The 55,112-nt window shown below is 59.3% G+C and carries 57 protein-coding genes and 4 tRNA genes (2 of these 61 cut by a window edge); 20 read left to right on the top strand and 41 right to left on the bottom strand.

Annotated features, from left to right (window positions below; genetic code table 11):
- The 13 genes from rplP to rpsL form a co-directional block, all read right to left on the bottom strand.
- Window positions 1-174: the beginning of a 50S ribosomal protein L16 gene (gene rplP / locus AC5YUO_RS12705; RefSeq protein ID WP_003507774.1), read on the bottom strand. 240 nt of this gene lie to the left of the window's left edge; the window shows 174 of its 414 coding nt (coding positions 1-174); its start codon is at window positions 172-174; the stop codon falls past the left edge of the window.
- 38 nt (window positions 175-212) lie between these two features.
- Window positions 213-944 (bottom strand): 30S ribosomal protein S3, encoded by a 732-nt coding sequence (gene rpsC / locus AC5YUO_RS12700; RefSeq protein WP_003495188.1) that lies wholly within the window; start codon window positions 942-944, stop codon window positions 213-215.
- Window positions 944-1,333 carry a 50S ribosomal protein L22 gene (gene rplV, locus AC5YUO_RS12695; protein WP_006313972.1) on the bottom strand — a complete coding sequence of 130 codons (390 nt, stop codon included), beginning with the start codon at window positions 1,331-1,333 and terminating at the stop codon, window positions 944-946. Before rplV ends, rpsC begins: the two co-directional genes overlap by 1 nt.
- Window positions 1,334-1,335: 2 nt before the next feature.
- Window positions 1,336-1,614: a 30S ribosomal protein S19 gene (gene rpsS, locus AC5YUO_RS12690; RefSeq protein WP_003507772.1), complete on the bottom strand. Its 279-nt coding sequence runs from the start codon at window positions 1,612-1,614 to the stop codon at window positions 1,336-1,338.
- 15 nt (window positions 1,615-1,629) lie between these two features.
- Window positions 1,630-2,466 carry a 50S ribosomal protein L2 gene (gene rplB / locus AC5YUO_RS12685; protein ID WP_003521004.1) on the bottom strand — a complete coding sequence of 279 codons (837 nt, stop codon included), beginning with the start codon at window positions 2,464-2,466 and terminating at the stop codon, window positions 1,630-1,632.
- A 43-nt stretch (window positions 2,467-2,509) separates the two neighbouring features.
- Window positions 2,510-2,803, bottom strand: coding sequence for a 50S ribosomal protein L23 (locus tag AC5YUO_RS12680; RefSeq protein WP_003521003.1), 294 nt, complete (start codon window positions 2,801-2,803; stop codon window positions 2,510-2,512).
- Window positions 2,800-3,420: a 50S ribosomal protein L4 gene (rplD, locus tag AC5YUO_RS12675; RefSeq protein ID WP_003495173.1), complete on the bottom strand. Its 621-nt coding sequence runs from the start codon at window positions 3,418-3,420 to the stop codon at window positions 2,800-2,802. The genes AC5YUO_RS12680 and rplD overlap by 4 nt, the downstream gene beginning before the upstream one ends.
- Before the next feature lie 12 nt (window positions 3,421-3,432).
- Window positions 3,433-4,074 carry a 50S ribosomal protein L3 gene (gene rplC, locus AC5YUO_RS12670; RefSeq protein ID WP_003507769.1) on the bottom strand — a complete coding sequence of 214 codons (642 nt, stop codon included), beginning with the start codon at window positions 4,072-4,074 and terminating at the stop codon, window positions 3,433-3,435.
- 204 nt (window positions 4,075-4,278) lie between these two features.
- A complete protein-coding gene (rpsJ, locus tag AC5YUO_RS12665) occupies window positions 4,279-4,587 on the bottom strand; it encodes a 30S ribosomal protein S10 (RefSeq protein WP_003507767.1) in 309 nt (102 codons plus the stop codon).
- Window positions 4,588-4,898: 311 nt separating this feature from the next.
- Complete coding sequence (gene tuf, locus AC5YUO_RS12660) at window positions 4,899-6,074, bottom strand: elongation factor Tu (protein WP_173614730.1); 1,176 nt, start codon at window positions 6,072-6,074, stop codon at window positions 4,899-4,901.
- A gap of 65 nt (window positions 6,075-6,139) precedes the next feature.
- Window positions 6,140-8,239, bottom strand: a complete 2,100-nt coding sequence (fusA, locus tag AC5YUO_RS12655) for an elongation factor G (protein WP_080834948.1) — start codon at window positions 8,237-8,239, stop codon at window positions 6,140-6,142.
- Between the two features lie 34 nt (window positions 8,240-8,273).
- A complete protein-coding gene (gene rpsG / locus AC5YUO_RS12650) occupies window positions 8,274-8,744 on the bottom strand; it encodes a 30S ribosomal protein S7 (RefSeq protein ID WP_003507761.1) in 471 nt (156 codons plus the stop codon).
- Between the two features lie 76 nt (window positions 8,745-8,820).
- Window positions 8,821-9,192, bottom strand: a complete 372-nt coding sequence (gene rpsL / locus AC5YUO_RS12645) for a 30S ribosomal protein S12 (protein ID WP_003507760.1) — start codon at window positions 9,190-9,192, stop codon at window positions 8,821-8,823.
- A 526-nt stretch (window positions 9,193-9,718) separates the two neighbouring features.
- On the opposite strand from rpsL, the gene AC5YUO_RS12640 reads away from it, so the two are divergent.
- From AC5YUO_RS12640 to AC5YUO_RS12630, 3 genes are all read left to right on the top strand, one after another.
- Entirely contained in the window at window positions 9,719-10,012 is a 294-nt protein-coding gene (locus AC5YUO_RS12640; RefSeq protein ID WP_496153535.1) for a transcriptional regulator, read from the top strand.
- A gap of 11 nt (window positions 10,013-10,023) precedes the next feature.
- On the top strand, window positions 10,024-10,374 hold the full coding sequence (locus tag AC5YUO_RS12635) for a VOC family protein (RefSeq protein ID WP_496153534.1): 351 nt from the start codon (window positions 10,024-10,026) through the stop codon (window positions 10,372-10,374).
- Window positions 10,375-10,472: 98 nt separating this feature from the next.
- Entirely contained in the window at window positions 10,473-11,558 is a 1,086-nt protein-coding gene (locus tag AC5YUO_RS12630) for a helix-turn-helix transcriptional regulator (protein ID WP_496154858.1), read from the top strand.
- 167 nt (window positions 11,559-11,725) lie between these two features.
- Here the strand turns inward: AC5YUO_RS12630 and rpoC are convergent, their stop codons facing one another.
- From rpoC to AC5YUO_RS12585, 9 genes are all read right to left on the bottom strand, one after another.
- Entirely contained in the window at window positions 11,726-15,934 is a 4,209-nt protein-coding gene (gene rpoC, locus AC5YUO_RS12625; RefSeq protein ID WP_080816633.1) for a DNA-directed RNA polymerase subunit beta', read from the bottom strand.
- 178 nt (window positions 15,935-16,112) lie between these two features.
- Window positions 16,113-20,249: a DNA-directed RNA polymerase subunit beta gene (gene rpoB / locus AC5YUO_RS12620; protein WP_496153533.1), complete on the bottom strand. Its 4,137-nt coding sequence runs from the start codon at window positions 20,247-20,249 to the stop codon at window positions 16,113-16,115.
- A gap of 263 nt (window positions 20,250-20,512) precedes the next feature.
- Complete coding sequence (gene rplL, locus AC5YUO_RS12615; RefSeq protein ID WP_400813413.1) at window positions 20,513-20,890, bottom strand: 50S ribosomal protein L7/L12; 378 nt, start codon at window positions 20,888-20,890, stop codon at window positions 20,513-20,515.
- 59 nt (window positions 20,891-20,949) lie between these two features.
- Complete coding sequence (rplJ, locus tag AC5YUO_RS12610; RefSeq protein WP_004442637.1) at window positions 20,950-21,468, bottom strand: 50S ribosomal protein L10; 519 nt, start codon at window positions 21,466-21,468, stop codon at window positions 20,950-20,952.
- Between the two features lie 355 nt (window positions 21,469-21,823).
- Entirely contained in the window at window positions 21,824-22,519 is a 696-nt protein-coding gene (rplA, locus tag AC5YUO_RS12605) for a 50S ribosomal protein L1 (protein ID WP_003523724.1), read from the bottom strand.
- A 2-nt stretch (window positions 22,520-22,521) separates the two neighbouring features.
- On the bottom strand, window positions 22,522-22,953 hold the full coding sequence (gene rplK, locus AC5YUO_RS12600) for a 50S ribosomal protein L11 (protein WP_003523723.1): 432 nt from the start codon (window positions 22,951-22,953) through the stop codon (window positions 22,522-22,524).
- Between the two features lie 144 nt (window positions 22,954-23,097).
- Window positions 23,098-23,628 carry a transcription termination/antitermination protein NusG gene (gene nusG, locus AC5YUO_RS12595; protein WP_003523721.1) on the bottom strand — a complete coding sequence of 177 codons (531 nt, stop codon included), beginning with the start codon at window positions 23,626-23,628 and terminating at the stop codon, window positions 23,098-23,100.
- A gap of 45 nt (window positions 23,629-23,673) precedes the next feature.
- Window positions 23,674-23,874, bottom strand: coding sequence for a preprotein translocase subunit SecE (gene secE, locus AC5YUO_RS12590; RefSeq protein WP_003523719.1), 201 nt, complete (start codon window positions 23,872-23,874; stop codon window positions 23,674-23,676).
- Window positions 23,875-24,057: 183 nt separating this feature from the next.
- A tRNA-Trp gene (locus AC5YUO_RS12585) sits at window positions 24,058-24,133 on the bottom strand.
- Between the two features lie 191 nt (window positions 24,134-24,324).
- Between AC5YUO_RS12585 and AC5YUO_RS12580 the strand changes: the two genes are divergently transcribed.
- Window positions 24,325-24,912: a histidine phosphatase family protein gene (locus AC5YUO_RS12580; RefSeq protein WP_496153532.1), complete on the top strand. Its 588-nt coding sequence runs from the start codon at window positions 24,325-24,327 to the stop codon at window positions 24,910-24,912.
- A 177-nt stretch (window positions 24,913-25,089) separates the two neighbouring features.
- On the opposite strand, the gene tuf (AC5YUO_RS12575) is transcribed toward AC5YUO_RS12580, so the two are convergent.
- Window positions 25,090-26,265, bottom strand: coding sequence for an elongation factor Tu (gene tuf, locus AC5YUO_RS12575; RefSeq protein ID WP_173614730.1), 1,176 nt, complete (start codon window positions 26,263-26,265; stop codon window positions 25,090-25,092).
- A gap of 403 nt (window positions 26,266-26,668) precedes the next feature.
- On the opposite strand from tuf (AC5YUO_RS12575), the gene AC5YUO_RS12570 reads away from it, so the two are divergent.
- A complete protein-coding gene (locus AC5YUO_RS12570; protein ID WP_400813408.1) occupies window positions 26,669-27,301 on the top strand; it encodes a TerC family protein in 633 nt (210 codons plus the stop codon).
- Between the two features lie 471 nt (window positions 27,302-27,772).
- On the opposite strand, the gene AC5YUO_RS12565 is transcribed toward AC5YUO_RS12570, so the two are convergent.
- On the bottom strand, window positions 27,773-28,141 hold the full coding sequence (locus tag AC5YUO_RS12565) for an MliC family protein (RefSeq protein ID WP_496153531.1): 369 nt from the start codon (window positions 28,139-28,141) through the stop codon (window positions 27,773-27,775).
- Between AC5YUO_RS12565 and AC5YUO_RS12560 the strand changes: the two genes are divergently transcribed.
- Window positions 28,140-28,619: a hypothetical protein gene (locus AC5YUO_RS12560; RefSeq protein ID WP_496153530.1), complete on the top strand. Its 480-nt coding sequence runs from the start codon at window positions 28,140-28,142 to the stop codon at window positions 28,617-28,619. The genes AC5YUO_RS12565 and AC5YUO_RS12560 overlap by 2 nt on opposite strands.
- A 144-nt stretch (window positions 28,620-28,763) precedes the next feature.
- On the opposite strand, the gene AC5YUO_RS12555 is transcribed toward AC5YUO_RS12560, so the two are convergent.
- Complete coding sequence (locus tag AC5YUO_RS12555) at window positions 28,764-29,213, bottom strand: hypothetical protein (RefSeq protein WP_496153529.1); 450 nt, start codon at window positions 29,211-29,213, stop codon at window positions 28,764-28,766.
- Window positions 29,214-29,455: 242 nt separating this feature from the next.
- Here AC5YUO_RS12555 and AC5YUO_RS12550 point away from each other — a divergent pair, with 242 nt between their 5' ends.
- Window positions 29,456-29,776 carry a BA14K family protein gene (locus AC5YUO_RS12550; RefSeq protein WP_496153528.1) on the top strand — a complete coding sequence of 107 codons (321 nt, stop codon included), beginning with the start codon at window positions 29,456-29,458 and terminating at the stop codon, window positions 29,774-29,776.
- A gap of 131 nt (window positions 29,777-29,907) precedes the next feature.
- A complete protein-coding gene (locus AC5YUO_RS12545; RefSeq protein WP_496153527.1) occupies window positions 29,908-30,102 on the top strand; it encodes a hypothetical protein in 195 nt (64 codons plus the stop codon).
- Between the two features lie 175 nt (window positions 30,103-30,277).
- On the opposite strand, the gene AC5YUO_RS12540 is transcribed toward AC5YUO_RS12545, so the two are convergent.
- Window positions 30,278-30,351, bottom strand: a tRNA-Gly gene (locus AC5YUO_RS12540).
- A 25-nt stretch (window positions 30,352-30,376) separates the two neighbouring features.
- Window positions 30,377-30,461: transfer RNA gene (locus tag AC5YUO_RS12535), tRNA-Tyr, on the bottom strand.
- A 209-nt stretch (window positions 30,462-30,670) separates the two neighbouring features.
- Between AC5YUO_RS12535 and rlmB the strand changes: the two genes are divergently transcribed.
- The 4 genes from rlmB to AC5YUO_RS12515 all read left to right on the top strand — a co-directional run bounded on the left by rlmB (window position 30,671) and on the right by AC5YUO_RS12515 (window position 34,038).
- Complete coding sequence (rlmB, locus tag AC5YUO_RS12530) at window positions 30,671-31,558, top strand: 23S rRNA (guanosine(2251)-2'-O)-methyltransferase RlmB (RefSeq protein ID WP_496153526.1); 888 nt, start codon at window positions 30,671-30,673, stop codon at window positions 31,556-31,558.
- A 77-nt stretch (window positions 31,559-31,635) separates the two neighbouring features.
- Entirely contained in the window at window positions 31,636-32,028 is a 393-nt protein-coding gene (locus AC5YUO_RS12525) for an acyl-CoA thioesterase (RefSeq protein WP_400813401.1), read from the top strand.
- 193 nt (window positions 32,029-32,221) lie between these two features.
- Window positions 32,222-32,626: a DUF2946 family protein gene (locus AC5YUO_RS12520; protein ID WP_496153525.1), complete on the top strand. Its 405-nt coding sequence runs from the start codon at window positions 32,222-32,224 to the stop codon at window positions 32,624-32,626.
- A 47-nt stretch (window positions 32,627-32,673) separates the two neighbouring features.
- Window positions 32,674-34,038, top strand: a complete 1,365-nt coding sequence (locus AC5YUO_RS12515) for a PepSY-associated TM helix domain-containing protein (RefSeq protein WP_496153524.1) — start codon at window positions 32,674-32,676, stop codon at window positions 34,036-34,038.
- 67 nt (window positions 34,039-34,105) lie between these two features.
- On the opposite strand, the gene AC5YUO_RS12510 is transcribed toward AC5YUO_RS12515, so the two are convergent.
- The gene (locus AC5YUO_RS12510; protein WP_496153523.1) at window positions 34,106-34,582 is read right to left on the bottom strand and encodes a nuclear transport factor 2 family protein; all 477 of its coding nucleotides are present in this window, start codon (window positions 34,580-34,582) and stop codon (window positions 34,106-34,108) included.
- Between the two features lie 12 nt (window positions 34,583-34,594).
- A complete protein-coding gene (locus AC5YUO_RS12505) occupies window positions 34,595-35,206 on the bottom strand; it encodes an NAD(P)-dependent oxidoreductase (RefSeq protein WP_496153522.1) in 612 nt (203 codons plus the stop codon).
- A 155-nt stretch (window positions 35,207-35,361) separates the two neighbouring features.
- On the opposite strand from AC5YUO_RS12505, the gene AC5YUO_RS12500 reads away from it, so the two are divergent.
- The gene (locus AC5YUO_RS12500; RefSeq protein ID WP_400813396.1) at window positions 35,362-35,745 is read left to right on the top strand and encodes a winged helix-turn-helix transcriptional regulator; all 384 of its coding nucleotides are present in this window, start codon (window positions 35,362-35,364) and stop codon (window positions 35,743-35,745) included.
- A 17-nt stretch (window positions 35,746-35,762) separates the two neighbouring features.
- Here the strand turns inward: AC5YUO_RS12500 and AC5YUO_RS12495 are convergent, their stop codons facing one another.
- Entirely contained in the window at window positions 35,763-36,185 is a 423-nt protein-coding gene (locus tag AC5YUO_RS12495; protein WP_496154857.1) for a GNAT family N-acetyltransferase, read from the bottom strand.
- A 93-nt stretch (window positions 36,186-36,278) separates the two neighbouring features.
- Entirely contained in the window at window positions 36,279-36,632 is a 354-nt protein-coding gene (locus AC5YUO_RS12490) for a DMT family protein (protein WP_035223996.1), read from the bottom strand.
- Window positions 36,633-36,900: 268 nt separating this feature from the next.
- Here AC5YUO_RS12490 and uvrB point away from each other — a divergent pair, with 268 nt between their 5' ends.
- Window positions 36,901-39,867, top strand: a complete 2,967-nt coding sequence (gene uvrB, locus AC5YUO_RS12485; protein ID WP_496153521.1) for an excinuclease ABC subunit UvrB — start codon at window positions 36,901-36,903, stop codon at window positions 39,865-39,867.
- 95 nt (window positions 39,868-39,962) lie between these two features.
- On the opposite strand, the gene AC5YUO_RS12480 is transcribed toward uvrB, so the two are convergent.
- On the bottom strand, window positions 39,963-40,559 hold the full coding sequence (locus AC5YUO_RS12480) for a hypothetical protein (RefSeq protein ID WP_496153520.1): 597 nt from the start codon (window positions 40,557-40,559) through the stop codon (window positions 39,963-39,965).
- Window positions 40,560-40,734: 175 nt separating this feature from the next.
- On the opposite strand from AC5YUO_RS12480, the gene AC5YUO_RS12475 reads away from it, so the two are divergent.
- On the top strand, window positions 40,735-41,703 hold the full coding sequence (locus AC5YUO_RS12475) for an alpha/beta hydrolase (RefSeq protein ID WP_496153519.1): 969 nt from the start codon (window positions 40,735-40,737) through the stop codon (window positions 41,701-41,703).
- 31 nt (window positions 41,704-41,734) lie between these two features.
- On the opposite strand, the gene AC5YUO_RS12470 is transcribed toward AC5YUO_RS12475, so the two are convergent.
- Window positions 41,735-42,160 carry a DUF1801 domain-containing protein gene (locus tag AC5YUO_RS12470; protein ID WP_496153518.1) on the bottom strand — a complete coding sequence of 142 codons (426 nt, stop codon included), beginning with the start codon at window positions 42,158-42,160 and terminating at the stop codon, window positions 41,735-41,737.
- Between the two features lie 163 nt (window positions 42,161-42,323).
- On the opposite strand from AC5YUO_RS12470, the gene AC5YUO_RS12465 reads away from it, so the two are divergent.
- Window positions 42,324-42,779, top strand: a complete 456-nt coding sequence (locus AC5YUO_RS12465; RefSeq protein ID WP_400813391.1) for a PRC-barrel domain-containing protein — start codon at window positions 42,324-42,326, stop codon at window positions 42,777-42,779.
- 159 nt (window positions 42,780-42,938) lie between these two features.
- Complete coding sequence (locus AC5YUO_RS12460; protein ID WP_496153517.1) at window positions 42,939-43,547, top strand: DUF922 domain-containing Zn-dependent protease; 609 nt, start codon at window positions 42,939-42,941, stop codon at window positions 43,545-43,547.
- A gap of 7 nt (window positions 43,548-43,554) precedes the next feature.
- On the opposite strand, the gene AC5YUO_RS12455 is transcribed toward AC5YUO_RS12460, so the two are convergent.
- Window positions 43,555-44,157 carry a J domain-containing protein gene (locus tag AC5YUO_RS12455; RefSeq protein ID WP_003522436.1) on the bottom strand — a complete coding sequence of 201 codons (603 nt, stop codon included), beginning with the start codon at window positions 44,155-44,157 and terminating at the stop codon, window positions 43,555-43,557.
- 396 nt (window positions 44,158-44,553) lie between these two features.
- On the opposite strand from AC5YUO_RS12455, the gene AC5YUO_RS12450 reads away from it, so the two are divergent.
- Window positions 44,554-44,907, top strand: coding sequence for a nuclear transport factor 2 family protein (locus tag AC5YUO_RS12450; RefSeq protein ID WP_003522435.1), 354 nt, complete (start codon window positions 44,554-44,556; stop codon window positions 44,905-44,907).
- Window positions 44,908-44,997: 90 nt separating this feature from the next.
- Here AC5YUO_RS12450 and AC5YUO_RS12445 read toward each other — a convergent pair whose 3' ends face one another.
- Window positions 44,998-45,453, bottom strand: a complete 456-nt coding sequence (locus AC5YUO_RS12445) for a hypothetical protein (RefSeq protein WP_496153516.1) — start codon at window positions 45,451-45,453, stop codon at window positions 44,998-45,000.
- Window positions 45,454-45,782: 329 nt separating this feature from the next.
- Window positions 45,783-45,858: transfer RNA gene (locus AC5YUO_RS12440), tRNA-Thr, on the bottom strand.
- A gap of 212 nt (window positions 45,859-46,070) precedes the next feature.
- Between AC5YUO_RS12440 and AC5YUO_RS12435 the strand changes: the two genes are divergently transcribed.
- On the top strand, window positions 46,071-47,810 hold the full coding sequence (locus tag AC5YUO_RS12435) for a GGDEF domain-containing protein (protein WP_496153515.1): 1,740 nt from the start codon (window positions 46,071-46,073) through the stop codon (window positions 47,808-47,810).
- 31 nt (window positions 47,811-47,841) lie between these two features.
- Here the strand turns inward: AC5YUO_RS12435 and AC5YUO_RS12430 are convergent, their stop codons facing one another.
- From AC5YUO_RS12430 to AC5YUO_RS12410, 5 genes are all read right to left on the bottom strand, one after another.
- Window positions 47,842-48,951, bottom strand: a complete 1,110-nt coding sequence (locus tag AC5YUO_RS12430; protein ID WP_496153514.1) for an endonuclease/exonuclease/phosphatase family protein — start codon at window positions 48,949-48,951, stop codon at window positions 47,842-47,844.
- Window positions 48,952-49,222: 271 nt separating this feature from the next.
- Window positions 49,223-50,251: an ABC transporter ATP-binding protein gene (locus AC5YUO_RS12425; protein WP_496153513.1), complete on the bottom strand. Its 1,029-nt coding sequence runs from the start codon at window positions 50,249-50,251 to the stop codon at window positions 49,223-49,225.
- A complete protein-coding gene (locus AC5YUO_RS12420) occupies window positions 50,239-51,933 on the bottom strand; it encodes an ABC transporter permease (RefSeq protein WP_496153512.1) in 1,695 nt (564 codons plus the stop codon). Before AC5YUO_RS12420 ends, AC5YUO_RS12425 begins: the two co-directional genes overlap by 13 nt.
- A 9-nt stretch (window positions 51,934-51,942) precedes the next feature.
- A complete protein-coding gene (locus AC5YUO_RS12415; RefSeq protein ID WP_496153511.1) occupies window positions 51,943-52,926 on the bottom strand; it encodes an ABC transporter substrate-binding protein in 984 nt (327 codons plus the stop codon).
- A 335-nt stretch (window positions 52,927-53,261) separates the two neighbouring features.
- The gene (locus tag AC5YUO_RS12410) at window positions 53,262-54,506 is read right to left on the bottom strand and encodes an aminotransferase-like domain-containing protein (protein WP_496153510.1); all 1,245 of its coding nucleotides are present in this window, start codon (window positions 54,504-54,506) and stop codon (window positions 53,262-53,264) included.
- A 273-nt stretch (window positions 54,507-54,779) separates the two neighbouring features.
- On the opposite strand from AC5YUO_RS12410, the gene AC5YUO_RS12405 reads away from it, so the two are divergent.
- Window positions 54,780-55,112, top strand: the 5' portion of a protein-coding gene (locus AC5YUO_RS12405; RefSeq protein ID WP_400813378.1) for an RbsD/FucU family protein. It continues 120 nt past the right edge of the window; the window shows 333 of its 453 coding nt (coding positions 1-333); it begins with the start codon at window positions 54,780-54,782; its stop codon lies off the right edge, out of view.

Here is a 55,112-nt window from a genome sequence, read left to right as displayed (position 1 = left end):
CATGTAACGCGTGATCGCGCGGCGGGCCGCTTCGATCTCGCGTGCATTCACGCGGTTCGGTTCCTGCGACTTCAAGCCGAATTCACCGAATGCCAGGTCAAAGCCGCCCTTGGCGACGCCCTTGATGCGTCCCTTGAACTGCTTACGGTACTTAGTACGCTTTGGCTGCAACATTTTCTTACTTCTCCGAGCTTATCTTTCGCCAGCGTCAATCAAGCGTTTTCGCGACGACGATCGGGACGATCGCCACGCTCACGGCTTGCAGGGCCCTGTGCGTCGCCTTCGAGACCGCGACGCTCAGAAGCCATCGGATCGTGCTCAAGGATTTCGCCCTTGAAGATCCAGACCTTGATGCCGCAGATGCCGAATGCGGTTTCAGCTTCGGCCGTGCCGTAGTCGATGTCCGCACGCAGCGTGTGCAGCGGAACGCGACCTTCGCGGTACCATTCGGTACGAGCGATTTCCGCACCACCAAGACGACCGCCGCAGGTGATCTTGATGCCTTCGGCGCCAAGACGCATTGCGGACTGAACAGCGCGCTTCATCGCACGGCGGAAAGCCACGCGGCGCTCGAGCTGCTGGGCAATCGACTGGGCAACCAGCGTCGCGTCGATTTCCGGCTTGCGCACTTCAACGATGTTGAGGTGCGTTTCGGAGTTGGTCATCTCGGAAAGCTTCTTGCGAAGCTTCTCGATGTCCGCGCCCTTCTTGCCGATGATCAGACCCGGGCGAGCCGAGTGGATCGTAACGCGGCACTTCTTGTGCGGACGCTCGATGACGACCTTGGCGATGCCGGCCTGCTTGAGTTCCTTGATCAGGTAAGCCCGGATCTTCAGGTCTTCATGCAGCAGCTTGCCGTATTCAGCAGTGTCAGCGTACCAGCGGCTGTCCCAGGTACGGTTGATGCCGAGGCGGAAGCCGATCGGATTGATTTTCTGACCCATTATGCGGCCTCCCCTTTTTCCTCAACTTCACGAACAACGATCGTGAGGTGAGCGAACGGCTTTTCAATGCGGGAAGCACGACCACGGCCACGAGCGTGGAAACGCTTCATGGTGATGGACTTGCCAACATAGGCCTCGGCGACGACGAGAGCGTCAACGTCGAGGTCATGGTTGTTTTCCGCATTGGCAATTGCAGATTCGAGCGTCTTCTTGACGGTGCCTGCAATGCGCTTGCGGGAGAATTCGAGCTCGGCGAGAGCGCGATCAACCTTCTTGCCACGGATAAGAGCGGCAACCAGGTTCAGTTTCTGGGGGCTGACGCGGAGCGTACGGGCAATGGCCTGAGCCTCATTGTCCTTCAGCCGGCGTTCGGTCTTAGCCTTCGCCATGATTACTTCCTCTTTGCCTTCTTGTCCGCGCCGTGACCGTAATAGGTACGGGTCGGAGAGAATTCACCGAACTTGTGTCCGACCATGTCTTCGTTGACCGAGACGGGCACATGCTTGCTGCCGTTGTAGACGCCGAAGGTCAGACCAACGAACTGCGGCAGGATCGTGGAGCGACGGCTCCAGATCTTGATTACTTCGTTACGTCCGCTCTCGCGCACCTTCTCAGCCTTGGTGAGAAGATAGCCGTCAACAAACGGACCTTTCCATACTGAACGAGCCATTAGTGACTACCTCTCTTACTTCTTACGCTGATGGCGCGAGCGCATGATGAACTTGTCGGTCGACTTGTTCGAACGGGTGCGCTTGCCCTTCGTGGGCTTGCCCCACGGAGTAACCGGGTGGCGACCACCCGACGTGCGACCTTCACCACCACCGTGCGGGTGGTCGACCGGGTTCATGACGACGCCGCGAACGTGCGGACGCTTGCCGCGCCAACGGGAACGACCGGCCTTGCCGTCGTTGATGTTGGCGTGATCCGAGTTCGAAACAGCGCCGATCGATGCGAGGCAGGAGCCGTGCACCAGACGCTGTTCGCCCGAGTTGAGACGCAGGATGGCCATACCGGCATCGCGGCCGACGAGCTGGACATACGTACCGGCGGAGCGAGCGATCTGACCGCCCTTGCCCGGCTTCATCTCGACGTTGTGGATGATCGAACCGACCGGAATGTACTGAAGCGGCATGGTGTTGCCGGGCTTCACGTCCACTGCCTTGTCGGAGGCGATCACCTTGTCACCGGCAGCGAGACGCTGTGGCGCGAGAATGTAAGCCTGTTCGCCGTCGGTATACGTAACCAGCGCGATGAACGCGGTGCGGTTGGGGTCGTATTCCAGACGCTCAACTGTGCCTTCAACGTCGAACTTGCGACGCTTGAAGTCAACCAGACGGTAGGTCCGCTTGTGACCGCCACCCTGGAAACGGACGGTGATCCGGCCCTGGTTGTTACGGCCACCCTTGGAGCTGAGGCCCTGGGTGAGAGCCTTTACCGGCTTGCCCTTGTAGAGCGAAGCGCGGTCCACGATAACCAGCTGACGCTGGCTCGGCGTGGTCGGATTGAAACTTTTCAATGCCATATTCTTGTTCCCTTTTGGGTCTTTGCCCGCTTGGGCCTAACCTTTAGAGTCCGGTGGACACGTCGATGGATTGACCTTCGGCGAGCGTAACGACGGCTTTCTTGACGTCCTTAAGCTTACCGGCGAATCCACGGAAACGACGGGTCTTACCCTTGCGGATAAGCGTGTTCACAGCCGTGACTTTGACGCCGAAGAGAGCTTCCACGGCAGCCTTGATTTCAGGCTTGGAAGCGTTCTTGGCGACGTTGAATACGACCTGGTTCTGTTCGGATACCAGCGTCGACTTTTCCGTGATCGAAGGAGATACGATCACATCGTAGTGGCGAAGATCCGTCATTTGAACCGCTCCTCCAGAGCCTCTACAGCAGCCTTGGAAAGCACCAGCTTGCCACGGCGCAGGATGTCGTAAACATTGATGCCCTGAACCGGCAGAACGTCCACGTTCGGGATGTTCTGAGCAGCGAGCTTGAAGTTGCCATCAAGTTCGGCGCCGCCGATGACGAGAGCGTTGGTCAGGCCAAGCGAAGCGAAGCTGCCCAGCAGAGCCTTGGTCTTTGCTTCGGACGCGACGAGCTGATCGACGATGATCAGTTCTTCAGCCTTCAGCTTTGCAGACAAAGCGTGACGCAGAGCGAGCGCACGAACCTTCTTGGGAAGGTCATGGGCGTGGCTGCGAACGACCGGGCCGTGGGCCTTGCCGCCGCCGCGGAACTGCGGTGCGCGAGCCGAATGGTGACGAGCGCGGCCCGTACCCTTCTGCTTGTACATCTTCGCGCCGGTGCGGGAAACTTCCGACCGGTTCTTGGACTTGTGGGTTCCCTGCTGCTTCTTTGCAAGCTGCCAGCGAACCATGCGGGCCAGGATGTCCTGGCGGGGGTCGAGGCCGAAGATCTCATCCGACAGAGAAACCTTGCCGGCGTCTTTTCCCTCGAGGGTCTTGACGTTCAATTCCATGATAAGGCTCCCTTACTTCGCAGCCGACTTGACGGCGTCGCGGACGATGATCCAGGAACCCTTCGAGCCGGGAACTGCACCCTTCACGAGGATGAGGCCACGGTCTTCATCGGTCGAAACGACTTCGAGGTTCTGGGTCGTAACGCGCGTCTGGCCCATATGACCAGCCATGCGCTTGCCCTTCCAGACGCGGCCCGGATCCTGGTTGTTACCGGTCGAACCGTGTGCACGGTGCGATACGGAGTTACCGTGCGAAGCGCGGCCACCACCGAAGTTGTGACGCTTCATAGCACCGGCAAAACCTTTACCGATCGTGGTTCCAGTGACGTCGACCAGCTGGCCGGACTGAAAATGATTTGCGGTCAGTGTTGCACCGATGTCGATCAGGTTCTCGGGGGAAACCCGGAACTCGACGAGCTTGGCTTTCGGTTCGACATTGGCAGCGGCAAAGTGACCGCGAAGCGCCTTCGTCGTGTTCTTGACCTTGGACTGGCCGGCACCGAGCTGAACTGCGGTATAGCCATTCTTGTCTTCCGTGCGCTGGGCAACGACTTGTACGTTATCCAGTCGCAATACTGTTACAGGGATATGTTCACCTGCGTCGTTATAGACGCGTGTCATACCCACTTTCTGTGCAATCACACCTGAACGCATTGGTTCATCCTCTTGCGAGCCTTGAAGGGAAAACCCTCTCTGGCCTTTGTTAAGGAGTGCCCTTCGACATCTCACGATGTTTCCGGTCTCCGGTTTGGAAGTCGTTGGATTGCTCCACGTACCTTCCTTGTTATTGGCCCTCACCCAAAAGTGAGGTCCGGCCTTGTTACTTCAGCCCTCACCTTGGATGGTTCGGGCCGGGTCTCAGAGCTTGATTTCCACGTCAACGCCGGCAGCGAGGTCGAGCTTCATCAGAGCATCGACAGTCTGCGGGGTGGGGTCAACGATATCGAGAAGACGCTTGTGCGTCCGCATTTCGAACTGTTCACGGCTCTTCTTGTCCACGTGAGGAGAGCGGTTGACGGTAAACTTTTCGATGCGGGTGGGGAGCGGAACCGGGCCGCGAACGCTGGCGCCGGTGCGCTTTGCGGTCGACACGATTTCACGGGTAGAGGCATCGAGGATCCGGTGATCGAACGCCTTGAGGCGGATACGGATATTCTGGCCGTTCATTCGTCTTGTCCTTGTTCTTTGTTATTCGTTTCCGCACGCGGAAACACATGAACTTCTATTGATCGTGGCGCCGCAGATTTTCAAAAATCGAGAGAGATGCGCGTCGCACCCCAATCATTTCGGTAGTCTGTATTGCTAAAAACACCGCGTTCCGCAATCGCTTGCGAATCCAGCGGTGAATGTGAGTGCGCGTTTACGCGCTTTCACCGAATTTTTCAAGCACTAAAAATGCAACGCCGCCAGGCTTTTTATCAAAAGGCTGGCGGCGGTGTTGTTCACACCGCCGCCAGTCTGAATTTCAACGGTCGAAATTACTCGACGATCGAAGCGACGATGCCGGCGCCGACGGTACGGCCGCCTTCGCGGATAGCGAAGCGCAGCTTTTCTTCCATCGCGATCGGAACGATCAGCTCGACGTCAACGGTCACGTTGTCGCCAGGCATAACCATTTCCGTGCCTTCCGGAAGCGTAACGATGCCCGTTACGTCCGTCGTGCGGAAGTAGAACTGCGGACGGTAGTTCGTGAAGAACGGCGTATGACGGCCGCCTTCTTCCTTCGTCAGGATGTAGGCTTCGGCCTTGAACTTCTTGTGCGGCTTAACAGAACCCGGCTTGCACAGGATCTGACCACGCTCGACGCCGTCACGGTTAACACCGCGAACCAGTGCACCGATGTTGTCGCCGGCCTGGCCCTGGTCGAGCAGCTTGCGGAACATTTCAACGCCGGTAACCGTCGTCTTCGAGGTCGGACGGATGCCGACGATCTCGACTTCTTCACCAACCTTGACGATACCGCGCTCAACGCGACCCGTCACAACCGTACCACGGCCCGAGATCGAGAACACGTCTTCGATCGGCATCAGGAACGGCTGGTCGATCGGACGCTCAGGCGTCGGGATGTAGGCGTCAACCGCAGCCATCAGCTCGCGGATCGCGTCTTCACCGATCTTCTTGTCGGAATCTTCAAGAGCGGCAAGAGCCGAACCCTTGATGATCGGGATATCGTCGCCCGGGAAGTCGTAGGACGACAGAAGTTCGCGAACTTCAAGCTCGACGAGCTCGAGAAGCTCGGCGTCGTCAACCTGGTCGACCTTGTTGAGGAACACGACGATCGCCGGAACGCCAACCTGACGGGCAAGCAGGATGTGCTCGCGGGTCTGCGGCATCGGGCCGTCGGCAGCCGAGCAAACCAGGATCGCGCCGTCCATCTGCGCAGCACCGGTGATCATGTTCTTCACGTAGTCGGCGTGGCCGGGGCAGTCAACGTGAGCATAGTGACGGTTCGGCGTCTCATACTCAACGTGGGCCGTCGAAATCGTGATACCACGAGCCTTCTCTTCAGGAGCAGCGTCGATTTGGTCATACGCCTTGAACTCGCCGAAATACTTCGTGATCGCAGCAGTCAACGACGTCTTGCCGTGGTCGACGTGACCGATCGTGCCAATGTTGACGTGCGGCTTATTGCGCTCAAACTTGCTCTTTGCCATTAGTGGCTCTCCATTCTTGTCCCTTGACGGGAATAATCTTCAAAATTCGGTGGGGCGTACCCCGATCACTTCTGACCGGAGTACTTTGCCTGGATTTCCTGCGCCACGTTCGACGGAACCGGCGAATAGTGGTCGAACGTCATCGAGTACTGAGCGCGACCCTGCGACATGGAGCGCAGGTTGTCGACGTACTTGAACATGTTCGCGAGCGGAACGTGCGCGTTGATGACAACGGCGATACCACGGCTTTCCTGGCCCTGGATCTGACCACGACGGGAGTTCAGGTCGCCGATAACGTCGCCGACATAGTCTTCCGGCGTTACGACTTCGACCTTCATCATCGGCTCGAGAAGCTGTGCACCAGCCTTCTTGGCTGCTTCACGGAAGCAGGCACGCGATGCGATTTCGAAGGCGAGAACCGATGAGTCGACGTCGTGGAATGCACCGTCGATGAGCGTCGCCTTGACGCCGAGCATCGGGAAGCCAGCCAGCGGACCGGAAGACAGAACGCTTTCGATACCCTTCTGAACGCCCGGGATGTATTCCTTCGGAACAGCACCACCGACGATCTTGGATTCGAACTTGAAGTCTTCGCCTTCGGGGTTCGGTTCGAAGATGATCTTCACGCGAGCGAACTGACCGGTACCACCGGACTGCTTCTTGTGCGTGTAGTCTTCTTCGTGCTGACGCGTGATGGTTTCGCGATAGGCAACCTGCGGAGCACCGACGGTCGCTTCAACCTTGAACTCGCGACGCATACGGTCAACGAGGATGTCGAGGTGAAGTTCGCCCATGCCTGCGATGATCGTCTGACCGGACTCTTCGTCGGTCTTGACGCGGAACGAAGGATCTTCAGCAGCCAGACGGTTGAGCGCGAGGCCCATCTTTTCCTGGTCGCCCTTGGTCTTCGGCTCGATCGCGATCTGGATGACCGGCTCGGGGAATTCCATGCGCTCGAGGATAACCGGCTTCAGCGGATCGCAGAGCGTATCGCCAGTGGTGGTTTCCTTAAGGCCAGCCAGAGCAACGATGTCGCCGGCAAAGGCTTCTTCGATGTCTTCACGGCTGTTGGAGTGCATCTGCAGCATACGGCCGACGCGCTCGCGCTTGTCCTTGACCGTGTTGATGACAGACGTACCCTTTTCGAGCTTGCCCGAGTAGATACGTGCGAAGGTCAGCGAACCAACGAAGGGGTCGTTCATGATCTTGAACGCGAGCATGGAAAGCGGCTCGCTGTCGTCGGCATGACGCTCGATCTCGGCTTCGGTCTTGAAGTCGATACCCTTGATCGCCGGGATGTCCAGCGGAGAAGGAAGGTAGTCGACAACAGCGTCGAGAAGCGGCTGAACGCCCTTGTTCTTGAACGCGGTACCGCAGAACATCGGGTGGAACTTCACGTCGATGGTGCCGCGGCGAACGAGCGCACGGATCTTGTCGTTGTCGGGCATGATGCCGTTCAGGTAGTCTTCCATCGCTTCTTCGTCGATCTCGACAACGGTCTCGATCAGCTTTTCGCGATATTCGTCAGCCTTGGCCTTCATGTCATCAGGGATCTCGACGACGTCCCACTGGGCGCCGAGCGATTCGTCGCGCCAGATGAGTGCGTTCATCTCGATCAGGTCGATAACGCCCTTGAACTCGGTCTCAGCGCCGATCGGCAGCTGCATGACGACGGCGATGGCGCCGAGACGGGTCTTGATCATCTCTACCGAGCGGTAGAAGTCAGCACCGGTCTTGTCCATCTTGTTGCAGAAGATCATGCGCGGAACATGATACTTCTCAGCCTGACGCCAGACGGTTTCCGTCTGCGGCTCAACACCGGCGTTGGCGTCGAGCAGCGCGATGGCGCCGTCGAGAACGCGCAGCGAACGCTCGACTTCAATGGTGAAGTCGACGTGGCCGGGGGTGTCGATGATGTTGAAGCGGCGCATCTTGCCGTCGCGACCCTTCCAGAAGGTCGTGGTGGCTGCGGAGGTGATGGTGATACCACGCTCCTGCTCCTGCTCCATCCAGTCCATCGTGGCAGCGCCATCATGAACTTCGCCGATCTTGTGCGACTTACCGGTGTAATAAAGAATACGCTCGGTGGTCGTCGTCTTGCCGGCGTCGATATGCGCCATGATACCGAAATTGCGGTAGTCTTCGATTTTATATTCGCGAGCCATAATGGACTGCCTTTCGATATGCGACCGGTTAAGATTACCAGCGGTAATGCGAGAATGCGCGGTTGGCGTCGGCCATCTTGTGCGTGTCTTCGCGCTTCTTGACAGCGGAACCGCGGTTGTTCGCAGCGTCCATGAGTTCGCCGGAAAGGCGATCGACCATGGTCGTTTCGTTACGCTTGCGCGCAGCGGTGATCAGCCAGCGGATGGCCAGAGCCTGACGGCGCTCGGGGCGAACGTCGACCGGAACCTGATACGTGGCACCACCAACGCGGCGCGAACGCACTTCAACGTGCGGAGCAACGTTGTCGAGGGCCGAATGGAACACGCCGAGCGGCTCCTGCTTCGTCTTGCCCTGAACGACGTCGAATGCGCCGTAAACGATGCTTTCTGCGACCGACTTCTTGCCGTGAAGCATGATGGCGTTCATGAACTTGGTGACGACCAGATCGCCGAACTTCGGATCCGGGTTGATCTCACGCTTTTCTGCACTATGGCGACGGGACATATTCTTTGTCTCTCAATGTTATTGACGCTTTACCACGCGGAGAACCTCGCGCAGCGCCGGAATTTGTTAAACCGAATTACTTCGGACGCTTCGCACCGTACTTGGAGCGGCGCTGCTTGCGGTTCTTGACGCCCTGGGTATCGAGAACACCGCGGATGATGTGGTAACGAACGCCCGGCAAGTCCTTTACGCGGCCGCCGCGGATCATGACCACGGAGTGTTCCTGAAGGTTGTGACCTTCGCCAGGAATGTAGCCGATGACTTCGAAGCCGTTGGTGAGGCGGATCTTGGCAACCTTACGCAGAGCCGAGTTCGGCTTCTTCGGGGTCGTCGTGTAAACGCGGGTGCAAACACCACGCTTCTGCGGGTTTTCCTGAAGAGCAGGAACCTTGTTGCGCTTTACCTGTGCCTGGCGAGGCTTGCGGATCAGCTGGTTTACGGTAGGCATATAACCATCCCTTGCAAAAACTACTTTAGCCACCCTCACGGGTGGCGGCTATGCCGTTGCCGGCGACGATGCACGCATATATCCTCATGCGCAAAACGTGGCCCGATCCGTTTTCACGGATGGACCACCAAGAGCAGAGGACACCGGATGAGGCGTCTTGCGTGCAACATTCGTGTCTTCTACGTGCAATGGAGACCCGTTTGAGATGATGTTCGGGAAAAAGCTTTCCGAACGGCCAGCACCCACAGAGGCTCCGATGGCGGGCGTACTACTGTTTTAGCCAGCTTTCGTCAAGGGTGAATCCACATTTTGCGCCGCCACCCATGGCCGCAAAGCCCGCGTCCGGGCCATTTCCAACGCGCTTTAACATAAGTCGGCGCAGAAGGCAGCGATTTTGACCTCGACGCTTTGGCTTTTCACAAAATCCGTCTATTGATTCCCTCAGGGCGGGCCGGATCGGTTTCGCCCCCGCGGGACCGATTCCATCGGCCCGCATGACAGCAACGAAAGATCAAGGAACCGCGTCATGAGCACCCTCCCCGACAACGATAATGGACGCGACGAGCCGATGGTCTTCATCGTCATCGGCAAGGCTTACGAGACCGACAACTCCGAGGGCATCGACATCCACGTCATCCTGCGGGCGCCGGATGACGACACCGCCGTGCGCGAGACGCTGAACGCACTTTCCGAGGAAGGTTTCATCGAAGCCGACCTCGACCAGATCGGCATGCTGACGGAGGTTCCGGACGAGGAGCCGCACGCTTCCGCCTATCAGGGCGCACTCGAAGGCGAAGTCGCCATCATCCGCTTCGCCTGAGGGGCAGACATATGACGGTCAGACGTGTCGTCGCCAATATAGCAACGCCCGAGCCCGCACGGGCGCAGGCGTTCTATGGCGATATTCTCGGCATGCCCGTCGCGATGGATCACGGCTGGATCGTCACCCATGCCGGCCCGCTCGAAGCGCGCGCACAGGTCAGCTTCGCACGCGAAGGCGGCTCCGGCACTGCTGTGCCGGACCTTTCGATCGAGGTCGATGATTTCGATGAAGTCCATGCCAAAATCTTGAAGGCGGGCCTGCCGATCGAATATGGCCCCGTTAGCGAGACGTGGGGCGTCCGCCGGCTCTTTCTGCGCGATCCCTTTGGTAAACTGATCAATATATTAAGTCACTTATAGATTATATACTTTTAATACAGTAGTATTATTTGATTATACGTTGAACAATACCGTGATATGATGTTTACATGGCCCCGACACGAGATTCCGGTGACGGGTTGAATACTATATCGTCGGCAGACATTATTGATGACATTTATGAGGCAGCGCTTTTCCCCGATCGTTGGGCGAAGGTGATTGCCGCCATCGGCCACCGGCTTGACTTCTGGGGTGGCGCCCTCACCTGGGGCAAGGGTGAGGAGGAAGCCTGGCTTTATACGCCCAATTTCCAGGAACTGATGCAGGCCTTCATGGAGGGCGGCTGGAATCACCGCAACGATCGCCTCACCCGCGCGATCCGCGAGGGACAATTTTCCTTCGTGCAGGATTTCGACGTCTTCACCCATGATGAATGGGCTGGGCTGCCGATTGTGCGTGACTTCCTCGTGCCGCGTGGATTGGGATATGGGGCGGCCACCCAGGTTGCACCGCCTGATCATCCGGAAATGACGGTGCTTTTCGAGCGCAAGCTGGAGAGTGGCGTCATCGGGCCGGAGACCATGGCGGCGCTCGGCGGGCTGAGGCCGCATATTGCCCGCAGCCTTACGCTTGCAACCCGGCTGCAGCGGCAGAAGGCCGATGCCATGACGCTCGGCCTCAACGCCATTGGGGCACCGGCCGCGGTGCTGCAGGCAAGCGGACGCATTCTCTCCGCCAACGACCTTTTTGTGTCGCTGCAGAAATCCATTTCGACCCGCGCCCGTGACAGGATCGTCATCTCCGACGAAAGAGTGAACCGGCTTCTCTATAAGGCGCTCGCTGGTCACGCTATCGGCTCGTTTCCCCTGCCCACCAACGAGGACGGAGCCTGCATCCTTCACGTCATACCCCTGCGCAAGAATGCACTCGACTTGTCACCGAATGGCAGCGCCATCGTGCTGATATCCCAGCCCATGGGCACCATTGCCGATGCGAGCACCCTGCTGAAGGGGCTGTACGACCTCACCAGAGGCGAAGCCCGCGTTGCGCTGGAAATCATGAAGGGTCTTTCGCTTCCCGCCGTCGCGAAGCAATTGCAGATCTCCCACGAAACGGTTCGCAGCAACGCCAAGTCGATCTATGCGAAGACCGGCAGCACCGGTCAGGCCGATCTCGTTCGCCGGCTTTCCGTTCTGACCCGCTACAACATCCGCGAACAGGGCTGATCCCGGCGCCGGGCTTCAGGGCGCCGTCAATGAGAGACTGGGAAATGGGGTGGCCGCCGAAAGGCCGCTCCATGCCAGGGCCCGCACAAACAAAAACGCCCGGATTGCTCCGGGCGTTTTCATTGAACTTTGGCGAGGCTTCGCAAAGCCCCTGCCCCTGCCTGACCTTATTCGGCAGCCGGAGCCTGGTCCGTCATGTCCTGCAGCATCTGGTTGGCAGAACCTGCACCCGTACCCTTGCGGCGTTCCTCGAGAATGAGGTCGTCGCGCGAGGTGGCGATGCGGCGGATCTGCGTCATGGTGCCGCCGGTACCGGCCGGGATGAGGCGGCCGACGATGACGTTTTCCTTGAGGCCCTGCAGCGTGTCCGTCTTGCCGGCGATCGCAGCTTCCGTGAGAACCTTGGTGGTTTCCTGGAAGGATGCGGCCGAGATGAAGGACGGCGTCTGCAGCGAAGCCTTGGTGATACCAAGCAGAACAGGATCGCCGTAAGCCGGCTTCTTGCCCTCTTCGATCAGACGGTCATTCATGTCGTCCAGCTCGATACGGTCGACATTGTCGCCAACGATGTACTGGCTGTCACCGGCATCGGTGATCTCGACCTTCTGCAGCATCTGGCGAACGATCACCTCGATGTGCTTGTCGTTGATCACAACGCCCTGCAGTCGGTAGACTTCCTGGATTTCGTTCACGAGGTAGGAAGCCAGAGCCTCCACGCCCTTGATCGCCAGAATGTCGTGCGGTGCCGGGTTGCCGTCGAGAATGTATTCGCCCTTCTCGATGTAGTCGCCTTCCTGAAGATGGAAGGGCTTGCCCTTCGGGATCAGGTATTCGACCGGCTCGACGCCGTCTTCCGCAGGCTCGATCATCACGCGACGCTTGTTCTTGTAGTCGCGGCCCAGCCGGATCGTACCATCGATCTCTGCGATGATGGCGTGATCCTTCGGACGACGGGCTTCGAACAGTTCGGCAACGCGCGGCAGACCGCCGGTGATGTCCTTCGTCTTGGCGCTTTCCAGCGGCGAACGTGCAAGCACGTCACCCTGGGAGACCTTCGCACCCGGCTCGACCGACAGGATGGCGTCGACCGAGAGCTGGAAGCGGGCTTCGCCACCACGGGCAAGCTTCGCAACCGCACCGGACGCGTCCTTGATGACGATCGCAGGCTTGAGGTCCGAACCGCGCGGCGTCGAACGCCAGTCGATGACCTGACGCTTGGTGATGCCGGTGGATTCGTCGGTCGCTTCCAGAACGGAGAGGCCGTCGACGAGGTCTTCGAAGTGAACGGTACCTTCCACTTCCGTCATCATCGGACGGGTGTAGGGGTCCCACTCCGCAAGACGCTGACCGCGCTTAACCTTGTCGCCATCGTCCACGAAGATCTTCGAACCGTAAGCGACACGCTGCGTGGAACGTTCCGCGCCGCGCTCGTCCAGGATCGTAACGGACATGTTACGGCCCATGGCGATGAGAACGCCTTCGGAGTTCCGCAGGATGTTGCGGTTCTTGATCTGGATCGTGCCTTCATACGAAGCTTCGAGGAACGACTGGTCGACCACGTTCGCCGTACCGCCAAGGTGGAAGGTACGCATGGTAAGCTGCGTGCCCGGTTCACCGATCGACTGTGCGGCAATGACGCCAACGGCTTCGCCCATGTTGACAGGCGTACCGCGTGCAAGGTCACGACCGTAGCAGACGCCGCAGACGCCGATCTGCACTTCGCAGGTAAGCGCCGAGCGGATGCGGACGGACTGGATGCCGGCCTTCTCGATGGTGGCAACGTCGGCTTCGTCGATCAGCGTTCCAGCCTTGACGATGTTTTCGCCAGTGACCGGATTGTCGATATCATCCAGAGCCGTACGGCCGAGGATACGTGCGCCGAGCGAGGCAACGACCTGACCGGCATCGACGATGGCGGTCATGGTGAGGCCCTTGTCGGTGCCGCAATCCCTGGAGTTGACGATGCAATCCTGCGCGACGTCGACGAGACGACGGGTCAGGTAACCCGAGTTCGCGGTCTTCAGGGCGGTATCTGCGAGACCCTTACGGGCACCGTGGGTCGAGTTGAAGTACTCGTTAACGGTCAGGCCTTCCTTGAAGTTCGAGATGATCGGCGTCTCGATGATTTCACCCGACGGCTTCGCCATCAGGCCGCGCATGCCGCCCAGCTGACGCATCTGGTTCGGAGAACCACGAGCACCCGAGTGGGACATCATGTAGATGGAGTTCATCGGCTTCTGGCGGCCCGTTTCCGGATCGAACTCGACAGCCTTGATGCGTGCCATCATTTCTTCGGCGACCTTTTCGGTTGCCTTGCCCCAGGCGTCGACAACCTTGTTGTACTTTTCGCCCTGGGTGATGAGACCATCATTATACTGCTGTTCGTATTCCTTCACGAGAGCTTCGGTGTCGCCGACGATCTTCACCTTGCTGTCCGGAATGACCATGTCGTCCTTGCCGAACGAAATGCCGGCGCGGCAGGCATGGGCAAAGCCGAGCTGCATGATGCGGTCGCAGAAGATGACCGTGTCTTTCTGGCCGCAATGACGGTAGACCGTGTCGATCATCTTGGAGATGTTCTTCTTGGTCATTTCCTGGTTGCAGACGTCGAAAGGCACGTTGACGTTCTTCGGCAGAAGTTCGCCAATCAGCATACGGCCGGGGGTCGTTTCATGGATCTTCGAAACCGGCTTGCCATCGGCATCCACGGTCTTGAAGCGGCCGCGGATCTTGGCATGCAGCGTCACGACCTTGTTTTCAAGTGCGTGATGCAGCTCACCGATATCCGAGAAGGCCATGCCTTCGCCCGGCTCGTTCTGGTTCATGATCGACAGGTAGTAGAGGCCGAGAACCATGTCCTGCGACGGAACGATGATCGGGTGACCGTTCGCCGGATGCAGGATGTTGTTGGTCGACATCATCAGCACGCGTGCTTCCAGCTGGGCTTCCAGCGAAAGCGGCACGTGAACAGCCATCTGGTCACCGTCGAAGTCGGCGTTGAAGGCCGTGCAGACGAGCGGGTGCAGCTGGATGGCCTTGCCTTCGACCAGCATGGGTTCGAAAGCCTGGATACCCAGACGGTGCAGCGTCGGTGCGCGGTTCAGAAGAACCGGATGCTCGCGGATAACCTCGTCGAGGATATCCCAGACCTCAGGCTTTTCCTTTTCAACCAGCTTCTTGGCCTGCTTGACGGTCGAGGAGTAACCCTTGGCGTCGAGGCGGGCGTAGATGAACGGCTTGAACAGTTCGAGCGCCATCTTCTTCGGCAGGCCGCACTGGTGCAGCTTCAGTTCCGGACCGGTCACGATGACCGAACGACCGGAATAGTCGACGCGCTTGCCGAGAAGGTTCTGGCGGAAGCGGCCCTGCTTGCCCTTGAGCATGTCGGAGAGCGACTTCAGCGGACGCTTGTTGGCACCCGTGATGACGCGACCGCGACGGCCGTTATCGAACAGCGCATCGACGGATTCCTGCAGCATACGCTTTTCGTTGCGGATGATGATGCCAGGTGCGCGAAGCTCGATCAGGCGCTTCAGACGGTTGTTACGGTTGATGACGCGGCGATAGAGATCGTTGAGGTCGGACGTCGCGAAACGGCCGCCATCCAGCGGAACCAGCGGACGCAGGTCCGGCGGAATGACCGGAACGACCTTCATGATCATCCATTCAGGACGGTTACCAGACTCCATGAAGTTCTCGACGATCTTCAGGCGCTTCATCAGCTTCTTCTGCTTGAGATCAGACGTGGTCTCAGCAAGTTCGGCACGCAGGTCGCCGGCGATCTTTTCGAGGTTCATCGAAGCCAACATCTCGTAGATGGCTTCAGCGCCGATCATGGCGGTGAACTGGTCTTCGCCGAACTCGTCGACGGCGATCATGTACTCTTCTTCGGACAGAAGCTGGTTCTGCTTCAGCGAAGTCAGGCCAGGCTCGGTGACGATGTAGTTCTCGAAATAAAGAACGCGTTCTACATCCTTCAGGGTCATGTCGAGCAGGGTCGAGATACGCGAAGGAAGCGACTTCAGGAACCAGATATGGGCAACCGGCGCTGCGAGCTCGATGTGGCCCATGCGCTCACGGCGAACGCGCGACAGCGTGACTTCGACGCCGCACTTTTCGCAGATGATGCCCTTGTACTTCATGCGCTTGTACTTGCCGCACAGGCACTCATAGTCCTTGATCGGTCCGAAGATGCGCGCGCAGAAAAGACCGTCACGCTCAGGCTTGAACGTACGGTAGTTGATGGTTTCCGGCTTCTTGATCTCGCCGTAGGACCACGACAGGATTTTTTCCGGCGAAGCAATCGAAATCCGGATGGAATCGAAATGCTGCGCAGGCACCTGAGGATTGAAAAGATTCATGACCTCTTGGTTCATGCCTTGTCTCCTTGAGAGGCTAGCTGCTGCCCCTGTTTGCATCCGGACCGGTTTCTTCCCGGGTCGCCGTCCAGAGCTTTAAATACGGATTAACCGCACAATGCGGCGAAAGTGTCCCACGCCAGCCGGGCTGACGGGAAACCGGCGGGCGCCCGGAAGGCGCCCGCCTCTCTCATTTTTATTCCGCCGCGTCGGGCAGCTGGTCTTCTGGCTGGTTCTCGATCTTCGAGTTTTCCAGCTCAACCGAAAGACCGAGCGACCGCATTTCCTTGACGAGAACGTTGAAGCTCTCCGGAATACCGGCCTCAAAGGTATCGTCGCCACGGACGATCGCTTCGTAGACCTTGGTGCGGCCGGCCACGTCGTCCGACTTGACGGTCAGCATTTCCTGCAGCGTGTAGGCCGCGCCGTATGCTTCCAGAGCCCAGACTTCCATTTCCCCGAAGCGCTGTCCGCCGAACTGCGCCTTGCCGCCCAGCGGCTGCTGGGTAACGAGCGAGTAAGGACCGATCGAGCGAGCGTGGATCTTGTCGTCGACAAGGTGGTTCAGCTTGATCATGTACATGTAGCCGACGGTGACCTTGCGGTCGAACGGCTCACCGGTACGACCGTCATAAAGGACGGACTGACCGGATTCATGCAGACCTGCCTTCTTCAGCATCGCGGCGACGTCGGGCTCATGCGCACCGTCGAAGACCGGGGTCGCGATGGAAACACCGCGCTTGGCTTCTTCGGCAAGCTTCACCAGCGAGTCGTCGTCGAAACGCTGAACCTCGTCATTGGCTTCAGACGCGTAGATTTCCGTCAGCTCGCTGCGAAGCTCGCTGATGTCCATCGTCTTGCGATACTCTTCGAGCATCTCGCCGATCTTCTTGCCCATGCCTGCGCATGCCCATGCGAGGTGGGTTTCGAGGATCTGGCCGACGTTCATGCGCGAAGGCACGCCGAGCGGGTTCAAGCAGATGTCGACATGCGTGCCGTCTTCGAGGAACGGCATGTCCTCGACAGGAACGATACGCGAGACGACGCCCTTGTTACCGTGACGGCCGGCCATCTTGTCGCCCGGCTGGATCTTGCGCTTAACAGCAACGAAGACCTTGACCATCTTCATGACGCCCGGAGGCATTTCATCGCCGCGCTGGACCTTTTCGACCTTGTCCATGAAGCGCTGTTCAAGGCGCGACTTGGATTCATCGTACTGGCCGCGAAGCGCTTCGAGTTCGGACTGGGCCTTCTCGTCTTCGACCGCGAACATCCACCACTGCGAGCGGGGATATTCGGAGACGACGGCGTTGGAAAGCTCGACGCCCTTCTTGAAGCCCTTCGGACCGGCGATGGAAATGTGGCCACGCAGCATGTCGATCAGGCGGCCGTAGACGTTACGGTCGAGGATCGCCTGCTCGTCGTCGCGGTCCTTCGCTAAGCGCTCGATCTCTTCGCGCTCGATAGCCATCGCGCGCTCGTCCTTCTCCACACCGTGACGGTTGAAGACGCGGACTTCGACGACCGTACCAAACGTGCCCGGAGGCATGCGCATGGAGGTGTCGCGAACGTCGGAAGCCTTTTCACCGAAGATGGCGCGCAGAAGCTTTTCTTCCGGCGTCATCGGGCTTTCGCCCTTCGGCGTGATCTTGCCGACGAGGATGTCGCCCGGCTGAACTTCCGCACCGATGTAAACGATACCGGCTTCGTCGAGGTTCTTCAGCGCTTCCTCCGAAACGTTCGGAATGTCGCGCGTGATTTCTTCCGGACCAAGCTTCGTGTCGCGCGCCATCACTTCGAATTCTTCGATGTGGATGGAGGTGAACACGTCATCGGAAACGATACGTTCCGACATCAGGATCGAGTCTTCGTAGTTGTAGCCGTTCCAGGGCATGAACGCGACGAGCGCGTTGCGGCCGAGAGCCAGATCGCCGAGGTCGGTCGACGGACCATCCGCGATGATATCACCCTTGGAGATGATGTCGCCGACGGAAACCAGCGGGCGCTGGTTGACGCAGGTGTTCTGGTTCGAACGCTGGAACTTCTGCAGACGGTAGATGTCAACACCGGACTTGCCGGCATCGAGGTCTTCCGTGGCGCGGATAACGATACGGGTCGCATCCACCTGATCGACCACACCGCCACGACGGGCTGCAATGGCAGCACCGGAGTCACGGGCAACGATCGGCTCCATGCCGGTACCGACGAACGGTGCCTCGGCGCGCAGAAGCGGAACGGCCTGACGCTGCATGTTCGAGCCCATGAGAGCGCGGTTGGCGTCGTCGTTTTCCAGGAACGGAATGAGAGCCGCTGCGACCGAAACGAGCTGTTTCGGCGAAACGTCCATCAGGTTGATGTTGTCACGCGGTGCGAGCATAACTTCGCCCGAGTGACGGCAGACGACGAACTCTTCCGAGAACGAACCGTCTTCATTGAGCGGCGCATTGGCCTGCGCGACGTAATACTTCGCCTCTTCCATGGCGGAGAGGTAGATCACGTCGTTGGTCACCTTGCCGTCCACGATCTTGCGGTACGGGCTTTCGATGAAGCCGTACTTGTTGACGCGGGCGAAGGTTGCAAGCGAGTTGATCAGACCGATGTTGGGGCCTTCAGGCGTTTCGATCGGGCAAATACGGCCGTAGTGGGTCGGGTGAACGTCGCGGACTTCGAAGCCGGCGCGCTCGCGGGTCAGACCACCCGGTCCAAGAGCCGAAAGACGGCGCTTGTGGGTGATTTCCGAAAGCGGGTTCACCTGGTCCATGAACTGCGACAGCTGCGAGGAACCGAAGAATTCGCGAACGGCGGCGGCTGCCGGCTTCGCGTTGATCAGATCCTGCGGCATCACGGTGTCGATTTCGATCGAGGACATACGTTCCTTGATCGCACGTTCCATGCGCAGAAGGCCCAGACGATACTGGTTTTCCATCAGCTCGCCGACAGAACGAACACGGCGGTTGCCGAGGTTGTCGATGTCGTCGATTTCGCCCTTGCCGTCGCGCAGTTCGACCAGCATCTTGACGACGGCGAGGATGTCTTCCTTGCGCAGCGTGCGCACGGTGTCTTCCGCATCGAGGTCGAGGCGCATGTTCATCTTGACGCGGCCAACGGCCGACAGGTCGTAACGCTCCGCATCGAAGAACAGCGAGTTGAACATCGCTTCCGCCGATTCCATGGTCGGCGGCTCACCCGGACGCATGACGCGGTAGATGTCGAACAGGGCTTCCTGGCGGTTCTCGTTCTTGTCGGCCGACAGCGTGTTGCGGATATAGGCGCCAACATTGACGTGGTCGATGTTGAGGACCGGAATCTCGTCAAAGCCGGACTGCAGGATGAGACCGAGGGTCTTCTCGTCGATTTCGTCGCCGGCTTCGAGATAGATTTCACCCGTCTCGTAGTTGACGATGTCTTCGGCCAGATAGTTGCCGTAGAGGTCTTCGTCGGTCGCTTTCAGCGCCTTGAGGCCTTTCTCCGTCAGCTGGCGGATCAGGCGCGGGGTCAGCTTCTTGCCACCCTCGACCACAACTTCGCCGGTATCGGCGTCGATCATGTCGGTGATGACCTTGGCGTTCTTCAGCGTTTCAGGCTGGAACGGAATGCGCCAGCCGTCGCCGTCGCGCTCATAAGAAGCCTTGGTGTAGAAGGTCGACAGAATGTCTTCGCCATCCATGCCAAGCGCCATCAGCAGCGAGGTCACGGGGATCTTGCGGCGACGGTCGATACGCGCATAGACGATGTCCTTGGCGTCGAATTCGATGTCGAGCCAGGAACCGCGATAGGGGATGACGCGGGCAGCAAACAGCAGCTTGCCGGAAGAATGGCTCTTGCCCTTGTCGTGATCGAAGAACACGCCCGGCGAACGGTGCATCTGCGAAACGATGACACGCTCGGTACCGTTGACGATGAACGTACCGTTATTGGTCATGAGCGGCATGTCGCCCATGTAAACGGACTGTTCCTTGATGTCCTTGATGGACTTCGCGCCCGTATCTTCATCGATATCGAACACGATGAGGCGCAGCGTCACTTTCAGCGGCGCAGCATAGGTCAGATCGCGCTGACGGCATTCCTCGACGTCGAACTTCGGCGCTTCGAATTCGTAGGACACGAATTCGAGCATGGAGGCGCCGGAAAAATCGGTGATCGGGAATACGGACTTGAATACGGCATTCAATCCCTCGTCGGGACGGCCACCCTTGGGCTCGTCAACCATGAGAAACTGGTCGTACGAAGCCTTCTGAACCTCGATGAGGTTCGGCATTTCCGCTACTTCTGGAATTTTGCCGAAAAACTTGCGTACGCGCCTGCGACCGTTAAACGAAAGGGTCTGAGCCATCGTCGCTCCTTTAAAAATTGCATCCGGGCCTGCAACGGACGGGAACCGATGGCCAGTCGATCCCGTCAAGCAATGGGTATCATCAATCTCGTTCCACATCCCGGATCGATCAGGCCGGATTGCCTAGATGAGCCGGTTCGGAACCATTCTCTTGAAGAACCCATTACCCAAAAGCCATTTTCACGCGGCTTTTGGGTAATGAGTTTTAAAAACGATGACGACGGAAAGGGGCATCAAGCCCCTTCCCGCCAGCAATCGCAAGATTACTTAACGTCAACCTTGGCGCCTGCGTCTTCAAGCTTCTTCTTGAGATCAGCAGCTTCAGCCTTGGAAACAGCTTCCTTGACAGCCTTCGGAGCGCCTTCAACGAGGTCCTTGGCTTCCTTGAGGCCGAGGCCGGTGATAGCGCGGACTTCCTTGATGACGTTGATCTTGTTGGCGCCAGCGTCAACCAGGATCACGTCGAATTCAGTCTTTTCTTCTTCAACAGCAGCAGCAACGCCAGCACCGCCAGCAGCAGCAACGGCTACCGGAGCAGCAGCGGAAACGCCCCACTTTTCTTCGAGAAGCTTGGACAGTTCTGCAGCTTCCAGAACGGTCAGCGAGGAGAGGTCTTCTACGATCTTTGCGAGATCAGCCATTTTGATAGTTCCTTTTGTTCAGTTCGAACCAGTTTGAATATTTACAGCGAAAAACCGCCTTAAGCGGCTTCGTCCTTCTTGGCGTAAGCCGAGAACACGCGGGCAAGCTGGCTTGCCGGTGCTGCAACAACCGTAGCGACGCGAGTTGCCGGGGCATTGAGAAGGCCCAGCAGCTTTGCACGCAGCTCGTCCAGCGAAGGCAGGGTCGCAAGCGACTTGACTGCTTCGGCGTTGAGCGTGGTTGCGCCCATGGCGCCGCCCAAAACAACGACCTTGTCGTTGGTCTTGGCGAAATCCATGACGACTTTCGGAGCGATCATCGGGTCAGTGCTGTATGCAATCAGCGTCTGTCCCTTGAAGAGATTGGTCATCCCTTCCGACTCCGTACCCTGAAGAGCGATCTTGGCCAGGCGGTTCTTCGCGACCTTGACGGTGCCTCCGGCAGCGCGCATCTTCGAACGGAAGTCGTTCATCTGCGCAACGGTGACACCAGCATAGTGGGCCACGACAACCGAACCGGAAGCCTTGAAGACTTCGTTCAGCTCCGTGACGAATTCGCGTTTTTCCGCTCTTTCCACTGTCTGTCTCCAGTAGACGGGAACACAACATGTGAACCCGTCGGGTTTGCCTTTGCCCCAAGGGACCTTTTTACAAAGATCCCGAGCGACGCTCGAGGATCCTGTCCCCCGCTCTGTCGCCGCAAACGGCTTCAGGCACAGGCACACCAGGTTCGAACCGGACAGTCAGGCATCGACAGATGCCTCAAATCCAGCCTCACCCGTCTCATGCAGGCTAAATGATTAAGGCCAGGCCCCGAAAGACATAGCCACCCGCAATCTCGGACAGGAGTTCCGGGTTTCCCCGGAAATCTCCGGCTCCCTGGGAGCCGGAAATTCTTTTATTCACACTCCCCTTGGGAAGCGCGAGAATTGATTAAGCGGTAACCGACGAAGGGTCGATCTTGACGCCCGGACCCATGGTCGAGGAAATCGCGACGCGCTTGACGTAGTTGCCCTTGGCACCGGTCGGCTTTGCCTTGATGACGGCATCGGCGAAAGCCTTGATGTTTTCTTCAAGAGCCTTGGCGTCGAACGAAGCCTTGCCAACGCCAGCGTGTACGATACCGGCCTTTTCGACGCGGAATTCGACAGCGCCGCCCTTGGATGCCTTGACAGCACCGGCAACGTCCATGGTCACGGTTCCGACCTTCGGGTTCGGCATCATGCCACGCGGGCCGAGTACCTTGCCGAGACGGCCGACGAGCGGCATCATGTCCGGGGTCGCGATGCAACGATCGAAGTCGATCTTGCCGCCCTGAACGATTTCAACCAGTTCCTCCGCACCGACGACGTCAGCGCCGGCAGCCGTGGCTTCATCAGCCTTGGCGCCACGGGCGAAGACGGCGACGCGAACGTCACGGCCGGTGCCGTTCGGCAGGTTGACAACGCCACGAACCATCTGGTCCGCATGGCGCGGGTCAACGCCGAGGTTCATCGAAACTTCAACGGTTTCGTCGAACTTGGCGACAGCACGTTCCTTGACCATCGAGATGGCGTCGGTGAGAACGTAAAGCTTGTTGGGATCCACGCCTTCGCGGATCTTCTGAATGCGCTTTGCTACCTTGGCCATGATCAACCTACCACTTCCAGGCCCATGGCGCGGGCAGAGCCCTCAACCATTGCCATTGCGCCTTCGATGTCGGCTGCGTTCAGATCCTTCATCTTGGCTTCAGCGATCGTCTTGACCTGAGCCTTGGTGATGGAGCCGACCTTGGCGCCCTTGCCAGGCGTCTTGGAACCGGAGGTGATCTTAGCTTCCTTCTTCAGCCAGTAGGTCATCGGCGGCTGCTTCATGACGAAGGTGAAGGACTTATCCTGGTAATAGGTGATGACGACCGGGATCGGCATACCCTTTTCCATTTCCTGCGTGGCGGCATTGAACGCCTTGCAGAATTCCATGATGTTAATGCCACGCTGACCAAGTGCCGGACCGATCGGCGGGGACGGATTGGCCGCCCCGGCCTTTACCTGCAACTTGAGCTGGCCTGCAACTTTCTTAGCCATATCTCTCTGCCTTTCAATTCAAACCGGTTACCCGGCTTCTCTTAAGCCGGATCGCTCCGGCGGCTGCGGTTGCGTGGTGCGGCGCCCTGCCCCGGCTTAAAGAGCCAGTTAGCCTTCCACGCGCTTGGGGCCTTACCCCGCCAATCAGACCTTTTCGACCTGATTGTATTCCAGCTCGACCGGTGTCGCGCGGCCGAAAATCGAAACTTCCACCTTCAGGCGCGAACGCTCTTCGTCGACATCCTGAACCACGCCGTTGAACGACGCGAACGGACCGTCGGAGACGCGAACCTGCTCGCCGATCTCGAACGAAACCGAAGACTTCGGACGCTCGACACCTTCCTGAACCTGACCGAGGATACGCTCGGCTTCATAATCGGGAATCGGAACAGGCTTGCTGTCCGAACCGAGGAAACCGGTGACCTTCGGCGTGTTCTTGATGAGGTGATAGGCCTCATCCGTCAGGTTGGCGCGCACCAGCACGTAACCCGGAAAGAACTTGCGCTCGCTATCGACCTTGCGGCCGCGACGCACCTCGACCACCTTTTCGGTTGGCACGAGGATTTTCTCGAAAAGATGATCAAGACCCTTCTGACGGGCCTTTTCCTCGATCGACTCGGCGACCTTCTTTTCGAAATTCGAATATGCGTGAACGATGTACCAGCGCGCTGCCATTTTTATTCTCCGTTCGATCCTTCTACCGGGCCTTTGACCGCGCCGTTACCGGCCTACGTTCAGCACCAGGCTGAGCAGCCAGCCGATGAGCTGGTCCGCAGCAAAGAAGAACAGAGCCGCAAAAATGACCATCACCAGCACCATAGCCGTCGAAATCATGGTCTCGCGGCGCGACGGCCAAGTGATCTTTGACGCTTCGGCGCGAACCTGCTGCAGAAACGTAAACGGATTGGTTTTGGATGCCATTGACTGCCCACGCAATTACGGCGCGTAAAGCCGAACTAATCAGCCCCACGCACCGCGTGTCTGTTTTGACCCTACATAAACACCGATTCCACTTTTAACAAGAGGAAATCGACATTCGGCGAAATTCGCCGGAAAACCGGCCCCATCTGCCATGCAGCGAAAACCGCGCTTGCGAATGGAAAGTGGCAGGGGCAGAGGGGCTCGAACCCCCGACCTGCGGTTTTGGAGACCGCCGCTCTACCAACTGAGCTATACCCCTTAGTCACCTGAAGCGGCCGCGAAATCGCTTGGCCAATTCGGTATGCGCTCCTTTAAGGTGCAGGGAAAAGAATGGCAAGTGTGTTTTTTGTTTTTTCACATTGTCTGGCAAAATAGCCGGATACATCATCCGGCCTGAAAGCCACATTCCCGAACTCCCCGTCACTCGCCACCTCAACCGCAGGAAAACTCATGAGCATTTATCTCGTCCGCCATGGCCAGACCGAATTTAATGCCGTCCGCCGCTGGCAGGGCCAGGTCGATTCGCCCCTGACCGAGACAGGACGGCAACAGGCGATACGCATGGGACGCAGGCTCGCCGCGCTGATTGAAACCGATGAGGCGCATATTTTTTCGAGCCCGCTCGGCAGGGCAAGACAGACCTGCGAGATCATCGCCGGCGAGATCGGCATGATCGATGGCGTCACCCTCGATCCCGGCCTGATGGAGATCGGCATGGGTGTTTGGGACGGCATGACGGATTACGAGATCGATCAGGAATATCCGGGCATGCGTGACGGGCTGGATCGATATGAATGGTTTTTCCATGCGCCGGGCGGCGAAAGCTTTGAGAAAATGACGGACCGGGTGGCGCGCAGCCTCAAGACCATTCAGCAGAGGCAGGCCCGCGATACGATCGTCATCTGCCACGGCATCACCAGCCGCATCCTGCGCGGCGTCTACGCAGACCTTCCGAAAGCAGAAGCGCTGCGCCTCGACGTGCCGCAGGACGCATTTTTCCATCTCAGGGACGGCGATATCGCCCGCATCGACTGCTGAGCCCGTTCGGACAATAAAAAACCCCGCTGTCTCCAGCGGGGTTTTCTCAATCCCTTGCGGGTTTGAAATTACTCGACGATCGAAGCAACGATGCCGGCGCCGCCTGCAAATCGCGCTTGCGCGCCATTTGCAGATTTTTGTTTGCCGTCGGCAGGCTTACGGCATCGTTAGCAATCGTTATTCAACGATCGAAGCCACGATGCCGGCGCCGACGGTACGGCCACCTTCGCGGATCGCGAAGCGCAGCTTTTCTTCCATCGCGATCGGAACGATCAGCTCGACGTCAACGGTCACGTTGTCGCCAGGCATAACCATTTCCGTGCCTTCCGGAAGCGTAACGATGCCCGTTACGTCCGTCGTGCGGAAGTAGAACTGCGGACGGTAGTTCGTGAAGAACGGCGTATGACGGCCGCCTTCTTCCTTCGTCAGGATGTAGGCTTCGGCCTTGAACTTCTTGTGCGGCTTAACAGAACCCGGCTTGCACAGGATCTGACCACGCTCGACGCCGTCACGGTTAACACCGCGAACCAGTGCACCGATGTTGTCGCCGGCCTGGCCCTGGTCGAGCAGCTTGCGGAACATTTCAACGCCGGTAACCGTCGTCTTCGAGGTCGGACGGATGCCGACGATCTCGACTTCTTCACCAACCTTGACGATACCGCGCTCAACGCGACCCGTCACAACCGTACCACGGCCCGAGATCGAGAACACGTCTTCGATCGGCATCAGGAACGGCTGGTCGATCGGACGCTCAGGCGTCGGGATGTAGGCGTCAACCGCAGCCATCAGCTCGCGGATCGCGTCTTCACCGATCTTCTTGTCGGAATCTTCAAGAGCGGCAAGAGCCGAACCCTTGATGATCGGGATATCGTCGCCCGGGAAGTCGTAGGACGACAGAAGTTCGCGAACTTCAAGCTCGACGAGCTCGAGAAGCTCGGCGTCGTCAACCTGGTCGACCTTGTTGAGGAACACGACGATCGCCGGAACGCCAACCTGACGGGCAAGCAGGATGTGCTCGCGGGTCTGCGGCATCGGGCCGTCGGCAGCCGAGCAAACCAGGATCGCGCCGTCCATCTGCGCAGCACCGGTGATCATGTTCTTCACGTAGTCGGCGTGGCCGGGGCAGTCAACGTGAGCATAGTGACGGTTCGGCGTCTCATACTCAACGTGGGCCGTCGAAATCGTGATACCACGAGCCTTCTCTTCAGGAGCAGCGTCGATTTGGTCATACGCCTTGAACTCGCCGAAATACTTCGTGATCGCAGCAGTCAACGACGTCTTGCCGTGGTCGACGTGACCGATCGTGCCAATGTTGACGTGCGGCTTATTGCGCTCAAACTTGCTCTTTGCCATGTGAATTGCTTCCTGTGAACGTGAAGTAGTTTTCCCGGCGAACCGGTTTGGTGTCGCCGTTTAAGGCTTTGTAAGCGAATGCGCAAGACTTAATTGTGAAAGCGTCTTCGCGCGCGCCCTAAGCGTGCCTCGAGGCCTGTATATGGTATCTGGTTGGCGACATTCAAACCCTCGCAACGGCGAGGCGGGGGTTGGCCTGGCACTCTCCTCCTCCCGCATGGCCAATCACTAAATAAGATATTTCTATCACAACTTCTTTACCTGCACCGGCATGATGGCTTAAGGACATTCCATCGCCGGGGGGAGACGGGCGACTGGAATCCGGCGCGAACGCGCCATCCCATTCCATATCTCGATCCGTTGCTTTCCCTCGCGACTTCTTTATCCGTTTCAGGACCATCCCATGGAAATCTTCACAGCCGCCGGTTTCACGGCATTCTTACAGGTCATCGCAATCGACCTCGTTCTGGCGGGCGACAATGCCATCGTCATCGGCCTTGCCGCCGCCGGTCTGCCCGCTCACCTCCGTCGCAAGGCGATCCTGGTCGGCATCATCGCCGCCACGGTGCTGCGCATCGGCTTTGCCGCCGTCACCGTGCAGCTTCTCGCCATCGTCGGCCTGCAATTGTTCGGCGGCCTGCTGCTTGCCTGGGTGTGCTGGAAGATGTGGACTGAACTGCGCGAGGCCGCAGGCTCGATCGAAGACGAGGTAACGGACGAAGAGGCGGACCTGACCAAGGGCCACAAGACCTTCTTCCAGGCCGCGACCCAGATCGTCATCGCCGATGTGTCCATGTCGCTGGATAACGTTCTTGCCGTCGCCGGCGCCGCACAGGAACATGTGACGGTGCTGATCATCGGCCTCGTCGTGTCGATCGCGCTCATGGGCCTCGCCGCCAACTTCGTCGCCAAGCTGCTGCACCGCTATCGCTGGATTTCCTATCTCGGCCTGATGGTCATCATCTATGTGGCGCTCAACATGCTCTACCACGGCACGCTCGAGGTTCTGCCCCATATCCAGCCCTATCTGGGCTGAAACGACTAGTAGAAACGCTTCTCCAGGAGGCCCGGAAACGCCAGTTTCCGGGCCTTTTTCATGGCCGGTGACCGTCAGGTCCCCTCACCCGGTTTTGCCGCCGCGGACAGGAAGAATCAATCCCAACATTTGCTGCAACATCAGGAGAAGACAGGGAAATCGTGATTTTTCGCCGATAAATTCTGACAATTGAGGTCAGCCACGGGCAAGCCTAGGGAGCTAGTCAATAAGTCATAATAATAAAAAGAAAGGTAAAGCTGCCAATGGCTTATGACTGGAGCGGCGGTCGTACCCGCCGCCTTCGCAGAATGAGGTTCGGCGTTGTCGCCAGCTCTCTCATCCTGCTGGCGCTTCTTGCGTCGCTCGTTCTTGGCTGAACGCGCCGCGCGCGCACTCCCACGCTGACCGGCGGCATGGCAAGGTTTTCAGGAACCGCCCTGCCGCCGCTCCTTTGCGGGGAAGTTCCCGCACTCAGGATTTCTTGGCCTCGACGCAATGAACCGGCTGTTTCATCTCCGGATCCGCCATCAGATCGTAAAGATCCGCCTCTTCACCCTTCGACCACCAGACATAGATACCGCCCTGATATTTGGCGCCCGACCCTGATATGACATTTGCGGCAACGGTCACGCCGTCCTTCAGCCCCAGCCGCACGAGACTGATCTGGCCCGCATTAAAATAGATCGCCTCCACCTTGTCGGCGGCGCATTGGTAGACGGTCTCCACCTTTTCGACCGCCACGTCTTTCGGAAGCGGAATCACCAGATCTTCAGCCATGGCGCCGGTAGCGACCGACATGGAGAAAGCTGCAAGGCACATAGCGGCAACGGATTTTTTCATGATGACCCTTTCGCGATTTCACCGAAGCATAAGGTCATGCCAGCAAAGCCGAAATGGGGCCGCCGCCTCTAAACATGTCAAATTTTCGGGAATATCGGCCTCGCAAACATGCGGCGGTGGCGCACAGGCCTTCACCACCTTCATTCAGGCCGGCAAGCTGTGGCAGAACCTATCGAAACAGCCAATAAACGCCGCCAAGGATCACCGTCCACATCAACAGGGATATGGCCAATACGGTGAGATAGTTTCGAAATCGTCTGGTCATCCGCCCACATTGCCGGCGAGCCGTCATAGGACAGCCGCAGCCGTTGAATTGCTGGATGCGGATCAAACCGCAAGATCAACTCTTTCTATCAAGAGATTGAATCGCAAGCCATTCGCAGATTTTACCCGCCCGAAAACGGGGTTGTCCCGTTCCGCGGGTTCAACCCCGCCATCGAACGCGCTCATCCGCGATCATGGCCCTGATCGCGGATGAGAAGTAATGTCGTCTGCCGGCGAGGACGGCAAAGGCACTGAAACAAACGGGCGCAGCCGAATCTGCTCACGCCTTGTCCGAGGCAATTCCGGATAGTGCGGCGATGCCGGGACAGCGGTCATCAATCCGCCGCCCCTGCCCGTCTCAGCTCTTGAGAGCCGTGTTGCACAGGCTCCAGTAACCGCCGCCCTTCTGGATCCATTTCAGATCGCCGAGCGTGCCGTCATTCTTGTTCTTGTGATAGGAGTCGACACAGGTTTTCAGGCGAGCCTTTCCGGGCGTCTCGCTTGAATATTTCTTATCGACAGCACTCGGGAAAGCGACGCCCTTCGGGGCCTTTATCGTCGCTTTTTCGGGTTCTTTTTCGGTGGTGGCCGCGACCTGCTTGTCGTCGGCCGCATCCTCGGCGGCCGCCTCGCTGCCGCAGAACTTGGCGCGATAGTCGTTCCACTTGATGTCCTTGGCAGACCCGTCGGCTTTCGCCGCCTGATATTTCACGCTGCACTCCTTCATGGTGAGTGCGGCTGCGGGGGAGACAAACGCCGCCGATGCCAGCAGCGCAAAGGATGAGAAAATGACAACCCTGTTCAACATTGAAGACTCCCGTTTGCATGATTGCGGGCTGACTATCTGACCGGATTTTCCGCTTGTCAACGAGCAGTGCGGTATGGGCGGAAAGTCAACTCGACAAGGAACCGGAGCATTCCGATATAGCTACTTCGACCGCATCCCACGGCTAGCCACGAGAATCACGTGTTCGTGTGGCGTCAACCCTTCATCGGAACGAATTTCCTAAGTTTTCGTTAGCATACCGAACGAATAACGAGGATTTATCGATGTTGAGGATGCCGAAGACCATCTCCGCGCTCGCTCTTGGCCTCGCGATATCTGCCGCTGCTGTGATACCCGCCCATGCCTTGAGCCTCATACAGCCGGCCTATGAAACACAGGCGCAGACTTCAGATCAGCGCGCCTATCCCGCATCGGCCTTTGCGGCAGGGAAAGGCGAAGAGGCCACACCGAGCGGTTACGCCCTGTCACAAGCCGAAATCAACCACGTAAAATGGTGTGCGGCGCGCTACACGTCCTACCATCCCACCGACAACAGCTATATGGCCGCTGCGGGCACGCGGACGCAATGCCGCTCACCCTATTGATTCGGTTGCGGCCCGGGCTGCGTCTGCGGCCCGGGCCATTGTCGACAAGATAAAATTTACCTTAAATTCTAGTGATCTGAACCTTTTTCCCCGCGCGCCGTTTGAAGCGCGTGCCAAATGGGGAAAACGCGATGTTTTGGAATCTGGAAAAGCTTGAGCAGGAACGACTTGATCTGATGGAGGTCATCACGGCCCTGCGTCAAATCGAGCGCCTGTCGAAAACGGATCGCACCTCGATCTTTGAGGAAATTACGGCACATATGGGAAGGCTGAGCGAACTGGATGCGGAGAAATTGCGGATCCAGTCAGCCCTGGAGGCATGCTGAAAGAGGCGTTGGGGGACGCAAGGCCCCGACAAGACGCCGCCCCGGGACAAACACTGAGACGAGAACGCCCTTTGCACAGCTTGCAAGACACCGAAAGACGGCCGCATGTTTCCGTAGAGGCGAAAAGCCACAAGGCAGCGCTAAACAGACTTCATTGAAGTATGGAAAGAGTAGCTGGAGCGGGTAGCGGGAATCGAACCCGCGTATTCAGCTTGGAAGGCTGCTGCTCTACCATTGAGCTATACCCGCGGTGGCGATTTCGATCCGTGCAGAATGGTGGAGGGAGTTGGATTTGAACCAACGTAGGCGTAGCCAACGGATTTACAGTCCGTCCCCTTTAACCACTCGGGCATCCCTCCAGTTATCTGCGAGGATCAAGCGACCAAGCTCTTCAGATTTCGCTGCGGCGAAGCGCCGTTGCGTCGTCTGTGGCGCGTATATGACGGCCTCGTTCGTTTCTGTCAACACGCCCTTTCACGAATTTTCGGGAAAAAATTCAAACCCCTTTGCAGCCCTGTGGATTATCACGGGGGCTGGTGCGCGCCTCTTCCCGGAGATATAAGGCGCCATGAGCAAAGACGATCCCAACAACAAATCCACCCGCGACACGCACTACGCCAACCTGCGCCGTGCCGTGCGCGACGCCAAGCGCGAGCGCGGCGAAATTCCGACCCCGCAGCAGCCGCGCCGCAAGAACCGCGGCGCCGACGACTGGAAGCCGCCGCAGCTGGCGCCCGATCAGGTGCATCTTTATGGCCTGCACACCGTGCGTGCGGCACTTGCCAATCCCGAACGGCAGATCATCAAGCTTTCCGTGACGCAGAACGCCTTTGCGCGTCTCGATATCGGCGAAGCGGACGCACAGCCCTTCCCGGTGGAGATGGTTTCGCCGCAGGATATCGACAGGGTGCTCGGCCCCGAAGCCATCCACCAGGGCGTGATGCTGGAAACCCGGCCGCTGCCGGTCAAGCGTCTCGGCGCGCTGAAGGACAGCCCGCTCATCCTCGTGCTTGATCAGGTCACCGATCCGCACAATGTCGGCGCCATCATGCGTTCGGCGGTCGCCTTCAACGCCGGCGCCGTCATCACCACCATGCGCCACAGCCCAACCGAGTCAGGCGTGCTGGCGAAATCGGCTTCCGGCGCGCTCGAACTCATTCCCTATATCCAGATCACCAATCTGGCCGATGCGCTGGGCGAACTGCACAAACTCGGCTTCTTCTCCGTCGGTCTGGATTCGGAAGGCCCCGCCCCCATCGAACAGACCTTCAGCGGCGAAAAAATCGCGCTGGTGCTGGGCGCCGAAGGCAAGGGGCTGCGCCAGAAGACCCGCGAAACCGTCTCGGCGCTCGCCCGTCTCGATATGCCCGGCGAGATCAAATCGCTCAACGTTTCGAATGCGGCAGCCATCGCCCTTTATGCAACGCAGCAATTTCTGGGCAAAGCGTCGTCCTGACGCTTGCTCTTCCTTGCGAAATGGCAAAGCGCAACGCATGCTGCGCCTTTGTCATTCCGCATGGAGAAAATCTCAACATGACCGAGCAGACCATCAAACCGACCGGCGAGCTGACGCTCAGGACACTAGCCATGCCGGCCGACGCCAATCCCGCCGGGGATATTTTCGGCGGCTGGGTCATGTCACAGATGGACTTGGCAAGCGGCATCCGCGCCGCGGAGCGTTCCCGCTGTCGCGTGGTCACGGCGGCGGTCAAGGAAATGGCCTTCGAACTGCCGGTAAAGATCGGCGACACGCTGTCCATCTATACCGATATCGCCCGCGTTGGCCGCACGTCCATCACGCTGACGGTGGAAGCCTGGGCGCAGCGGTCGCGTTATGACAAGCTCGAGAAAGTCACCGCCGGAACCTTCATCATGGTGGCGATGGACGAAAACGGACAACCCACGCCCATTCCGGCCGCGGATTAAGCACGCTGCGGCGCCGGGCTCCAGCGCCGCACTCCGTTCAAGCCGCATATAGAGCAGGCAGCATCGGCACCCCACGCATTACCGGGATCATTCTTCAGCCTGGCGCAACCCTTGTCGTTCCTGCCTTGCCGTCCCTCCCGTGTCGTCATTGTGTCGCGGTGACATTTCGCCGCGAATGTGACATTGCGATTGCATGGGATTCATTCGCAGGATCATGCAGGACAGGAGTTCGGCGGGCGCCATCGCCATGCTGGCGGTTCTGCTTTTCCTTTTGCAGGGTCTCGCCAACGGCCTGACCAGCGGCAATATGGCGATGGCCGCGCTCGCGGCGGATGAAATCATCTGTTCAAGCCATATGCCGGAAGGCGGCTCCGGCAAACAGAACCCGGCCGGCAAGATCGCCGATGACTGCTGCGGCACGCTCTGCCGTCTGGCCTCGGCCACGGTCGCCGCTCTTCCCATTATTCCCGTTGAACGCGCGGACAGGATCATCCCGGCGGTCGAAGTCGCCTTTCTGAACGTCGAGGCGCTGCTACCGCCATCGCCACCCAACCTGGAATCGCGCCCACGCGCACCTCCCTCCGCTCCGCAGCGCTAGAACACTGTCCGGCCAGCCGGAATATTAATCTTCTTGCGGAGACATCCATGTCCGTTACGACCTCTTTCGAGGGCGAGCGTGCGCCTGCGCATTCCTCGTCCGCAAATCTTTACCGCGCCGTATGGCGCTGGCATTTCTATGCCGGTCTCCTCGTCCTGCCCTTCATGATATCGCTCGCCATCACCGGGGCGCTTTATCTCTTCCGGGATGAGTTCGATAATCTCCTCCACTCGGACCTGAAGCGCGTGGAGGTGGTGCAAAACGCGCCAAAAGCCCTGCCTTCCGAAATCGTGGCCGCAGCGCTCGCGGCGGTTCCCGGCACCGCCGTCAAATATACCACACCCGCCGATCCGGGCGCGTCGACGGAAATCACCATCAATACGGCGGATGGAAAGCGGGCCGTCTACGTCAATCCCTACACTGCTGAGGTTGCGGGCTCCCTGCCGGATCGCGGCACCGTCATGTGGACGATCCGCTATCTCCACAGCCTGAAATATTTCGGCACCTATGCCCGCTATCTGATCGAGATCGCCGCCGGCTGGTCCATTCTTCTCGTCGCCACCGGCATCTATCTCTGGTGGCCACGCAAACAGACCGGCGGTGTCGTCTCCGTGCGCGGCACGCCAAAAAAGCGGGTGTTCTGGCGCGATACCCACGCCGTCACCGGCATTTTCGTCGGCTTTTTCATCGTTTTCCTTGCGGTTACCGGCATGCCCTGGTCAGGCGTATGGGGTGCGAAGGTCAATGAATGGGCGAATGGCAGCAACTTCGGATATCCGGCGGGCATCCGCACCGATGTGCCGATGTCGGGCGAACATCTCGATCACGTGGCGAAAACAAGCTGGTCGCTGGAGCAGGCGAAAATCCCGGAATCAACCCATTCCGCCGAAGGCCAGCCAATCGGGATCGACGGGGCGATCGCACGTTTCGACGCGCTCGGCCTTGCCGCCGGTTACGCGGTCGCCCTGCCGGGAAAACCGAGCGGGGTTTATAGCGGCTCCGTCTATCCCGATGATCTGGCGCAACAACGTGTGGTCCATCTCGATCAATATAGCGGGGAGCCGCTGATCGACATGAGCTACGCAGATTACGGCCCGCTCGGCAAAGCGCTGGAATGGGGCATCAACGTGCATCTGGGACAGCAATATGGCCTCGCCAACCAGATCGTGCTTCTGGCGGCCTGTATCGGCATTGTGTTGCTCGCCGTGTCCGCCGGCATCATGTGGTGGAAACGCCGCCCGAAAGGGTCGCTCGGCGTGCCGCCCCTGCCGCAGGAAAAGCGAGTCCTGTACGGCCTGCTCGTCATGCTCGCCATCGGCGGCATCATCTTCCCGCTGGTGGGTGCCAGCCTGCTGGCCATGCTGGCGCTGGATCTGATCGTACAGTCCCGCCAGAAAAGACGCGCAATCTGAAAATGAAAACAGCCGGGCGAAAATCCCGGCTGTTCCCCTGTCATCGGCAATGCGACGGCAATGGCCCTCAGAACATCGTATTGTTGTTCGCCGCCGTTTCCGGAACCGGCTGGATCACGTCCCAGTGCTCGGTAATCTTGCCGTCGGTGACGCGGAAGATATCGACGATGGCCGTGCCGCGATCGCCATCTTTTTCTGTCGAATGAATGTGCAGATAGACGAGATCGCCATCGGTCGCGCTGCGCACGATACGTGCCTTCGACTGCGGGTTTTCCTTGAAATGGCCGGTGAAATAATCCACGAACCGCTTCTTGCCATCCGGCACCATCGGGTTGTGCTGCTTGTAGCTGTCGACAATGACGGCAGCCCCCTTCTCCACTTCATGCTTGTTGAAGACGGTATCGTAAAACTCGATCACCAGCTTGCGGTTGGCCTCTTCCTGGGCGAGATCGCGCGTTGCGGTTTGCGCCAGAACCGGCGCGGCCATCAGCGCGGGTGCAAGGGCAAGGGTGGCGATGGCAAGACGACGTGTCACGATATTCATGGCTGATACCTCTCAATAACCGACGGTGAAACGCTGGCGGGAATGCTGCGGCTTCTCGATTTCATCGACAAGCGCGATGGCGTAGTCTTCGAAGGAAATGCGGCTGCCCTCATCATTGCTGAGGAGATTATCCTCGCCGATGCGGAATTTGCCCGTTCTTTCACCCGGCACGAATTCGGCGGATGGCGACAGGAAGGTCCAGTCGAGCTGCTTTTCCTGTTTCAGACGGTCCAGAAACTCCGCCCCCTTGGTTGCTTCGGCCTTGTAGGCGGCCGGGAAATCCGGCAGGTCGACCACACGCTGGCCCGGCGCGATTTCAAGACTGCCGGCGCCGCCAACCACGAGATAACGCTGAACGCCGGAGGCGCGCACGGCCTCGATCAGCGTTGCGGGATCGCTGGCGGTGAAATGCACCGAGCTGATCACGGCATCGTGACCTTTGAGCAGTTCCGAAAGCCCGGCCTGATCGAAAACATCGCCCTTCTTCACCACGACATCAGGCAGATTGGCGATCTTTTCAGGATTGCGGGCGATCGCCGTCACCTGATGTCCCCGGTCGGAAAGTTCCTTCAAAATACGGGATCCGGCATTGCCGGAAGCACCGATGAGTGCGATTTTAGCCATGGCTTCTTTCCTCTTGTCACTATCGTTATTGGTCTAGATTGTAGACCGCAAAAAAGAGCTATGGTATCGCAGCCATAGCCGCAAGAAGTCAGCGGCGGCTGATCTGGTCACATGGCGATGACCTGCAGGCATGAATAAAGGGCAAGGGTAAGGACATGGCGGATACGCAAACCAAAGAAATTTTTGCCTTCGACCAGCCCTGCCCCATCCGCGACGTGCTGGACCGTATCGGCGATCAATGGAGCCTTTTGGTTCTGGAAGCCCTGCAGGGCGGCGTGCTGCGCTTCAACGAGCTGAACCGCAGGATCGACGATATTTCCAAGCAGATGTTATCGCGCACGCTGAAACGGCTGGAGGAGGATGGCTTCATCCGCCGCACGCTTTATGCCGAGGTGCCGCCGCGCGTGGAATATGAACTGACCAATCTCGGCCGATCGTTTCTGGTGCCGATGCAATTGCTGGTGCAATGGGCCGACGAGAACCACGTCCGCATCTGCAAGGCCCGCCTGCAATATTCCGAAAACGACAATCGCGGCTGACCGAAAACAGGCCGCGTCTAGCCCAACCGGTAAACCTTGCAGACCAGCCCTTCCGGCTGGCGATAGGTCGTAAAGCCCATGGCGTCATAATAGCTCTGCCCGAGCATGTTGTCCGCGCCGATGCTGGCATCGATATTCTTGAGGCCCCGCGCCTCCGCCACCCTCCGCGTCGCGGCGAAGAGGGCGGAGCCGACCCCTCTCCGCGCCGCCAGCGGGCTGACATGGGTGCCGATGATGCCCCAGCCTTCCGCCACGCCATAGGGATTGTCCGTCCGCGCATAACGCAGTGACTGAAAGCCCAGAATGCGCCCGTCCTCATCCTCGGCGACCGAGCACTCGATACGGTCGGCGTGCTGGATGTAATTCTCCAGCACCGCCGCAATATCCGTCGGCGCTTTTCGAAGGCCGGCCGAGAATATCTCGTTCTGAACCGCCGCCATTCCCGATGCATCGTCAACTCTTGCAGGGCGTATTTTCATCGATACATCACCTCATATCCGTTGCGATTGGTGCCGGGCCTCTTCCGCTCGTCTTCAGGAGCGGAAAATGAAGGAAGCGCCGAAAGCGATCAGCGCGAAACCGATCACGTGATTGATGGTGATGCTTTCCTTCAGCCAGAAGATCGAAAACAGCGCGAAGACCGCGAGCGTGATGACTTCCTGAATGGTCTTGAGCTGGGCGGTGGAATAGACTTCCGACCCTATGCGGTTCGCGGGAACGGCAAGCATATATTCGAAGAAGGCGATGCCCCAGCTGGCGACGATCGCCAGGAAGAGCGCGCTGCCCTTATGCTTGAGATGGCCATACCAGGCGAAGGTCATGAAAACATTGGAGGCGATAAGCATCAGGACAGGCCAGATATGGGCGGGGCTGATCGAAAACGGCATGATGGGTCCTGGAAAAAAGGGAGGGATGTCATGAATGCGGCAGGAGAAGGCAGTCAGAAGGGAACCCTCATTCCGCCCATATGGATTTTGCTCTAGCGCATCCGCCCGAAAACCGGAATCGATTTTCTACGGATTTTAGCAAAGCTGACTTCAGCCGCTACGCAACGCATCCGGCTGAATTTTGTTCCGCACGCTTCGTTTCCTTTTTGTACTCATTTTTTCACCGCATCCCCTTCCCTTTATGCGTGACTCCCTCCATATTTCGCGCATGGCCAGATCACCGAAAAACTCCACCTCCTCGCCCTCGGGCTTCGAGGAAGCTCCGCAATCGTCCTTCGAAGGCGCACCGCTCAGCGGCAGCGTCGCTGACTGGGTGAAGCAGCTGGAGGCGGAAGCGGAAGCCTCCTCCGTGGAAACCCAGCGCGAAATCGCCTCGAAAGCGGGCAAGCACCGCAAGAAGATCGAGATCGAAGCGCGCAAGGAAACCGAAAAAACCGCCACGAAGACCGCCAAAAACACCACGGCGTCCAAGACCGCGCGCGGCGTTTCCATCGGCGCATCGAGCGATCCGAAAACCCGCGCCGCTGCCGGTCTCAATCCGGTCGCCGGCATGGACGTATCGCTTGAGGATGCCGCCAACCTCGCGCCGGGCGCCGTCACCGCAACGGTGGACGCGCTGTCGAAGCTGATCGAGAGCGGCAATCCGCTGTTCAAGGACGGCAAGCTGTGGACGCCGCACCGCCCGGCCCGCCCGCCGAAATCGGAAGGCGGCGTCGCCATCCGCATGGCTTCGGACTACCAGCCCGCCGGCGACCAGCCGACGGCCATCAACGACCTCGTGGAAGGCATCAATTCCGGCGAACGCAGCCAGGTGCTGCTCGGCGTCACCGGCTCGGGCAAGACCTTCACCATGGCCAAGGTGATCGAGGCGACACAGCGTCCGGCTGTCATCCTCGCCCCCAACAAGACGCTCGCCGCGCAGCTCTATTCCGAGTTCAAGAACTTTTTCCCCGACAATGCGGTGGAATATTTCGTCTCCTACTACGATTATTACCAGCCGGAAGCCTATGTGCCGCGCTCCGACACCTTCATCGAGAAGGAATCCTCGATCAACGAACAGATCGACCGGATGCGCCACTCCGCCACCCGCTCGTTGCTGGAGCGCGACGACTGCATCATCGTCGCCTCGGTTTCCTGCATCTACGGTATCGGTTCGGTGGAAACCTATACGGCCATGACCTTCCAGATGCAGGTGGGCGACCGGCTGGACCAGCGCCAGCTTCTGGCCGACCTCGTGGCCCAGCAATACAAACGCCGCGACATGGATTTCCAGCGCGGTTCGTTCCGCGTGCGCGGCGATACCATCGAAATCTTCCCGGCCCACCTTGAGGATGCCGCCTGGCGCATCTCGATGTTCGGCGACGAGATCGATTCCATCACCGAATTCGACCCGCTGACCGGCCAGAAGACCGGTGACCTGCAATCCGTCAAGATTTACGCCAATTCGCACTATGTCACGCCCCGCCCGACGCTCAACGGCGCGATCAAGTCGATCAAGGAAGAGCTGAAGGGCCGCCTCGCCGAGCTGGAAAAGGCCGGACGCCTGCTGGAAGCCCAGCGGCTGGAACAGCGCACCCGCTACGATGTGGAAATGCTGGAAGCTACCGGCTCCTGCGCCGGCATCGAGAATTATTCGCGTTATCTCACCGGCCGCAATCCCGGCGAGCCGCCGCCGACTTTGTTCGAATATATCCCCGATAACGCGCTGCTGTTCATCGACGAAAGCCACGTCTCCGTCAGCCAGATCGGCGGCATGTATCGCGGCGACTTCAGGCGCAAGGCGACGCTGGCCGAATACGGTTTCCGCCTGCCCTCCTGCATGGACAACCGCCCGCTGCGCTTCGAGGAATGGGATGCGATGCGCCCGCTCACCGTCGCGGTTTCGGCAACCCCCGGCTCATGGGAAATGGAGCAATCGGGCGGCGTCTTCGCCGAACAGGTCATCCGCCCGACCGGCCTCATTGATCCGCCGGTCGAGGTGCGCTCCGCCCGCAGCCAGGTCGACGACGTTCTCGGCGAAATCCGCGAAACCGCCGCCAAGGGTTACCGTACGCTCTGCACCGTGCTGACCAAGCGCATGGCCGAAGACCTGACCGAATATCTCCATGAACAGGGCGTCCGCGTCCGTTACATGCACTCGGATATCGACACGCTGGAGCGCATCGAGATCATCCGTGACCTGCGCCTCGGTGCTTTCGACGTTCTTGTCGGTATCAACCTTTTGCGCGAAGGTCTCGACATTCCCGAATGCGGTTTCGTGGCCATCCTCGATGCCGACAAGGAAGGCTTCCTACGCTCGGAAACCTCGCTGATCCAGACCATCGGTCGCGCCGCCCGTAACGTCGACGGTAAGGTCATCCTTTATGCCGACAATATCACCGGTTCGATGAAGCGGGCGATGGAGGAAACCTCCCGCCGCCGCGAGAAGCAGATGGCCTATAATGCCGAACACGGCATCACGCCGGAATCGGTCAAGGCGAAGATCTCCGACATTCTTGATTCTGTTTATGAGCGCGACCACGTAAGGGCCGATATTTCAGGCGTTTCCGGCAAGGGATTCGCCGATGGCGGCCATCTCGTCGGCAACAATCTTCAGGCCCATCTCAACGCGCTGGAAAAATCCATGCGCGACGCCGCAGCCGATCTCGACTTCGAAAAGGCCGCCCGCCTGCGCGACGAGATAAAGCGCCTCAAGGCCGCCGAACTGGCGACCATGGACGATCCCATGGCGAAGGAAGAGGCGCACGCGGTCGAAGGCGGCGGAAAAAACAACAGACGCCGCCACGAGTCGATCTCCCCCCTTGAGGGGGAGATGCCCGGCAGGACAGAGGGGGGTGAGCCACACCCGGCAACCTCCAACTCCCTCTTCGCCAAACCCTCTCTGGAAGAAATGGGCCCCGGCTCGGACGCCGGAAAGCCGCTGTTCCGCAGGAACACGCTGGACGAAATGACGGTGGGAAGAACCGAGAAGCCCGTGCGCGGCGCGGTGCCCGACAAGCCCGAAACCGAGCCCGGCAAACGGTTCTCACCGCTGCTGGAAGGCCAGCCCGAGCGTGCCACCGACGATCCGAGACCTCTGGTGCGCGGCAAGATCGGTGCGGGCTCCTACGAGGATGCCGGCGAGCAGAAACGCAAAAGCCGCACGAAGGGCAAGACAGGCCGGCCGGGGCGGTAGCATCCGACCGGCGAGGCCCTGCCGACAGGTCGGCGGGTCAAGCCGCCCGCCGCTCATCTCGGAATAGCCGGGAAAGGCTGCTCCAGCGGCGGCCGTCAGCTTTCACATGGCGTGATCAGCGACCGGATCTCGGCCGGCCCGAACAGCTTGACCAGATCCGCATCAATAGATGTCGGAATATAGTCTTCGTTTTCCGCAGGTTTCATATAGATCGAGGAATAGACCGGGCCGGCGGGAAAGGCACCCCGGAAGCAGGCTTTCACGATCTTGATCTCGGTACTGCCCCTGATACGCGGACCCTGCACGCGGGAACGGCGCACCCGCTCCTGCAAATCCGCTAGTCTTACGACATCTTCAGTCTTGACCCGCCATATGCTCGCCACCATGCCCTCGCGCCTCTCCGGCCGGAACATCGCAAGAGCGGCGGGATCCGTATCCGCCACCAGCGCATAGGTCTCGACGGTTTCGTCCGCCGCGCCATCTGTCTTGCTGCGGGTGATCATCACGGCATCCCCCGAACGCAGGGAAAGAGAGGCCGGGAGCTGTAACCCCACCCGTACATGCTCGAAATTCATCGTCAGGAAATCCTGCTGCATCAGCTTGGGAATGCTGGAAATCGGCACCGTCATGCAACCGGTCAGGAAAAGCAGAAAAACAGGCAGGCGGGCAAAATGCGATAATGGCAATGTCATTCCAATAAAACCTGTAGGTTGCACCGTCATCGGAACGGCTGCGGCCCCACGTTTTCGAAGCCGCTACACCGCTCGCAAACTTGCAACGAAACCATTGCCGCAACATTATGCGGTTCCGGAACGTGCAGGCCCTGCAAACGTTGATCGTTCAAGGCCGTGATGACAGGAGACCCATATGTATAAAAAACGCCTTGTGGCCTTCTGCCTGCTCGTGTCCTCCGGTACTGCCCTCGCCGGAAAGATCGAAGACGCCACCTTCAAGAGCGCGGCTCTGAACGCGCCACTTCCCGTCAATGTCTACCGCCCGGATGGCACCCCGCCGGACAATGGCTGGCCGGTTCTTTACCTGTTGCATGGCCATGATGGCGACCAGAACAGCTGGCGCGACCTCGGCAATATCGAAAAGACGCTCGATACGCTCATTGAGGCCGGCACCATCCGCCCGCTTGTTGTCGTCATGCCCGGCGTCAAGAATAGCTGGTATGTGGACTCCGCCGCCGTGGGAGGCCCTGGCGATTATGAAACGGCACTGACCGGCGATCTGCGCCACCACATCGAAAAAACCCTGCCGGTGCGCAGGGATCGCGAAGGCCGCGCCATAGCCGGCCTTTCCATGGGCGGTTTTGGCGCCCTGCACCTCGCCTATGGCCATGAGGACCTCTACGGCGCGGTCGCCAGCCTGTCGGGCGCCATCTGGCAAAACGTTCCCGCTTCCGATCTCGACAAAACACCCGCCGAACTCAAGCTTATTCAGGACAGCGCCTTTTTTCATCGCGTCGACCGTGCCACCGTCACCAGCGGCATCGTGCTGCCCTCGACCGGCGATCATTTCTCAGGCGCCTTCGGCACGCCCTTTGATGCCCGGCTGTTTAACGAAAAGAACGTCTTCACCCTCGTCGCCCAGCACGTCGCCGAAAGCGAGGACCTGCCCGCCACCTATCTGACCGTGGGCGACGATGACGGCTTCTTCCTCTGGCGCGGCGCCATCGCCCTGCACGAGACGCTGCAGGCCGACAAGCGCAAATCCGAATTGCGGGTGACGGACGGCGATCACGTCTGGTCGGTGTGGAAGGTATCGATCATCGATGCGCTGAAATTCATCGATGGGGAATGGGACAAGGCAGCGGATGTTGCGCAGGATTGAGGTCTTCCCCGTTCCAACCGGATAATGCCCATTACTTGCCCGTGCGGTTCTTCGCGCCCTTCCCGGCCATATTCAACGCCACCGCAGCCCGGATCAGCCCCGCCAGCGCCTCCTCATCCACCATATCCTCCTCGTGAAAATCGATTGCCCGCCGTGCATTTCCTTCAAGGCTGGAGTTGAACAGGCTGGCCGGGTCCTCAAGCGAGGCGCCCTTCATAAATGTCATCTTCACGGCGCTCTTGTAGGTTTCGCCCGTGCAGAGGATACCGGCATGCGACCAGACCGGCACGCCACGCCATTTCACCTCTTCGATCACCTCCGGATCGGCCTTCAGGATCACTGCACGGATGCGAGCGAGCATCTCTCCGCGCCAGTCGCCCAGTTCCGCGATTTTACGGTCGATGGCATCAGATGCATTGCTCTCTTCCTCATCTTTTTCTGTCACGGTCTTTGCCATTATGCCCTCCCGATTTCGCCGCGCTGCCGTTCCCGGCCTGCAGCGCCTCTGTTCCAGCTTCCAACATAGACCAAATTTTCCTGTCCTCCCATGCGGAACCAAATCCACCCTTCCCCGTTTCCTCCGCGAACGCAACGTTCAGCATACAAAGGGAAGAAACATCATGAAAATCAATGTCATCGCTCTCGCTGCCGCAGCAGCGCTCTCCTCTTCCGTGGCTTTTGCCCAGACGGCAACCACGGCTCCTGCTGTCGGCGCGGACGCCACTCTCTCCGGTCCCGGCATCACCATGGGCACCAAGGCCACGGCCCCGCTGAAGTTCGTCAATGTCCAGAAGACCGACCTCACCGCCTCCCAGCTCGACGGCATGGACATCTACAACGCCCAGAATGAAAACATCGGCGAGATCGAGGATGTGGTTATCGGCGACGGCAAGTCGGTGATCGGTCTCGTCGCCAGCGTCGGCGGCTTCCTCGGCATCGACAAGAGCTACGTCGTGCTCGACCCGGCGTCCGTCGCGGTTCACAACGACAACGGCACCTGGAAGGCTTATGTCGACACCACCAAGGAAGCGCTGCAGAACGCGCCGAAACTCGACTACGACAAGCTGGACGACTGATTACCCCTGCAGTTGGACACTTGTCTCCCCCGCGCCGAGGCGCGGGGGTTTGCATATGCATGATTTGATACGGCAGCCGGCAATCCTCGCCCCTCAGACCCTTGCCTGACAGCCTGCCCCTCGCCTATCTTCGGCGCGCAAACCAGCAAGGATCGATGCGTGCCTGCCCATAGTCTCTTTTCCCTCACCCTCAGCGCCGCCGTTCTAATGGGCGCCCTTCCGCTGTCGGCGCAGTCCGCCGGCTGGAAACCCGCCGAGCAGATCAAAACCTATGCGATCAGCGGCAATACCGGCGGAGCGCTTTACCAGTCGATCGGCGAACGTGGCCCGACGGCCGGTGTGCAGGCCATTGCCCACACCACTTTCAAGCTGACATGGCGGCGGGATTATCGCCCGCAACCGGACGGCGCCTGCGTTCTGGCCACCGCAAGGCCCAATCTCACCATCATCTATACCTGGCCGAAAGCCCCGGCCAGCCTGCCGCCTGCCGTCGCCGCCAGCTGGAGGACCTTCATTTCCGGCGTGGAGACCCATGAGCGCGTCCATGGCGAGCATATTCTCGACATGGTGCAGAAGATCGAAGCCTTCAGCACGGGATTGAGGGCAGAAAACGATCCCAAATGCCAGAAGGTGCGCGCCGTTCTGCAGCAGCGTCTCGGCGAACTTTCCAACGAGCAGCGCCAGCGCGGCCGCGATTTCGACCGCGACGAGCTTTCCCCCGGCGGGCGGGTGCACCAGCTCATTCTCGCCCTGGTCAACGGCCCCTGAGTAGCCGTTATTCCGCCGCTTCGCCTTTCAGCAGAGGTTCGGCGAGGGTTACGCTCTCGAGTTCGTAGGAATAACCCTCCAGCATCGTATAGGCCTGCTCGATTGCCTCGATCTGTGCTTCCGCATTGCGGATGGCTTCGGCAATGGACTGGCTGCGGGCGCGCAGCATGGAGCTCAGCACATCGGTCTCCGGCTTGCGGCCGAGACGATCCATATGTTTGCGGACCCGGGTGCGGTGCCGCTCCAGTTCGAGAATGTGGAAACGGCTTTTCAGAATGTCGTCGGTCAGCTTGCGCCGCATCGCCGCCACCGGATCGAAACTGCCGGGTTCGCGCTCGTCCAGAATGAACTCATTGACCAGCGTTTCCAGCATCAGCAGGCCCTTGAGATCCTTGGCATCGGCAAGCTGCGGATCGTAACCCGTGTCATCGAACACCTTGCGGCGCACCGGATCTTTCAGAAGCTCGTACGCCGTTTGCAGACGCGCGAATTGCTCGGCATCGCCGCCGCTGTCGGGATGGGCGGCCTTGGCCACCTTGCGGTAGGCCGACTTGATCGCCGCCTCGTCGGCATCGCGCTCCACGCCAAGCAAAACATAGGGATCAATCACAAAAACACCTTCAAACGCAAACTGTTACCCGCATGCCCAACACCGCTCCCCTCGGGCCGGCGAAGGGATCATAGGCCAATTCCGCCCGGCGCGGCACCCCGCCCCGGCGGTTAAACCGGCAAAGCCCGCACAAAGCTTCGTGGCGCACCGCATCGCAACCGGCGGAAAAGCCCTTGATGCCGAAATTTGTCGGACCCAAGGCGACTATAATGACAGGCAGGACAAAATTGTGGAAAGCCTCGGCAAAACATCCCGCACGGCGCTGCGCGGCACCTGCCGCAACCGGCCGGAAAACATCACGGACAGAAGCGTAACCGGCACGTTTTCAGGGGGTTATGGTGGAAAGGCGCCAACGGGTGTAAGCTTGGCTTTTGGATCAGAAGGGAGGACGATCCGATGCCGCAAACGATTACCCAGACCGTCACGGACTATGTCCATGCCATGGCCTATGCGGATGAGAGCCTGATGCGTGACGTTTTCGACCCGCGCGCCAGCATCGTCGGAACCTTCGAAGGCGAGATCGAATGGCTTTCCCTGGAGGATTTTGTCGATCAGATGCGCAAAAGCGAACGTGGCCTCCCCGATCACGATCCCGCTTTTGAAATCATGGGCATCGACAAGGAGGGCGACAGCGCCTCGGTGAAGCTGACGACCCGTTTCGACGGCATGGATTTTTACGAATATCTGTCCCTGCTGGAACGCGACGGCAACTGGTCGATCGTGCACAAGCTTTATCACATAAAGCCATAGGCATCATCGAAACCGCCATCCCGCATTATCCGCTTCCGCGTTCCGCTCGCAGCCCCGGCCCGCGATCCGGCTGCTTTGCCGCTGAAAGAACTAGAACAGGTCGCTGTAGATCGCCGTTATCCAGAGCGCGTTAAGGACGAGCCAGACAACACCCAGCCACATGATCTTGCGGCTGCTATCGGTTCTCATCGCCACGACAGCAATAACCAGACCGCCGGCTATCCTTGCCAGATACCATGGACCGAGCTGTTCGAAATGTTCCTTCCCCTTGATGTAGGTGTCCAGCAGATCGAAGACGAACGAGGTGGCAAACAGGGCAAAGAACGCATGTCGCCTGCGCACGAAAAAACTTTCCCGTTCGGACAACTCCTGAATGTGATCGGGATAAAGCAGCGTCGACATCAGAAAAAAGAGCGACGTATAAACCAGAACGAAGATGTAAATCCAGAAATTCCAGTTATGGATGAGCCGTAGGGCAAACTCCCACCACCAGAAATGGACCGCTCCCAGAAGCAGGACAAGCGACCAGACGATCTGCGCGTGCATGCGATCGGTCTTTTGCGGCTCCTGCAGCCTTCTGGAAAGGCCGGACAATACGCGGGGGTAATAGCCAGGCCGAGGATGAGGCTTACCAATATCCGCAAATGACCGTATGCATCCATTGAAAGCGCCCGCTATTGTTCAACTTGTCCGCTGAACAATATGCTTAAACCCGAGGGCTTTACAACTCTGGCGGATGCCGCGCGGCTGGCAGGCCGGAACCGGGAACTCCGATCTGGCCAGAGCTCAGCCATCAGCGGTGGCGGACACGAAGCATCGCCCGTCATCCGGTGCATTCAACCAAACAGATCTAGTGATTAAGCGATTGATTTTACTGGTGCCCCCGGCAGGGTTCGAACCCGCGACCCCCTGATTACAAATCAGGTGCTCTACCAACTGAGCTACAAGGGCAAGCCAGTGCCTTGCCAACTATCAGATTCTGACTTGGTGTAAAGCAAAAACTGTCTGTGGGCCGTCAGCCGGCTTCTTTTCCACACCGTGCCCGTCTGCTTGTCCGCATGGCCACTATTAAAGCAGAAGGCCCACAAAATAAGCGAAGTATTTACGTGGCGAAGCTAAAATGGCCATGAACCATAACCATTCCAGCGAGAATAACGCATCAGATGCGCGCAAGCATACAGAAAATCCAGCTGACCGGCACAATCATCATCGCCGTAAGCTCCATCATGCTGGCTACTCTTGCCGCGCTGCCCAGCGTCTCCAACTATCTGCGCTACCGCACGAACGCGCAGCAGCTTGGCCGCTTTGAAACCGCACTCCAGTCCGCCTGGCTGGTCTCGGCCGAGCGCGGTCCTGCCAACAATCTGATGGCGGCGTCTTCCGCGGACGCAAGGCTGGTCGAAGCCCTCGCCGCAGCGCGCAAGGCGACGGACGACAAGCTGTCCCAGGTCGAAACCTCCTTCGCCGAGGAAATCAAAACGCAGCCCGGGTTGGAGAAATCGCTTGCCGAAACCCGCCTGAAGCTCGCGCAATCGCGACAGGCGGTGGACGAGGTTGCGGCCCTTTCACCTGACGCGCGCAGCTACAGCGCCATGGCCAATGCCATACAATCGATGTTCAAGGCGGCGGACAGCGTCAACCTGCTTCGGGGCAAGGCCGCACGTGCCATCATAACGAAGACGCCGGATGTGGCGATCGACATCGCCATGACCGGCACCGCCGGCGTGATGCGCGACAGGATCGGCCGCCTCGGCTCCTATGTGATCATGAGCATGCAGGCAAACAGGCAGGACAGACTAAGCTATCGCGCGAAGTTCGACACCGAGATGCAAAGCCTGCTGCTGGTGAAATCTTCATTGTGGAACTATACCGCCGCCTATCTGTCCACCCCGCGTCTGGACGCTGCATTTCGCGAGTTTGAAGCCTATTATTTCGGCCAGGCGCTTCGCTATGCGCAAAATACGATTGCCATCGTCGTGCCGTCCGCACGCCCGAGCGCGCACGAGTTTTCCGAAAGCTACATTCAAGGCATGCGGTCATCAGACAAGCTGCGCGACCTCATTCTCGCCGAAACCCGGGCGAGAATCGAAAGAAACCAGCAGGAGGCGCTCATTTATGGCGGTGCGTCTCTCTTGATCGCCTTCATTGCCGTTTTGGTCTTGCTGCGCCTGACATCCGTCTACAAGACAGCGCTGTTCCAGCCCATGCAGTCTGTCCGGACACAGATCGCCGCGATAGCTGCGGGCGATCTTTCCGAAGCAGACCATAAGGACGGCGTGGCTCCGGAAGTGAAGAAGATGTTCCAGGAACTTGATTTCCTGCGCGAGCAACTCCGCCAGAAAGGAGAAATGGAAGACCAGCAGCGCGCGCTGGCCGAGCAGCTGCGCACGCTCTCCGAAACCGACGCCTTGACCGGCGTCTTCAATCGCCGTGCCCTGGAAAAGGCCGTCCGGGCCATCCTGAGCGGCAGCGAACAATGTCAGGCGCTTGGCGTGATGATTGTCGATATCGACCACTTCAAGTCGATCAACGACCGATACGGCCACGCCATGGGCGACCTTGCTCTGCAGAAGACAGCGAGCCTTTTGAAAGGCGCATTGCGCAAAGAGGACATTCTTGCCCGATATGGCGGCGAGGAATTCGTCGTCGTGCTGCAGGATGTCAGCCACGCCACGGCAACGGCCACCGCCGACCGCCTTCGCCGCCTGATCGAAGCCCAGACCATCGATGAACACAGCGGCCTGTCACTGACGGCAAGTTTCGGCGTCGTCTGGCAGGAAGCGCGCGCAATCAACAGCTGGGACGAGTTGATCGCCATCGCCGACGACCGGCTCTATGAGGCCAAGCGCGCGGGCCGCAACCGGGTCTGGGCAACCTATTTTCCCAAGGTCGCGAACGGCTGAGTGACATCGCCGGCTCCGGACTTTGCCTTGCCTAGATCAAATCCAGCGTCATCACCACGGGGCAATGATCGGAAGCCTTCGGGCGATCCCAGCCGGTGCGGGGATAACGTTCAACCGCCTGCCCCGGCGGGAAAACCGTGCGGAAAGGTTGTCCATTGCGAATGATTTCAGGCACATGCGTGGCGTTCGTTTCCGCCAGACGCGGTGACAGCCAGATATAGTCGAGCTGGCACAGATGCTGTTCCTGCGGCCCGCGGGAGTGATAAAGCGTCCAGCGATCCATGACGTCGCGGCGCATCATCGGATTGACCACGAAACCATCGGCCGTGAAGATATCGAGCGCACTGCGCTCCTCCTCAAGGGGGGTGAAGTTATAACCGCTGCGCCTGTCGCCGGAAATCGCCACGCGCTCCTGATAATCGTTCAAATCACCGCAGATCGCGAAATTCTTGTTGCGGGTATTGCCGACACCCCAGCGGTTTTCGATGATACGGCGAACGGCCATGGCCTCCGCCTCGCGGATCGGCATGGTGGCGATGCGTGCATCCACCGCATCGCGGGCATTGGTCATGGATTTGAAATGCGTGACATAAAGCGTCAGTGGTTTACCGCCGATCCGGAGGTCGATTTCCAGGCAATCCCGTTTGAAAATCTTGTCGTCGATCTGGTTTGTCGCGGCGAGTGCGGGATTGAAGAGATCGAGATTGCGATAGGTCAGCGCCGCATGGCTCTTGATGTCGACCACCTCGATCTTGTCGCCGTCGCGCGTCTCCTCGCGCATGACGACGGCAACATCGATGCCGCGGCTGTCATTGCCCTCGACCAGATATTTCTGCAGGTAGCCATTGCCGACCATGCGGTAGAGATAGCCATATTCGAAGGCCTGCAGCGCGGCCATGTTGTCGACTTCCTGCAGGCAGAGAATATCGGCGTCGGCATCGGCAATGGCGAGTGCCGAAAGCTGGCGCGTATCGTCGGTGGAAGATACCATCCGCGCGCTTTCCAGCGCCTGATAGGTTGCCTCGTCCCTGATATCGAAAAGCTGGATCGCCCTGTCGCGCCGCGTCTGGTTGCGAAAGCCGGTGAAATCGAAACGGGTGAGGAGATTTTCGATATTGAAGGTGGCGAGCCGAAGCGACATGAATCAATCCTATTGCTGCTGCGAAAGCTTAGCCGCTCCCGTTCGACCTCGCCAGTGGCTTGGGGCATGCCGCGGCTGGACCAGACTAGCCGAAGCGCGACGCCGGTTTTGGTGAGCCGCGTGCCGATGCGCCCCCACCTCATTCCTGTGCTTGTCACAGGAATCCAGCCGACGCGCGTCTGCGCGGCGGAAAGACTCCAGTCAGCCCAAGGACTTGGGCTGACTGGATCCCTGTGACAAGCACAGGGATGAGGGAGGCATCCTTTTTACCTTAGAGCCGCCAAGCCGCACGAATAGCCACCGGCAAACGGTCCCCAACTGCAACCGCTTCGCGCGAATAGGCCCTGAGCGCCTGCCCATCCGGCAGGTCGAGACGCAGGGCATAGCGTTCGCCCTCATAAAGAACCGAGGTAACGGTGCAGGCGATGCCATCCGCATCCCGCACCACATCCTGCGGCCGCACGAGAATATCCGCCTGCGGCAATTGCCTGCCGCTCTCCATCGCCGCCCGAAGCCCCGTCCAGTCGAGATCGCGCGAAGTCCCTTCCGGCACGGGCAAGGTCACGATTGCCCCCTGCCCCACCAGGGAGCCGACCAGCCTGCCTTCGGGCCGCGCATAAAGCTCCGCCGGCGGCGCGACCTGCAGCAGCCTGCCCTGCGACATGACGGCAACGTCGGTTGCCAGCGCCATGGCTTCGGCCTGGTCATGGGTGACATAGATCATCGTCGCGCCGGAGCGGATGTGGAACTCGCGGAACGTCTCCTCCATCTCCTGGCGAAGATGCCGGTCGAGATTGGCGAGTGGCTCGTCGAGCAGCACCACGTCCGGCTCGGTAACGAGGCAACGGGCAAGCGCCACGCGCTGACGCTGGCCGCCGGACAATTCGGCAGGACGGCGGTCGGCAAAGCTCTCAAGGCGGACGGCGGCAAGCGCCTGACGCACCTTTTCGCGATATTTTTCCCCCGAAATACCGCGCACCTTCAAGGGATAACCGGCATTATCCGCCACCGACATATGCGGCCAGAGCGCATAGGACTGGAACACCATCGCCATGTTGCGCCGCTCCGGCGGCACCATGCTGCCGGCATCGGCCAGCACTCGCTCGCCAAGCAGGATGGAACCATCGGTCGGCTGTTCGAAACCGGCGATCATGCGCAGCACCGTCGTCTTGCCGCAGCCGGAAGGGCCGAGCAGCGCCAGGAAACCGCCGTCACGCACGGTGAGCGACACGTCGTCCACGGCGGGCTTGGAACCTGCCCCGAAACTTTTCGACAGACGGTTGAGGATCAGTTTCGCCAAGGGACGACTCCTTTCGGCAGATAGCGCCCCAGAATTTCGAGCAGAGCCATGAGGATAATCACCATGATGACGACAAGCACCGAAAGCGCCGAGGCAAGATCGAAACTGCCACTGTCATCGAGATTGTAGATGAGCACGCCGAGCGTCTGGGTGCCGGCGGACCAGAGGAGCGCCGAGACCGTCAGCTCATTGCAGGCGATGAGGAAAACGAGAATGACCGAAGCGCCCGCCGCAGGCCCGACCAGCGGAAGGATGATATCTTTCAGCCGCCGCCAGAAACCGGCGCCGGAGAGCCGCGCCGCCTCCTCCAGCGACGGATCGAATTGCAGGAAGGCGCTGACCATGGGTTTGAGGCTGACGGCGAAGAAAGAAGAGAAATAGGCAAGCAATATGATCCAGATCGTGCCGTAGAGCGTCACGCCCAGCAGCGGAATGGGGGCCGCAAAGAGCAGCACGAAGGACACGGAAATCACCACGCCCGGCAGCGCATAGGGAATATCTACCAGCGCCGAGAGCAGGAACATAAAGCGGCTCTTGCCGCGCACCAGGAAATAGGCCGTCAGCACCGTCACCGCCAGCAGGCAAAGCGACGTGGCTGTCGCCAGAAACAGCGAATTGCGGAAAGCGGTGCGCGTTACGCTCTGCCGGTAAAGCAGCTCCTCATAGGCGTGCAAGGTCGCCGTCTTGAGGCTGAGCGGCACGCCATAGGCGGGGGCGAGCGAGCTTGCCACCAGTGCCGTCAGCGGCGCCACCAGCATGAAGAACAGCACGAGCCACAGAATAAGCTCCGCCGGCACCCGCCAAAGCCCAAGCCGGAAGGTCGCCGCCTTGCCGGAAAGGCCGATGATGCGATAGTCCCTGCCCTTCATCGCCCGCTCCTGAAGCGCAAGCCCGGCCACGGAAATGATGGCAATCATGGTGGAGAGAATGGCGATATCGCCGAATGTGCTGGTGCCAAAACTGGCAAAACGGCTGTAGATAAGCGTCGGCAGGGTAAAGATCGAGGCCGGAATGCCGAGGATCGCCGGAATGCCGAAATTGCCGACACTGGAGACGAAGGAGATCGCCGCCCCGGCGATCAATCCCGGCGTCGAAAGCGGCAGGATGATATCGAACAACACGCGGCGCGGTGATGCACCAGAAAGCTTGGCGGCCTCGATGCCGTCCTGCGGCAAGGCGAGCAGCCCGGCGCGTAGCGACAAATAGACAAGCGGCGCGTGCTGCACGCCGAGCAGAAGCGCGATGCCCGCAATTGAATAAAGCGGCTGCGGCGATCCCATCGCCGGCGCAAGGCCGATGGCTTTCAAAAGCGTGCTCGACGGGCCGGTCATGCCGATCCACGACAGCGCCGTCACCTGCGGCGGGATCATCATCGGCAGCATGAAAAGGAAGCTCAAAATCGACTTGCCGCGGATGTCGCACAGCGTCAGTGCAAGCGCGAAGGCGCCGCCGATGACAAGCGAGATCAGCATGCCGAAAAACGAGGTGGAGAGCGTGTTCAGCGCCGCATCCCAGAGAGCGGGATCAGCCAGAAGCCGCCGTATGTCACCATTCAGTGACGAAATGATGCCGGTATAGGCGAGACGCCCGAGCGGCAGGGCGCTGAGTGCAAAAACGACACTCACCACAAAAGGAAACAGCCAGCGCGGCTGGCTGCTTCCATAAGCCTTGGAACGGGTCATTACCCTATATCAGCCCTTGGAGCCGAAGATATCGGAGAAGGTCTTCAGGTCCTGTTCGGAGTTCTTCAACGCGTCGGCGGCGCTGAGCGGCAGAACCTTGATCTTGTCGCGGGCCGGGAAGCCTTCCGGCATGCCGGCATCTGCGCGCACGGGGATGTAACCGAGCTTGACGAAGCCCTGCTGGCCCTTTTCGGACAGCACGTAATCGACGAACTTCTTGGCCGCTTCCTCGTGCTTGGTGCCCTTGATGATCGCAACCGGCTCGGTGACGGCCGAAACGCCCTCTTCCGGGAAGACGAACTCGACTGGCGCGCCCTTGGCCTTTTCGCGGATCGGCATGTAGTCGACGACAACGCCATAAGCCTTTTCGCCCGAAGCGACGGACTTCAGAACCGCGCCGTTGCCGCCACCGGCAATGGCTTCATTGGCCTTCAGCTGCTTGTAATAGTCCCAACCCAGGCCGTTTGCGGCGGCAAGCGTCTGCGCATGGATCAGCGCCGCACCCGAGGTGAGCGGGCTCGGCATGGTCACGAGACCCTTGGCTTCGGCCTTCGCCAGATCCTTCCAGCTCGTCGGCTTCATCGCGGCGGCAGTGTTGTACATGATGCCTGTCGTGATGAGCTTGGTGGAGTAATAATAGCCATCCGCATCATAGAGCGAGGCATCGATATTCTTGGCTTCGGCAGACTTGTAGGCCAGCAACTGGCCGGCCTGCTTCATGCGCTCCAGCGTTACCGTATCGGCGATCAGAAGCACGTCGGCAACCGGATTGCCGGCATTGATCTCGGCCATCAGCTTGGCCATGATCTTCGGCGTTCCGTCACGCACCCATTCAACCTCGAGACCGGGATTGGCGGCCTTGAAACCATCAACGGTCGCCTGCGCGTCCTCGTTCGGCTGGCTGGTGTAAAGCACCAGATCGGCGGCATTGGCGGCGGTGGCGATGAAGCCGAGCGATACGACGGCGGTGAAAGCGGAAAGCAGCGTTTTCATGGGTCCAGTCCCTGTTGTTCGGTGGGACCGCTAAAACATGATTGCATAACATGTATGTGACAGGCAGGATTTTTGGGGCGGGATCTCTTGGGGCTGTCAGGATTGAGAGTAACATTGCCCCTCAGCACTCGCGGTTTACCCCCCTCTGCCCTACCGGGCATCTCCCCCTCAAGGGGGGAGATCGATCTGTGGCTAGGCCTCGCCCATCTCGACGCTTGAGAGGGGAGTAACGGTAGAGCGTCTTGCTGATCTCCCCCCTTGAGGGGGAGATGCCCGGCAGGGCAGAGGGGGGTAAGCCACACCCTCCGCCTTTCAAGGCCTCATCGCCAGCCCCCTCAAATCGCCGCGATCGCCTCGCCCGTTTCCGCCTGCGCCGTCGCAATCAACCGACCAAGCCGTTTCATGCCCTCCTCGATCATCGCCTCGTTGGCGCAGGAGAAGCTGATACGCAGCGTATTCGTACCGGAGCCATCCGCGAAGAAGGCACGGCCGGGAACGAAGGCCACCTTTTCCGTGGCGATGGATTTCGCCAGCAGTGCGGCCCCATCCATGCCCTCAGGCAGCGTCACCCAGATGAACATGCCGCCCTCAGGCTTCGTCCAGCGCGTGCCCTTCGGCATATATTTGTCGAGCGCGGCCAGCATCGCATCGCGGCGCGCGCTATAGGCCGCCTTGATCTTGGCGACCTGTTTATCGAAGCCGCGCGAAGCGACCCGTTCGATGGCGATCTGGTTGATGGTCGAGGAATGCAGATCGGCGGCCTGCTTCATCAGCACCAGCTTGCGGATAACAGGTGCGGACGCAACGATGTAACCGACGCGAAGGCCGGGGGCGAGCGTCTTCGAAAAGCTGCCGCAATAGATGGTGCGGGTGTTCTCGATGCCGCCCGAGCGGGCGATGTCGAGCGCCATGATCGGCGGAACCGCCTCGCCATCGTAACGCAGCGACTGATAGGCAGCGTCTTCGATGACGGCGATATCGAGCTCATCGGCCAGCGCCAGAACCTTTTCGCGGCCGGCCAGATCGACGGTTTCGCCGGTCGGATTGGAGAAATCGGCAGAGAGATAGGCAAACTTCACCGCGCCGCCAAGCTTGGCGGCCGTCTCACGATAGGCCTCGGGCGTACGGTTGCCGCCGGGGTTCAGCTGGTCGTAATTGGGCTCGTAGGCGTTGAAGGCGGAAAGCGCACCGAGATAGGTCGGCCAGGTCACCAGCGCCGTATCCTTCGGCGACAGGAACAGCTTGCCAAGATAATCGAGACCCTGCTGCGAACCGGAAACGATGAAGACGTTGTCGGCGGTGCAATCAATGCCGATCTCGGCCATTTCGCCTGCCAGCCATTCGCGCAGCGGCTTGTAACCCTCGCTGACAGAATATTGCAGCGCCGCGTTGACCTGCGAACCCGAAAAAATTTCCGCGTAAGCCTGCTGGAATTCCTCTGCGGGGAAAAGAGCCGGGTCCGGAATGCCACCGGCAAAGGAGATGATATCGGGTTGCTCGAGCAGCTTCAGCAACTCGCGGATTTCAGACGCTTTCATGCGCGAAGAGCGCGTGGCGAAAATTTGTTCCCAATCAAGCATGGGTACGTTTCCTCTTGTGTCGTTTTTATGCGTGCATCTTTACAGAAATGTCGATACGTCAGCAATACTGACTTATCAGTTTTTCGAATTATTTCTGCCTCCCTGCACATTGCCCGCAGCCGGCCCGCCTTGGAGCCGGATTTTACGGACAAAGCCAAATACACCCTTGCGCAAAGCTTCACAATCACACCTTTGCGATTGACGCCGCATGGTTTTCCGGCTGCATTGCGCGCGCGCCGCAACACGGCGAAAGCATCACGGGAGTTTGACGACATGCTGAAAAATATCGACCCGGCGCTGAATGCCGATGTCCTGCACGCGCTGCGCGCCATGGGTCACGGCGATACGCTGGTGATCTCCGACACCAACTTCCCTTCCGATTCGGTGGCCCGCCAGACGACCGTCGGCAAGGTGCTGCATATCGACAACGTCTCCGCCGCCCGCGCCATGAAAGCCATCCTCTCCGTCCTGCCGCTCGACACGCCGCTGCAGCCTTCCGTCGGCCGCATGGAAGTGATGGGCGCGCCCGATCAGCTGGAGCCGGTGCAGGCCGAGGTGCAGAAGGAAATCGACGCGGCGGAAGGAAAATCCGCCCCCATGTATGGC

This window comes from Agrobacterium sp. LEGMi-208b, from assembly GCF_059511785.1.
Note: the sequence above shows the minus strand (reverse complement) of the source record. Positions and strands in the feature narration are given on the sequence as shown.

Coding starts and splice junctions, on each gene's coding strand:
- rlmB (WP_496153526.1), top strand. CDS start 30,671: ATGAGCAAAGACGATCCCAACAACAAATCCACCCGCGACACGCACTAC.
- AC5YUO_RS12555 (WP_496153529.1), bottom strand. CDS start 29,213: ATGTTGAACAGGGTTGTCATTTTCTCATCCTTTGCGCTGCTGGCATCG.
- rpsG (WP_003507761.1), bottom strand. CDS start 8,744: ATGTCCCGTCGCCATAGTGCAGAAAAGCGTGAGATCAACCCGGATCCG.
- AC5YUO_RS12680 (WP_003521003.1), bottom strand. CDS start 2,803: ATGACGGATCTTCGCCACTACGATGTGATCGTATCTCCTTCGATCACG.
- rpoB (WP_496153533.1), bottom strand. CDS start 20,249: ATGGCTCAGACCCTTTCGTTTAACGGTCGCAGGCGCGTACGCAAGTTT.
- AC5YUO_RS12570 (WP_400813408.1), top strand. CDS start 26,669: ATGGAAATCTTCACAGCCGCCGGTTTCACGGCATTCTTACAGGTCATC.
- AC5YUO_RS12550 (WP_496153528.1), top strand. CDS start 29,456: ATGTTGAGGATGCCGAAGACCATCTCCGCGCTCGCTCTTGGCCTCGCG.
- rplL (WP_400813413.1), bottom strand. CDS start 20,890: ATGGCTGATCTCGCAAAGATCGTAGAAGACCTCTCCTCGCTGACCGTT.
- rpsC (WP_003495188.1), bottom strand. CDS start 944: ATGGGTCAGAAAATCAATCCGATCGGCTTCCGCCTCGGCATCAACCGT.
- AC5YUO_RS12515 (WP_496153524.1), top strand. CDS start 32,674: ATGTCCGTTACGACCTCTTTCGAGGGCGAGCGTGCGCCTGCGCATTCC.
- rpsJ (WP_003507767.1), bottom strand. CDS start 4,587: ATGAACGGCCAGAATATCCGTATCCGCCTCAAGGCGTTCGATCACCGG.
- AC5YUO_RS12520 (WP_496153525.1), top strand. CDS start 32,222: ATGGGATTCATTCGCAGGATCATGCAGGACAGGAGTTCGGCGGGCGCC.
- rplC (WP_003507769.1), bottom strand. CDS start 4,074: ATGCGTTCAGGTGTGATTGCACAGAAAGTGGGTATGACACGCGTCTAT.
- AC5YUO_RS12415 (WP_496153511.1), bottom strand. CDS start 52,926: ATGAAAACGCTGCTTTCCGCTTTCACCGCCGTCGTATCGCTCGGCTTC.
- AC5YUO_RS12410 (WP_496153510.1), bottom strand. CDS start 54,506: ATGCTTGATTGGGAACAAATTTTCGCCACGCGCTCTTCGCGCATGAAA.
- rplA (WP_003523724.1), bottom strand. CDS start 22,519: ATGGCCAAGGTAGCAAAGCGCATTCAGAAGATCCGCGAAGGCGTGGAT.
- AC5YUO_RS12470 (WP_496153518.1), bottom strand. CDS start 42,160: ATGGCAAAGACCGTGACAGAAAAAGATGAGGAAGAGAGCAATGCATCT.
- AC5YUO_RS12420 (WP_496153512.1), bottom strand. CDS start 51,933: ATGACCCGTTCCAAGGCTTATGGAAGCAGCCAGCCGCGCTGGCTGTTT.
- AC5YUO_RS12565 (WP_496153531.1), bottom strand. CDS start 28,141: ATGAAAAAATCCGTTGCCGCTATGTGCCTTGCAGCTTTCTCCATGTCG.
- rpsS (WP_003507772.1), bottom strand. CDS start 1,614: ATGGCTCGTTCAGTATGGAAAGGTCCGTTTGTTGACGGCTATCTTCTC.
- AC5YUO_RS12490 (WP_035223996.1), bottom strand. CDS start 36,632: ATGCCGTTTTCGATCAGCCCCGCCCATATCTGGCCTGTCCTGATGCTT.
- AC5YUO_RS12430 (WP_496153514.1), bottom strand. CDS start 48,951: ATGTCGCTTCGGCTCGCCACCTTCAATATCGAAAATCTCCTCACCCGT.
- AC5YUO_RS12545 (WP_496153527.1), top strand. CDS start 29,908: ATGTTTTGGAATCTGGAAAAGCTTGAGCAGGAACGACTTGATCTGATG.
- AC5YUO_RS12475 (WP_496153519.1), top strand. CDS start 40,735: ATGTATAAAAAACGCCTTGTGGCCTTCTGCCTGCTCGTGTCCTCCGGT.
- tuf (WP_173614730.1), bottom strand. CDS start 6,074: ATGGCAAAGAGCAAGTTTGAGCGCAATAAGCCGCACGTCAACATTGGC.
- AC5YUO_RS12525 (WP_400813401.1), top strand. CDS start 31,636: ATGACCGAGCAGACCATCAAACCGACCGGCGAGCTGACGCTCAGGACA.
- AC5YUO_RS12510 (WP_496153523.1), bottom strand. CDS start 34,582: ATGAATATCGTGACACGTCGTCTTGCCATCGCCACCCTTGCCCTTGCA.
- AC5YUO_RS12640 (WP_496153535.1), top strand. CDS start 9,719: ATGAGCACCCTCCCCGACAACGATAATGGACGCGACGAGCCGATGGTC.
- AC5YUO_RS12580 (WP_496153532.1), top strand. CDS start 24,325: ATGAGCATTTATCTCGTCCGCCATGGCCAGACCGAATTTAATGCCGTC.
- tuf (WP_173614730.1), bottom strand. CDS start 26,265: ATGGCAAAGAGCAAGTTTGAGCGCAATAAGCCGCACGTCAACATTGGC.
- AC5YUO_RS12480 (WP_496153520.1), bottom strand. CDS start 40,559: ATGACATTGCCATTATCGCATTTTGCCCGCCTGCCTGTTTTTCTGCTT.
- AC5YUO_RS12445 (WP_496153516.1), bottom strand. CDS start 45,453: ATGCACGCGCAGATCGTCTGGTCGCTTGTCCTGCTTCTGGGAGCGGTC.
- secE (WP_003523719.1), bottom strand. CDS start 23,874: ATGGCATCCAAAACCAATCCGTTTACGTTTCTGCAGCAGGTTCGCGCC.
- AC5YUO_RS12450 (WP_003522435.1), top strand. CDS start 44,554: ATGCCGCAAACGATTACCCAGACCGTCACGGACTATGTCCATGCCATG.
- AC5YUO_RS12560 (WP_496153530.1), top strand. CDS start 28,140: ATGATGACCCTTTCGCGATTTCACCGAAGCATAAGGTCATGCCAGCAA.
- rplK (WP_003523723.1), bottom strand. CDS start 22,953: ATGGCTAAGAAAGTTGCAGGCCAGCTCAAGTTGCAGGTAAAGGCCGGG.
- rpsL (WP_003507760.1), bottom strand. CDS start 9,192: ATGCCTACCGTAAACCAGCTGATCCGCAAGCCTCGCCAGGCACAGGTA.
- rplD (WP_003495173.1), bottom strand. CDS start 3,420: ATGGAATTGAACGTCAAGACCCTCGAGGGAAAAGACGCCGGCAAGGTT.
- uvrB (WP_496153521.1), top strand. CDS start 36,901: ATGGCCAGATCACCGAAAAACTCCACCTCCTCGCCCTCGGGCTTCGAG.
- AC5YUO_RS12505 (WP_496153522.1), bottom strand. CDS start 35,206: ATGGCTAAAATCGCACTCATCGGTGCTTCCGGCAATGCCGGATCCCGT.
- rplV (WP_006313972.1), bottom strand. CDS start 1,333: ATGGCGAAGGCTAAGACCGAACGCCGGCTGAAGGACAATGAGGCTCAG.
- AC5YUO_RS12435 (WP_496153515.1), top strand. CDS start 46,071: ATGCGCGCAAGCATACAGAAAATCCAGCTGACCGGCACAATCATCATC.
- rplB (WP_003521004.1), bottom strand. CDS start 2,466: ATGGCATTGAAAAGTTTCAATCCGACCACGCCGAGCCAGCGTCAGCTG.
- fusA (WP_080834948.1), bottom strand. CDS start 8,239: ATGGCTCGCGAATATAAAATCGAAGACTACCGCAATTTCGGTATCATG.
- AC5YUO_RS12500 (WP_400813396.1), top strand. CDS start 35,362: ATGGCGGATACGCAAACCAAAGAAATTTTTGCCTTCGACCAGCCCTGC.
- AC5YUO_RS12465 (WP_400813391.1), top strand. CDS start 42,324: ATGAAAATCAATGTCATCGCTCTCGCTGCCGCAGCAGCGCTCTCCTCT.
- rpoC (WP_080816633.1), bottom strand. CDS start 15,934: ATGAACCAAGAGGTCATGAATCTTTTCAATCCTCAGGTGCCTGCGCAG.
- nusG (WP_003523721.1), bottom strand. CDS start 23,628: ATGGCAGCGCGCTGGTACATCGTTCACGCATATTCGAATTTCGAAAAG.
- AC5YUO_RS12495 (WP_496154857.1), bottom strand. CDS start 36,185: ATGGCGGCGGTTCAGAACGAGATATTCTCGGCCGGCCTTCGAAAAGCG.
- AC5YUO_RS12635 (WP_496153534.1), top strand. CDS start 10,024: ATGACGGTCAGACGTGTCGTCGCCAATATAGCAACGCCCGAGCCCGCA.